The sequence below is a fragment of the Agarivorans sp. QJM3NY_33 genome, assembly GCF_050870865.2.
In the GTDB taxonomy this organism is placed as follows: Bacteria; Pseudomonadota; Gammaproteobacteria; order Enterobacterales; family Celerinatantimonadaceae; genus Agarivorans.
On record NZ_CP194039.2, the window covers coordinates 459,701 to 517,371 of the forward strand.

General features: G+C 46.5%; 52 protein-coding genes (2 of these 52 running past the window's edge). 37 read left to right on the top strand and 15 right to left on the bottom strand.

Features of this window, described 5'->3' with window-relative positions; genetic code table 11:
• The 11 genes from ACRRSY_RS02020 to ACRRSY_RS02070 form a co-directional block, all read left to right on the top strand.
• On the top strand, positions 1-125 hold the 3' portion of the coding sequence (locus ACRRSY_RS02020) for a prolyl oligopeptidase family serine peptidase (RefSeq protein WP_432464279.1). 1,879 nt of this gene lie to the left of the window's left edge; the window shows 125 of its 2,004 coding nt (coding positions 1,880-2,004); its start codon lies beyond the left edge, outside the window; it ends in the stop codon at positions 123-125.
• On the top strand, positions 126-2,261 hold the full coding sequence (locus tag ACRRSY_RS02025; RefSeq protein WP_432454855.1) for a TonB-dependent hemoglobin/transferrin/lactoferrin family receptor: 2,136 nt from the start codon (positions 126-128) through the stop codon (positions 2,259-2,261).
• 9 nt (positions 2,262-2,270) lie between these two features.
• Complete coding sequence (locus ACRRSY_RS02030) at positions 2,271-4,565, top strand: proprotein convertase P-domain-containing protein (protein ID WP_432464280.1); 2,295 nt, start codon at positions 2,271-2,273, stop codon at positions 4,563-4,565.
• Between the two features lie 4 nt (positions 4,566-4,569).
• Complete coding sequence (locus ACRRSY_RS02035) at positions 4,570-6,015, top strand: Lcl domain-containing protein (protein WP_432464281.1); 1,446 nt, start codon at positions 4,570-4,572, stop codon at positions 6,013-6,015.
• Entirely contained in the window at positions 6,015-6,596 is a 582-nt protein-coding gene (locus ACRRSY_RS02040) for a DUF1566 domain-containing protein (RefSeq protein WP_432454852.1), read from the top strand. The genes ACRRSY_RS02035 and ACRRSY_RS02040 overlap by 1 nt, the downstream gene beginning before the upstream one ends.
• Before the next feature lie 353 nt (positions 6,597-6,949).
• Positions 6,950-8,464, top strand: coding sequence for a YifB family Mg chelatase-like AAA ATPase (locus tag ACRRSY_RS02045; RefSeq protein ID WP_432464282.1), 1,515 nt, complete (start codon positions 6,950-6,952; stop codon positions 8,462-8,464).
• 316 nt (positions 8,465-8,780) lie between these two features.
• Positions 8,781-9,176 (top strand): hypothetical protein, encoded by a 396-nt coding sequence (locus ACRRSY_RS02050; RefSeq protein ID WP_432460742.1) that lies wholly within the window; start codon positions 8,781-8,783, stop codon positions 9,174-9,176.
• A 111-nt stretch (positions 9,177-9,287) separates the two neighbouring features.
• Positions 9,288-12,671 carry an exodeoxyribonuclease V subunit gamma gene (gene recC / locus ACRRSY_RS02055; protein WP_432464283.1) on the top strand — a complete coding sequence of 1,128 codons (3,384 nt, stop codon included), beginning with the start codon at positions 9,288-9,290 and terminating at the stop codon, positions 12,669-12,671.
• The gene (gene recB / locus ACRRSY_RS02060; protein WP_432464284.1) at positions 12,664-16,404 is read left to right on the top strand and encodes an exodeoxyribonuclease V subunit beta; all 3,741 of its coding nucleotides are present in this window, start codon (positions 12,664-12,666) and stop codon (positions 16,402-16,404) included. The genes recC and recB overlap by 8 nt, the downstream gene beginning before the upstream one ends.
• Complete coding sequence (gene recD / locus ACRRSY_RS02065) at positions 16,397-18,472, top strand: exodeoxyribonuclease V subunit alpha (RefSeq protein ID WP_432454817.1); 2,076 nt, start codon at positions 16,397-16,399, stop codon at positions 18,470-18,472. Before recB ends, recD begins: the two co-directional genes overlap by 8 nt.
• Before the next feature lie 427 nt (positions 18,473-18,899).
• A complete protein-coding gene (locus ACRRSY_RS02070; RefSeq protein WP_432454816.1) occupies positions 18,900-19,097 on the top strand; it encodes a chlorhexidine efflux transporter in 198 nt (65 codons plus the stop codon).
• Here the strand turns inward: ACRRSY_RS02070 and ACRRSY_RS02075 are convergent.
• A complete protein-coding gene (locus tag ACRRSY_RS02075; RefSeq protein WP_432454815.1) occupies positions 19,094-19,624 on the bottom strand; it encodes an NUDIX hydrolase in 531 nt (176 codons plus the stop codon). The genes ACRRSY_RS02070 and ACRRSY_RS02075 overlap by 4 nt on opposite strands.
• Positions 19,625-19,775: 151 nt before the next feature.
• Here ACRRSY_RS02075 and ACRRSY_RS02080 point away from each other — a divergent pair, with 151 nt between their 5' ends.
• Entirely contained in the window at positions 19,776-21,419 is a 1,644-nt protein-coding gene (locus ACRRSY_RS02080; RefSeq protein WP_432454814.1) for an HD domain-containing phosphohydrolase, read from the top strand.
• Positions 21,420-21,528: 109 nt separating this feature from the next.
• On the opposite strand, the gene ACRRSY_RS02085 is transcribed toward ACRRSY_RS02080, so the two are convergent.
• A complete protein-coding gene (locus ACRRSY_RS02085; protein ID WP_432460746.1) occupies positions 21,529-22,743 on the bottom strand; it encodes a M24 family metallopeptidase in 1,215 nt (404 codons plus the stop codon).
• A gap of 124 nt (positions 22,744-22,867) precedes the next feature.
• Positions 22,868-24,025 (bottom strand): GGDEF domain-containing protein, encoded by a 1,158-nt coding sequence (locus ACRRSY_RS02090; RefSeq protein WP_432454812.1) that lies wholly within the window; start codon positions 24,023-24,025, stop codon positions 22,868-22,870.
• Positions 24,026-24,355: 330 nt separating this feature from the next.
• On the opposite strand from ACRRSY_RS02090, the gene ACRRSY_RS02095 reads away from it, so the two are divergent.
• Positions 24,356-25,861 (top strand): Ppx/GppA phosphatase family protein, encoded by a 1,506-nt coding sequence (locus ACRRSY_RS02095; RefSeq protein WP_432460747.1) that lies wholly within the window; start codon positions 24,356-24,358, stop codon positions 25,859-25,861.
• A gap of 49 nt (positions 25,862-25,910) precedes the next feature.
• Here ACRRSY_RS02095 and ACRRSY_RS02100 read toward each other — a convergent pair whose 3' ends face one another.
• Positions 25,911-27,113, bottom strand: a complete 1,203-nt coding sequence (locus ACRRSY_RS02100; RefSeq protein ID WP_432460748.1) for an ammonium transporter — start codon at positions 27,111-27,113, stop codon at positions 25,911-25,913.
• Between the two features lie 381 nt (positions 27,114-27,494).
• On the opposite strand from ACRRSY_RS02100, the gene ACRRSY_RS02105 reads away from it, so the two are divergent.
• The 4 genes from ACRRSY_RS02105 (at position 27,495) to ACRRSY_RS02120 (ending at position 29,812) form a co-directional block, all read left to right on the top strand.
• A complete protein-coding gene (locus ACRRSY_RS02105; RefSeq protein WP_432454809.1) occupies positions 27,495-27,803 on the top strand; it encodes a putative signal transducing protein in 309 nt (102 codons plus the stop codon).
• Positions 27,804-27,905: 102 nt separating this feature from the next.
• Entirely contained in the window at positions 27,906-28,583 is a 678-nt protein-coding gene (locus tag ACRRSY_RS02110; RefSeq protein WP_432454808.1) for a flagellin, read from the top strand.
• A 69-nt stretch (positions 28,584-28,652) separates the two neighbouring features.
• Positions 28,653-28,898, top strand: a complete 246-nt coding sequence (locus ACRRSY_RS02115; protein ID WP_432454807.1) for a YecH family metal-binding protein — start codon at positions 28,653-28,655, stop codon at positions 28,896-28,898.
• Positions 28,899-29,221: 323 nt separating this feature from the next.
• Entirely contained in the window at positions 29,222-29,812 is a 591-nt protein-coding gene (locus tag ACRRSY_RS02120) for a YhgN family NAAT transporter (protein WP_432460749.1), read from the top strand.
• Between the two features lie 104 nt (positions 29,813-29,916).
• On the opposite strand, the gene ACRRSY_RS02125 is transcribed toward ACRRSY_RS02120, so the two are convergent.
• Genes ACRRSY_RS02125 through rsmD form a run of 3 tightly spaced genes read right to left on the bottom strand, consistent with a single transcriptional unit; the run spans position 29,917 to position 32,099 of the window.
• Complete coding sequence (locus ACRRSY_RS02125) at positions 29,917-31,149, bottom strand: BamA/TamA family outer membrane protein (RefSeq protein ID WP_432460750.1); 1,233 nt, start codon at positions 31,147-31,149, stop codon at positions 29,917-29,919.
• A 56-nt stretch (positions 31,150-31,205) separates the two neighbouring features.
• Positions 31,206-31,472 carry a DUF1145 domain-containing protein gene (locus ACRRSY_RS02130; RefSeq protein WP_432454804.1) on the bottom strand — a complete coding sequence of 89 codons (267 nt, stop codon included), beginning with the start codon at positions 31,470-31,472 and terminating at the stop codon, positions 31,206-31,208.
• Positions 31,473-31,484: 12 nt separating this feature from the next.
• Positions 31,485-32,099: a 16S rRNA (guanine(966)-N(2))-methyltransferase RsmD gene (gene rsmD, locus ACRRSY_RS02135; RefSeq protein WP_432464285.1), complete on the bottom strand. Its 615-nt coding sequence runs from the start codon at positions 32,097-32,099 to the stop codon at positions 31,485-31,487.
• A gap of 103 nt (positions 32,100-32,202) precedes the next feature.
• Between rsmD and ftsY the strand changes: the two genes are divergently transcribed.
• The 5 genes from ftsY (at position 32,203) to ACRRSY_RS02160 (ending at position 37,176) form a co-directional block, all read left to right on the top strand.
• On the top strand, positions 32,203-33,585 hold the full coding sequence (gene ftsY / locus ACRRSY_RS02140) for a signal recognition particle-docking protein FtsY (RefSeq protein WP_432464286.1): 1,383 nt from the start codon (positions 32,203-32,205) through the stop codon (positions 33,583-33,585).
• Positions 33,586-33,623: 38 nt separating this feature from the next.
• Positions 33,624-34,307 (top strand): cell division ATP-binding protein FtsE, encoded by a 684-nt coding sequence (gene ftsE, locus ACRRSY_RS02145; RefSeq protein ID WP_432454801.1) that lies wholly within the window; start codon positions 33,624-33,626, stop codon positions 34,305-34,307.
• Positions 34,304-35,263 carry a permease-like cell division protein FtsX gene (gene ftsX / locus ACRRSY_RS02150; protein WP_432454800.1) on the top strand — a complete coding sequence of 320 codons (960 nt, stop codon included), beginning with the start codon at positions 34,304-34,306 and terminating at the stop codon, positions 35,261-35,263. The genes ftsE and ftsX overlap by 4 nt, the downstream gene beginning before the upstream one ends.
• Positions 35,264-35,747: 484 nt before the next feature.
• Positions 35,748-36,596 carry an RNA polymerase sigma factor RpoH gene (gene rpoH / locus ACRRSY_RS02155; RefSeq protein ID WP_432454799.1) on the top strand — a complete coding sequence of 283 codons (849 nt, stop codon included), beginning with the start codon at positions 35,748-35,750 and terminating at the stop codon, positions 36,594-36,596.
• Positions 36,597-36,693: 97 nt separating this feature from the next.
• Positions 36,694-37,176 carry a DUF4357 domain-containing protein gene (locus ACRRSY_RS02160; RefSeq protein WP_432454798.1) on the top strand — a complete coding sequence of 161 codons (483 nt, stop codon included), beginning with the start codon at positions 36,694-36,696 and terminating at the stop codon, positions 37,174-37,176.
• Positions 37,177-37,239: 63 nt separating this feature from the next.
• Here the strand turns inward: ACRRSY_RS02160 and ald are convergent, their stop codons facing one another.
• A complete protein-coding gene (gene ald / locus ACRRSY_RS02165; RefSeq protein ID WP_432454797.1) occupies positions 37,240-38,355 on the bottom strand; it encodes an alanine dehydrogenase in 1,116 nt (371 codons plus the stop codon).
• 187 nt (positions 38,356-38,542) lie between these two features.
• Between ald and ACRRSY_RS02170 the strand changes: the two genes are divergently transcribed.
• The gene (locus ACRRSY_RS02170; RefSeq protein ID WP_432464287.1) at positions 38,543-39,133 is read left to right on the top strand and encodes a DUF4202 domain-containing protein; all 591 of its coding nucleotides are present in this window, start codon (positions 38,543-38,545) and stop codon (positions 39,131-39,133) included.
• Between the two features lie 66 nt (positions 39,134-39,199).
• Positions 39,200-40,207 carry a class II fructose-bisphosphatase gene (gene glpX / locus ACRRSY_RS02175; protein ID WP_432460755.1) on the top strand — a complete coding sequence of 336 codons (1,008 nt, stop codon included), beginning with the start codon at positions 39,200-39,202 and terminating at the stop codon, positions 40,205-40,207.
• Between the two features lie 51 nt (positions 40,208-40,258).
• On the opposite strand, the gene ACRRSY_RS02180 is transcribed toward glpX, so the two are convergent.
• A complete protein-coding gene (locus ACRRSY_RS02180; RefSeq protein ID WP_432454794.1) occupies positions 40,259-40,633 on the bottom strand; it encodes an acetyl-CoA sensor PanZ family protein in 375 nt (124 codons plus the stop codon).
• A gap of 18 nt (positions 40,634-40,651) precedes the next feature.
• A complete protein-coding gene (locus tag ACRRSY_RS02185) occupies positions 40,652-41,074 on the bottom strand; it encodes a hypothetical protein (RefSeq protein WP_432454793.1) in 423 nt (140 codons plus the stop codon).
• A 360-nt stretch (positions 41,075-41,434) separates the two neighbouring features.
• Between ACRRSY_RS02185 and ACRRSY_RS02190 the strand changes: the two genes are divergently transcribed.
• The 7 genes from ACRRSY_RS02190 (at position 41,435) to ACRRSY_RS02220 (ending at position 49,033) form a co-directional block, all read left to right on the top strand.
• The gene (locus ACRRSY_RS02190) at positions 41,435-41,977 is read left to right on the top strand and encodes a GspH/FimT family pseudopilin (protein WP_432454792.1); all 543 of its coding nucleotides are present in this window, start codon (positions 41,435-41,437) and stop codon (positions 41,975-41,977) included.
• On the top strand, positions 41,946-42,464 hold the full coding sequence (pilV, locus tag ACRRSY_RS02195; RefSeq protein WP_432454791.1) for a type IV pilus modification protein PilV: 519 nt from the start codon (positions 41,946-41,948) through the stop codon (positions 42,462-42,464). Before ACRRSY_RS02190 ends, pilV begins: the two co-directional genes overlap by 32 nt.
• On the top strand, positions 42,434-43,225 hold the full coding sequence (locus ACRRSY_RS02200; RefSeq protein ID WP_432460758.1) for a PilW family protein: 792 nt from the start codon (positions 42,434-42,436) through the stop codon (positions 43,223-43,225). The genes pilV and ACRRSY_RS02200 overlap by 31 nt, the downstream gene beginning before the upstream one ends.
• Positions 43,226-43,227: 2 nt before the next feature.
• Complete coding sequence (locus ACRRSY_RS02205) at positions 43,228-43,740, top strand: pilus assembly PilX family protein (RefSeq protein ID WP_432464288.1); 513 nt, start codon at positions 43,228-43,230, stop codon at positions 43,738-43,740.
• A 5-nt stretch (positions 43,741-43,745) separates the two neighbouring features.
• Positions 43,746-44,147 carry a type IV pilin protein gene (locus ACRRSY_RS02210; RefSeq protein WP_432454788.1) on the top strand — a complete coding sequence of 134 codons (402 nt, stop codon included), beginning with the start codon at positions 43,746-43,748 and terminating at the stop codon, positions 44,145-44,147.
• Positions 44,147-48,568 carry a pilus assembly protein gene (locus ACRRSY_RS02215; RefSeq protein WP_432460760.1) on the top strand — a complete coding sequence of 1,474 codons (4,422 nt, stop codon included), beginning with the start codon at positions 44,147-44,149 and terminating at the stop codon, positions 48,566-48,568. The genes ACRRSY_RS02210 and ACRRSY_RS02215 overlap by 1 nt, the downstream gene beginning before the upstream one ends.
• Positions 48,569-48,796: 228 nt before the next feature.
• Complete coding sequence (locus ACRRSY_RS02220) at positions 48,797-49,033, top strand: YkgJ family cysteine cluster protein (protein WP_432454786.1); 237 nt, start codon at positions 48,797-48,799, stop codon at positions 49,031-49,033.
• Between the two features lie 11 nt (positions 49,034-49,044).
• Here ACRRSY_RS02220 and ACRRSY_RS02225 read toward each other — a convergent pair whose 3' ends face one another.
• From ACRRSY_RS02225 to gpmM, 3 genes are all read right to left on the bottom strand, one after another.
• Positions 49,045-49,836 carry a divergent polysaccharide deacetylase family protein gene (locus ACRRSY_RS02225; RefSeq protein WP_432460761.1) on the bottom strand — a complete coding sequence of 264 codons (792 nt, stop codon included), beginning with the start codon at positions 49,834-49,836 and terminating at the stop codon, positions 49,045-49,047.
• Positions 49,824-50,957, bottom strand: a complete 1,134-nt coding sequence (locus ACRRSY_RS02230) for a murein hydrolase activator EnvC family protein (RefSeq protein WP_432454784.1) — start codon at positions 50,955-50,957, stop codon at positions 49,824-49,826. Before ACRRSY_RS02230 ends, ACRRSY_RS02225 begins: the two co-directional genes overlap by 13 nt.
• A gap of 61 nt (positions 50,958-51,018) precedes the next feature.
• The gene (gpmM, locus tag ACRRSY_RS02235) at positions 51,019-52,551 is read right to left on the bottom strand and encodes a 2,3-bisphosphoglycerate-independent phosphoglycerate mutase (RefSeq protein ID WP_432460763.1); all 1,533 of its coding nucleotides are present in this window, start codon (positions 52,549-52,551) and stop codon (positions 51,019-51,021) included.
• 253 nt (positions 52,552-52,804) lie between these two features.
• Between gpmM and ACRRSY_RS02240 the strand changes: the two genes are divergently transcribed.
• The 3 genes from ACRRSY_RS02240 to gpsA all read left to right on the top strand — a co-directional run bounded on the left by ACRRSY_RS02240 (position 52,805) and on the right by gpsA (position 54,787).
• Positions 52,805-53,233, top strand: coding sequence for a rhodanese-like domain-containing protein (locus tag ACRRSY_RS02240; RefSeq protein ID WP_432454782.1), 429 nt, complete (start codon positions 52,805-52,807; stop codon positions 53,231-53,233).
• 70 nt (positions 53,234-53,303) lie between these two features.
• Positions 53,304-53,780 (top strand): protein-export chaperone SecB, encoded by a 477-nt coding sequence (gene secB / locus ACRRSY_RS02245; protein ID WP_432454781.1) that lies wholly within the window; start codon positions 53,304-53,306, stop codon positions 53,778-53,780.
• Positions 53,780-54,787 (top strand): NAD(P)H-dependent glycerol-3-phosphate dehydrogenase, encoded by a 1,008-nt coding sequence (gene gpsA / locus ACRRSY_RS02250; protein ID WP_432460765.1) that lies wholly within the window; start codon positions 53,780-53,782, stop codon positions 54,785-54,787. The genes secB and gpsA overlap by 1 nt, the downstream gene beginning before the upstream one ends.
• Positions 54,788-54,843: 56 nt before the next feature.
• Here gpsA and nfuA read toward each other — a convergent pair whose 3' ends face one another.
• Positions 54,844-55,422 (bottom strand): Fe-S biogenesis protein NfuA, encoded by a 579-nt coding sequence (nfuA, locus tag ACRRSY_RS02255; RefSeq protein ID WP_432454779.1) that lies wholly within the window; start codon positions 55,420-55,422, stop codon positions 54,844-54,846.
• A gap of 162 nt (positions 55,423-55,584) precedes the next feature.
• Complete coding sequence (locus ACRRSY_RS02260) at positions 55,585-56,307, bottom strand: ComF family protein (RefSeq protein WP_432460766.1); 723 nt, start codon at positions 56,305-56,307, stop codon at positions 55,585-55,587.
• Positions 56,308-56,341: 34 nt separating this feature from the next.
• Here ACRRSY_RS02260 and bioH point away from each other — a divergent pair, with 34 nt between their 5' ends.
• The 3 genes from bioH to ACRRSY_RS02275 all read left to right on the top strand — a co-directional run.
• Positions 56,342-57,115, top strand: coding sequence for a pimeloyl-ACP methyl ester esterase BioH (bioH, locus tag ACRRSY_RS02265; protein ID WP_432464289.1), 774 nt, complete (start codon positions 56,342-56,344; stop codon positions 57,113-57,115).
• A gap of 66 nt (positions 57,116-57,181) precedes the next feature.
• Positions 57,182-57,415, top strand: coding sequence for a hypothetical protein (locus tag ACRRSY_RS02270; RefSeq protein ID WP_432460768.1), 234 nt, complete (start codon positions 57,182-57,184; stop codon positions 57,413-57,415).
• Between the two features lies 1 nt (position 57,416).
• Positions 57,417-57,671: the beginning of a putative metalloprotease CJM1_0395 family protein gene (locus ACRRSY_RS02275; RefSeq protein WP_432460769.1), read on the top strand. 657 nt of this gene lie beyond the right edge of the window; the window shows 255 of its 912 coding nt (coding positions 1-255); it begins with the start codon at positions 57,417-57,419; the stop codon falls past the right edge of the window.

Consider the following 57,671-nt stretch of genomic DNA (forward strand, 5'->3'; position numbering starts at 1 on the left):
ATTTATTATTAACCGACTTTCAAAGCGGACATGCTATGGACCGGCGCCAGGCGTTGGCCCAGCAGGCCATGGACTACGCATTTTTGATCCACTACTTACTACCATCTGAGCAAACGGAGTTGTAAATGAAACCGTCTCGACTAAGCATGATTGTGTTAAGCGCAATTGTTGCTGGCTTTGTGCACGCCGAATCTGACATCGCCCCCTTAGAAACCATCGTTGTGGTTGCCAACAAGTACGAAGAAGATCTTTCAAAAACGGCTGGCAGCGTGGCGGTGATTAACAATGATGATATGCGTAAGGCGGGGGCGACAGAATTATATGATGTGCTAAATCAGGAGCCGGGGATTAGCGTCACGGGAGGCGCTGGTCGGCCCCAGAACATTGCTATCCGAGGCATGGTGGGGAATCGAGTTGCGATTGTGAAAGATGGTATTGCTACATCAGATGGATTTGGGGCAGATGACTTAAATGACAGCGCTGGACGAAATTCTTTCGATGTCGCCACGCTAAAACAAATTCAAGTGGTAAAAGGGGCGAGCTCAACCAGCTATGGTTCCGGTGCAATCGGAGGGGTGGTTATTCTCAAATCTTACAGTCCGGAAGACTATTTAGGAGATGAGGACTTTTATACTGATATAGCAACAACTTATAGCGGGATTAGTCATAAATATCGAGTGGCTTCTAATTTGGCTTTTCGGGTCGGTGATACCAGTAGTCTGATTTCGGGCGCTTATTGGACCGGTGAAGAAACACGAAACTATCAACAAGACTTATATCAGCGAGATCTTGAAGGCGTTAGTTTTGAATATAGCGTGCATCATGATGTAAGCGACCAGTTGTTGTTGAAAGCGAAAGCTGAGATTTACCGTGAGCAAATGAATACCCGCGAGGGCACTGCATCGGTGCAGGCCGATGGGGCTTGGGACATTGTTGATTATACCGAGCAAGATACTACGACCACTTATCTCGCATGGCTAGGTGCTGAGTACCAAGCCTCCAAGGCGTGGATGGATGACCTAGAGACCAAGCTATATTATCGGGTCAGCGAATTTGATGAAGATACAAATCGCCTGATGGACCGCAACAATAACGGGATTAGAGAACTACGTCGTGAGTTGGATCAACGTGAGTTTAACGACCAATTGTTGGGATGGTCCATTGATCTGAATAAAGAACTGTACAGCGGTAGTCTCAGCCATGTGCTTGTCTACGGTGCCGTCGCAGAAACGGCGTATCATGATCGTCCTACTCATGATGCCCGTTCTGATTGGAATGGTTCGACTTCCACTGCATCGACTCCTTTTGCTCCTGCTCGTAGTTATTCTCTTGGTATGTACCTACAAGACTCTATCTCCTTGAATGCATGGACCAGCATGATTGGACTGCGTTTTGATGCGCATCAGTTGACGGCTGACGATAGTTCAGCGATCCAATTTGATGGCCTTCGAGATAATCGCAGTAGTGAGCTGTCGCCGAGTTTTTCGCTCGCCTATCAATTTACCCCTGAGTTAAATAGTTATATCAGTTATAAGCACGGTTATCGGGCGCCAGAATACGACAAAACCTACGGCTATATCAGTCATGAGTTCGTGCCGATTACACCTTTTGTTGTATTGCCTAACTTTGAGTTGAAAGCGGAAACCAGCGATAGCTTTGAACTTGGAAGTAAGTTCGACAATGGCGTATTACGCGTGTACGCGGCGGTGTTCTATAACCAATTCGAAAATTTCATCAGTGTTGTCGACGCAGGCTTTAATGCGTCTAGCGGATTGTTTGAGAAACGCTATGAAAACCTCAGTGGCGTGAATACATATGGTGCCGAGCTCTCTACTTTATATGCCTTGAATCAAGCTTGGAGCTTGTCAGGCGCAGTTGGATGGGTCAACGGGAAAAACGACGAGGGTGAATATGTTCGTGCCATTACCCCCCTGGAAGGAAATTTATCGCTGAGTTTTGAGCAGGGCATATTTGACGCTTACAGCCGGATTAACTGGGCTGACGCGATGGATCGGACTCCGAGCTGTTCCAATGCGTTCGGCCTCGTAAGCCAGTGTGCAGAAACAACGGCTTGGTATTCTTTGGATCTCGGGCTTGGGATCGCATTGAGTCAAGATCTTTCGCTGAATCTAAATGTGATTAATTTACTCGATCGAGAATATACCCGTTATCAGGATGTTGCTGGTGTAGGCGTTTCGCAGACCAAATATTCCACTCAGCCTGGGCGCTATTTTACCGTCAATGCGCGCTATGTATTTTAAGGAGAGAGCATGAAACGGTTAATATTTCTGGTGTTATTTGGAACGCCTCTTGGTGTTTTGGGCGGCCAGTGGGATTATCCAGCAAGCAATAACGTGGTGCTTGATCAGCAAGAAGCGAAACGTTATGTAGAGTCCCATTATCCAACGATTGGTAAGCTTAGCCTCCGTTATCAGAGCGAAAGTCGCTTGGGCCATCAGTATAATTTTAACATCACGCTGGATGGGGAATATAAACCCCAGCGAACTATCGTGGTGCATAGTGATCATTCAGGCTTAGTCCAGAGAGTTTTTAAAAGTTTAGATGATACGATTTTGCGTGATGGCGTTGCCTCAGTGGCGGGCGAACTGGAGCACGCTCGGCGTTTGAAAGCCGATGCGCCACCGGCTCTGGATTCTGGCGTTATTGTTGAGGCTAATATTGAGGTTGTCGATCCGGATCTACGAACCATGGATCGCTTGCCTGCCCCAGAGCAGGTTTGGCAGCAGGTCTCTGATTACCCTCTGGCACCACATTTGGTCACTCGACAAGTTGAGCTATTAAATAGTGGTGGCAAATATTACTTGTCTAATAGTCGAGTCTCAGAGGTTGATGCCGAGTACTTAGAAGTGCAGGATCCACAAACTTTAGAGTGGTCTCAAAGCGATAGCGCTTCGTTTTTCGCAAAAGAAGAGATCAGCCAATTTTCACAACTCGCTGATATACAGACGCTGCAGTTTGCTAGCCCTCAATTCACCCAGTTGATGGCTTTTTATCAACTTGATCAATCCATACAGTATCTCGAATCCTTGGGTTATCACCTTTTCTCTGGGCCCATTCGTTTTGATGCCAGAGGCTTAGGTGATAACAACTCTAGTTATTTTATGGGGCCCAAAGCGGTGATGTTTGGACTGGGGGGCGGCTCACCAGATGCACTCGATGCTGATGTCGTGGTGCATGAATTGGGTCATGCAATCCATTATCACATTGTTCCAGATTGGGGTTATGGGCACAGTGGTGCGATGGCGGAAGGCTTTGCGGACTATTGGGCGGGTTCTAATAGTTATCGCAAGCTTTACCAGCAAGGAAGTGATTTTGAAATAGATACACTGTTTAACTGGGATGGCTACTTTGGAAATAAAATTTCAACCCGTAGTTTGTGGAATCAACGCGCGCGTTATTTTGAGCAAAGCGAGTACCGTGCTCACGAAAGTGTAGCTGGCGAATTGGGGGATGAACTTTGGTCAAGCCCTTTGTTTCAAACCTTAAAACAAGGGGTGGAACTTTATGGTGAGGTGGCCTTTGAAGAAGTCGACCGTTTAGTTCTGGAATCCATGTATGGCATGGGCCGTGGCATGAAGATGCATGATCTTGTGGAAAGCATGTTGTATGTGGCCAAGCAACTTTATCCAGAACGTGTTTACCACACGCTGCTACAAGATAACTTTGTAGCGCATGGTTTAGTCAAAGAGCCATTTCGCATAGAAATGGATAGTCGCTACGTCACGCCTGCTGCTCCTTTGGCGATACGTCTTTTTAGTCAGGGAAGAGAAGCAAGTGTCGCGGGTAGAATTGAAACGTCTACTGGGGTTTCTCAGCGGCTTCAATCAGATAAATTTACCCAACTTTCAACCGAGCTAAGTCTTACTGACTCCGCTACTTGTGGCGAGTCATTCAAACTTAACACTCAATTATCTTATCAGTATGACACGACGCTAAAATCACTTGATTGGTCTCACTCATCTGCTCTGGTTTTTGGGCTCCCCGAACTCAATCAGCCAACGAGGCTGCAACAATCATTGATTCCTGATGCAACGCTTTCTGACTCGGGTGCCTTGAATTACGGTTTTAAGAGTTTCAATTTCATCATTACCGATGACGACGCCTTGGCGGCTGATGAGCTGGGTATTTACCTTAAGTTGCAACACAGTCAGTTCTCTGACTTAGAAATTACACTGGTTGCACCTTCGGGGAAACGTCAAATTCTTATGCAGCCGACTCGTTACTCATCACCATCGCGAACTTTTTATTGGGTTGCGAAACACGATCCGATTATTCAGGCTTTTTCTGCAGAGCGCATGGCTGGCACTTGGCGCTTAGAGTTAACGGACTATGTGCCTGAAAATACAGGGTACTTGCTTGAGTGGGCCGTTGGACGTGTCAAACAATATAACTGTACCACCGAGACCGATTCAACAGGGGCTGGCGATAACGCGACGAATACTTCAAGTGCTGGGGGGGCCGTTTCATGGAGTTCTCTAGTGATTGGATTGGTTTTGCTGTGGCGTCGTCATTTTTTTCAATCTAAATCAAATAAAAGAACTTAAGTCTATGCAAACAAAATTATCTATAGCTGCTGCTGTTCTGCTCATAAGCGGATGTGGTGGCTCGGACGGAGGCTCCGATATCAGTGCTCCCACTTATCAGGTCTCAGGAACGATCACTGCGCTGGCTGCGCAGGGGGACGAAAAGGTCTGTGCCGATCTGAATGGCGATTTTCTTTGTGCCGCGAATGAACCCAGCGCAATCAGCAGTAATGGTAGCTTTTCCATTAGCAGTACTAATAAGGCCATTCTAGACGCGCCTTTGGTTGTTGAATTGGATACAGGGGTGACAGCAACATCACATACGCTCAAGGTCAATGCACAAAGTGTTGGGGCAAATGCGCTGCTGGTCGCGCCTGGACAAAGAAAAGCGAGTGGTAATCAGATTAATGCAATCACCACTCTCGTTGCTGCAAAGGTAGCGAGCGGAGCAGTCTTGTCTGATGCGATCGAGCATGTCAAGCAACAGCTTCATGCGATGGGACTCTCAGCAACGGATGAGTTGCTTAATGAAGGAAGTGATAGCGAGTATGCACAATTAGAGCAAAACTTATTGCTGGTGATTTCTGCCATGGATAAGTCGCAACCTGACACGCAGCTTGGGGTATTGAGTTCCAATTTGTCGGATTATCAAGCCCTGCTATTGGCGGGTGCTCCGTCAGATAATGCGGTATCTCAATTACTTGCAGAGTTGAGTTACGGCACCCGTCAGCAAGATCTTAATGATACCGGGCTGCAGACCTATTTCAGCGATGGTGGTGATACCACAAATGCTCCAGTTGATTATCCCGGTCAAGATGCTGATTTTGGTCATGATAGTCTCAATGACGGATTTCATTTTACTAAGTTAGATGAGAATGGTGCGGCTTTACCATCGACTGCAGCGCAGTGGTCTTGTGTGAGAGACGAACGCAGCGGCTTGATATGGGAGAACAAAACGGATGAGCCATCCTCACCTCAATTTAAGGATCGACTATTTGTTTACCAAGTGAGAGGTACCTTTGAACCTTACAGTGAAGATTTAGCGGCCATCAGCTGTGAGGATGGCATTTGCTCAACTGAAGATTATGTTGAGTATTTAAATGAGCAGAAGGTTTGTGGCTTAGAGCATTGGCGTTTACCCAAATTTGCTGAATTTTATGACTTAATTGATTTTGGCGAATCAGAGCAGGATGAATTGGGTGATGTTTATGGGCTGACGCGTGCTTACTTTCCGCGACAAAGTATTGCCAGTGACCTCGCAGCGGGGGAAGTTTGGACTTCTGATGAATTCTTTACCGAGTATGAAGATATCAAAATTCCGGGCAGTCGCTATATTTTAGCCGCAATGACTCGCGGTATCTATCGAGGAACGACCTATCCAGTTGCTATTTACAGTGATCAGACCGAACCCGATCTTTGGACGTCTTATCAATTACCTATTCGATTAGTATCAAAAGTGGAGTCAAACTAATGAGATGCTTGCAACTTGGTGTATTACTGCTGTTGGTGCCTATGCTTGGAATGGCGGCTCAAGAATGTTCTTCAACGATGTCGAAAACAGCGCCCAATGTCCGCTATCAATTTAATGCGAATGGAACTGTGAGTGATCGAAGTACCGGTTTAACTTGGATGCGCTGCCCGCTGGGAAAAACCTGGAGCAGCACCGAACAGCGCTGTGAGGGAGAAGGACAAGCAATGTTTTGGCAGGCTGCCTTGAATGATGTACAGGCGATTAATAACAGCCCAAATCATGCCCTGTATCATTTCGCTGATAAAGCGAATTGGCGCATGCCCAATATTAAAGAATTGGTTACTTTGGCTGAACGTTCATGCCGGAACCCTGCTTTAAATGGAAAAGCCTTCGCCAACGCTTTTCCTTATTCAACCAATCAGGAAAGCTATGGTGCTGGTGATATTAGAGCCTATGTTTGGAGTAACACTCATGTTCAGCTTTCGAGTGAAATTTTCACATTTGATGTCCGTAATGCCGAGATTATTTCATTCGGCCCGACTGTGATTCAAGGCAGTGTATTGTTGGTGAGCGATAACTGATTTGATCAAGTGCGATGAATCAATCCTCGGCTTTGGCTGGGGATTTTTTATGTGGGAAAGCATATGGTAGCGGCTTTTATCCGCGGCGTATCGCTCCTTCTACGCCTTGTGACAATATCTTTCGAGGCTTAATCATTCAAAGTGGCTATGCCTGTTTTGAGGGCGCACTTTTATCAGGCCGACAACGTACCAAGATCCCCTTCGTTTTTTTAATTATGAGATGCCTCAGGATAGTCTTATCAGGCCGACAACGTACCAAGATCTCCTTCGTTTTTTTTAATTATGAGATGCTTCAAGGACAGTCACCGATAAATACGTCTACTATGTAACTAGTTAATAGTGTCGGGATGTTTATGGGATTAGCGATTGTACGTACTTGTGCCTTATTGGGGATGGAGGCTCTAGATGTCACGGTAGAAGTGCATTTAGCCAACGGCTTACCGGCGTTTAATATTGTTGGTTTACCGGAAACTTCGGTCAAAGAAGCTAAAGATCGAGTGCGTAGTGCGATATTAAATAGCGGCTTTTCATTTCCTGCTAAGAGAATTACCGTTAACTTAGCGCCAGCCGATGTGCCGAAAAGTGGCGGTCGTTTCGACTTGCCGATTGCCATTGGTATTTTAGCCGCCGCGGCCGAAGTTCCTTTAGCCTGCCTCGAGGAAATGGCCTTTTGTGGTGAGTTGGCGTTATCGGGGGCGATCCGCCCTGTGAGCGGAGCGATTGCCACCGCGCTATCGATGAGTGAGCAAGGGTTCACGTTGGTGACCGGAGAACAAGACGCGCAAGCGGCAGCGCGAGTGCCGGATTCCAAGGTACATGCCAGTGCCAGTTTGCAAGCCTTGAGTGCCACGCTGAATGGCCAACAGGCCTTTGTGCTGCAAATGGCCAGTCCTGAAGAACCGAGTCAAGCCAATAATTTATTAGACATGAGCGAGGTACAGGGTCAGCATCTGGCCAAGCGCGCACTCGAATTGGCCGCCGCGGGAGCACACAATTTGTTGATGCTGGGTCCCCCAGGGACCGGAAAAACCATGTTAGCCAGTCGCTTGCCGGGTATTTTGCCTCGCTTAACTGAGCAGCAGGCGATTGAAGTGGCGGCGATTGCTTCGGTAAGCTCTCAGCAGCGCGAATTGGGGCAATGGTATGTTCCGCCGTTTCGCAGCCCTCATCATAGTGCCTCGATGGTCGCCTTGGTGGGTGGCGGTTCCAATCCTCGGCCCGGTGAGATAACCCTGGCGCACCAAGGCGTTTTATTTTTAGATGAACTACCGGAGTTTTCTCGGGCCACCCTCGATGCTCTGCGCCAGCCGCTGGAGTCCGGTGAAGTGCACATTTCACGCGCTGCTTTGCAGGTGCGTTTTCCTGCTCAGTTTCAATTGATCGCAGCGATGAATCCCTCGCCCTGTGGTTATTATCAGGGACAGCAGTTGCGCAGTAACCCCGATCAGATCTTGAAATACCTTGGTAAGTTGTCGGGGCCATTTTTAGATCGTTTTGATTTGAGTGTGGAAGTCACGGCACTGCCGCAGGGCACCCTTTCCAAACATGCAACTGGCGAGTCTAGTGAGCAGATCAAACAGCGGGTGAGTAGGGCAAGGCAGCTGCAAATGTGTCGAGCGGGTAAACTCAACAGCCAACTAAGCGGTAAAGAGCTGCATCGTGATGCTGAGTTAAATCCAGCCAATAGCGAGTTTTTGGAACAGAGCATTAGCCAACTAGGCTTGTCGGCACGGGCCTTCCATCGAGTATGGCGCTTAGCCAGAACCATTGCTGATCTGAAACAGCAAGCAGATATTCAGCGTCAAGATTTAGTAGAGGCCTTGAGTTATCGGGCCATGGATCGTTTGCTGCATCGTTTGTCTAACTAAGCGGATTTTGCTTTGAGCCAAGTGCGGCCTAGCTCTCATTTTTACTGACGGACTGATGATTTACTGTTGGTCGAGATAAGATAGCAATGATTTGGCTGGTAATTGTATTGTAACTCGCGTTCAATTTGTTGATGTTCAAGGAAATTAGCTGCATGTGTAATCGTAGCTGTGATTGTTTTTATGTGACGATTGCTTGAGCTTACTTGTTCATCGGTGCGGGTCAATAAGCGAATATCAAAATGCTGCTAATTAAGAATTTCTGCGGTTCAGTATGACCTCTAGTATTGATGGCGCTTTCAATGAGGAAGATGAGTAGATGATGAAATGGATGCTGATAGGCATTTCTCTATTATTTGGCAGTGCTAATGCAGAAGGCCTTCGGGTGTGGTTGCAAACCGGCAATGACTCTCAGTGGATGGAAATGAGTGATTTACAAGTTCAAAGCTCCGACGGCAGCCTCAAGCAGCGCATGCTGGCACTTGATGTTGACGGTAAACCCATCTACTTATCGTTGAGTGAACTGGCTTTTATTCAAGCTGCCAATCGCTACTACTATGTGTCAAATCAATATGTTGCCATTACGCATAGCGGCCTGAGCTTTAAGCTGCCAGCTCCTGAGCAAGCCAAGGGATTATTTGTCGCCAGAAATAGCTACGGTGGTTATACCAGCTTCGATTATTCGGCGCTGCGCAGAATTATTTTTTCCAAGTAGTTTTCTTTCAAGAGGGACCGAGCGGTTTGGCTAACAATTGCCAAAGCCATTCTTCTCTCGTCGTGTTTTTCTGGCACAATACAGGCTGCCTAGCTCAAGGGAGTCGCCTTCTTGTTATATCTATATCAAAGTAATCATTTAGACACACTGCAAATACTGCTAAGCAAAGTGATGGCCTTACAAGCTCCCGCTAACCCATTTACTCAGCAACAAATATTGGTGCAAAGCCCGGGCATGGCACAGTGGTTGAAATTGCAACTGGCTGAGCAGCAAGGCATTGTGGCAAACGTGGCTTTTCCGCTACCCGCGAGCTTTATTTGGCAAATGTTCCATTTGGTACTGCAAGATGTGCCCGAACAAAGCCCTTTTAACAAAGAAGCCATGAGTTGGCGCTTAATGCGTTTACTGCCACAACGACTTCGTGAAGCTGAATTTACGCCGCTGCGCCATTATTTACTCGGTGACGATGAAAGTGCCGCCATTGAAGGCCGTAAGCTATGGCAATTGGCGCAAAAGGTGGCCGATATTTATGACCAATACTTGGTCTATCGTAGCGAGTGGATCAGTGCTTGGGAAGATGGCGATGATTTAAGCGAAGTGAGCCAAAGTCAACCCTGGCAACCGATTTTATGGCGTGATTTGGTGGACGACACCGTAGGCTCGATGGACGCCCCCTATCACCGTGGCAATATGTATATCGATTTTGTTGAGCAGCTGCGTTTCAGTCGTGCAGCACCTGAAGGCCTGCCCGAGCAGGTGTTTATTTTTGGTATCTCGGCGCTGCCACCCGCCTATATCGAGGCCCTAGATGCTCTGGCGCGACACACCAATATCCACCTATTTTTAACTAACCCTTCGGAGCACTATTGGGGCGATGTGCGTGATGTGATGACGCTGCTGAAGCAACAAGCAGAGATTGAGCGAGTGGGGAATCCCTTACTGGCGTCAATGGGCAAACTGGGGCGTGACTACATCGAGCTGCTGCACCCACTCAATAAACAAGAAACCGACATTTTTGCCAGTAATGTCGCTGAGCAAGCAAGCCCTCGTTTATTGTCTTTGTTGCAAGACGATATCCTCAAGTTGCACGATCCGATTGATTATCAGCAAGTTGACAGCAGTCAACATAAACGGCTGATTCAGCCCGGTGATCATAGTATTCAGCTACATCTTTGTCATAGCCCACGTCGTGAGCTCGAAGTCTTACATGATCAGTTGCTGGCGATGTTTGAGCAAGATCCCGAGTTAAGCCCGCGAGATGTGATTGTGATGGTGCCAGATGTAAACCGTTATGGGCCGATGATTCAGGCGGTATTTGGCAGCGCCAGCGCCGAAACCCGTTTGCCTTTCGCCATTTCTGATCGCAGTGCCACCCAAGAAAATCCGGTGTTATTAAGCTTTTTAGAGCTGCTGGCCCTACCGCAAAAGCGTAAATCGGCCGCCGAGCTGTTAGCGCTATTAGAAGTGCCGGCGATTATGCGCCGTTTTGAGCTGACTCAGGATGAGTTAAAACCCTTGCGTCAATGGGTCAAAGAAGCCGGAGTGCGTTGGGGTTTAGATGGCAGTGATCGCAGTCGCTGGCAAGCCCCGGAAGATGAAACCCATTCTTGGTTATTTGGTCTAAAACGGATGTTACTCGGTTATGCCATGCCCAGCGAGGTGGGTTTGTATCAGGGCATATTGGCTTATGATGAGGTGCAGGGGCAGCGTGCCTTAGCCGTGGGCAAGTTGGCCGATTTTATTGATCAGCTGATGCAACTGGAACAGCAACTATTAGCCGCAGTTCCGGCCGAGCAGTGGCGAGTGCGCTTGCAAGTTTTGCTGCAACATATCTATCGTTTTGATAGTGATGATGAAGCTGAGCAGCTGCGTTTATTGAAGCTGTTTGAAACGCTGGCGGAGCAATGCACGGCAAGTGATTATAAAGACGATATCAGCCCAGAGCTGATCCTTGATTATTGCCGTAATCAACTCAATTCACAGCGAGGCAGTCAGCGTTTTCTGGCGGGTCAAATCAATTTTTGCACGCTGCTGCCAATGCGCGCCATTCCCTTTAAAGTCGTGTGTTTGCTGGGTATGAACGACAGCGAGTACCCACGCAGTGTACCGAGTTTGGGGTTTGACTTAATGGCGGATAATCCGCCAAAGCGTGGCGACCGGAGCCGCCGAGACGATGACCGTTATTTATTCCTGGAAGCGCTGTTAGCGGCGCAGCAGCGTTTATATATCTCTTATATCGCACATAGCGCCAAAGATAATAGCGAACAAACGCCCTCGGTACTGGTGGCAGAGCTGTGTGACTACCTTAGCCAAAGTTGTGCGCTGGTGGGAGATGAAAAGCTGAATGTGGATCAGTCAGGCGAGAAACTGTTGGCACAGCTGCGTTGCAAACATCCTTTGCAGCCTTTTTCAGCGGAGTATTATCAAGCTGCCTTCGCGAGCGGTTCGCCCGGTGAAGATTCACCTAAAATTTTTAGTTATGCGCAGCGCTGGCTACCGGCGGTGGCGGCACAGCAGCAGGTTAAAATATCCTCCGTGGAAGCCGCGCCGTTGATTTCGGAGGGGGGGGGAGCCGATCTGGAAATGGATGAGCTACTGGCTTTTAGTCGCTCGCCAATTGCTTATTTTTATCAGCGGCGTTTAAAAGTAAGTTTTCCACGAATATCGGAACAGTTAGAAGAAACCGAACCCTTTGTGGTGGAAGGCTTATCCGCTTACAGCATGAAGTTACACCTACTCGAGCAACAATTGGAGAATGCCGATAAACAGCAACAGTTTGACTATTTACATGCCGCAGGCGCGCTACCCCACGGCGGTTTTGCAGAGGTCTCATTTGAGCAACAATGGCAAGAGATGCAGCCCTTGGCCGACACGCTGTTTCCCTTATTAGCGGGCGGTGTCTTAGAGCCTCAGCAGCTGTTCATCGATATCGACTACGTCGCTGAAGATAGTATTTTGCAAACCCGCTTATCGGCCTGGCTGAAACATCGCTACGGGCAAGGCCTGGTGACTTATCGGCCCGGAAGTATTCGCGGAAAAGATTTAGTGGCAGCCTGGTTATGGCATCTGGTGTTTCATGCGGCGCAACCCGAGCAAGCCATCAGCAGCTATATCATGGGTCGCAAAAATGGCTGGCAATTTGCTCCGATAGAGGCCGGGCTGGCTGTGCAATGTTTGGGTGACTGGTTGACTTGTTTGCATGCTGGCTTGCAGCAACCGCTGTTATTACCGATAGAAAGCGCCTGGCAGTGGATCAGCCAATGCAAAGATAAAAAAACCGGCAGCATCGAATTCAGTGACGTCAATCTAGAGAAAGCCCGCCGCGCCGCGCGCACTCAGTTTACGGGAGGGGCTTTTGCTCAAGCCGAAGGCGATGATCCGTATATTCAGGCCCAGCTTAGTGACTTAGAAGATATCTGGCCACAGTTCGAAGCCAATACTCAGCGTTTACTCGAACCCTTAATGGCACATCTGGAGGCGTTTGCTAATGTCTGATTCAAATACCCAAGCTCACACTGAGTCACCTTTAGCTAGCCAGAATTTAGATGCCTTTAGCTTTCCGCTGAATGGTGCGCGGCTGATCGAGGCCAGTGCCGGCACCGGTAAAACTTATACCATTGGCGCTTTAGTGCTACGTTTGTTGCTAGGGCATGCACGAGATGTTGCACAGGGGTTTAGTCAGCACGGCCAGTTGACCCCACTGAATATAGAACAAATTTTGGTGGTGACCTTTACCGAAGCGGCCACTCAAGAATTACGTGGGCGAATTCGTGAAAAAATTCATGAGGCTCGCCTCGCTTTTTTACGAGGGGAAAGTAGCGACTTCTTTATCACGCAATTATTAGATGAGGTGAGCGATCACTCTCTTGCGGCGCAACGTCTGTTGTTGGCTGAGCAAAATATGGATCAGGCGGCGGTATTCACCATTCATGGTTTTTGCCAGCGAATGCTGAAACAACACGCCTTTGAGAGCGGCTTGCCCTTTGAAATGGAGTTTTTAACTAACGAAATTCATTTGCGTTTGCAGGCGGTGCAAGATTGCTGGCGGTTGCGATTTTACCCGCTACCGGTGCCACTGATTAGCCGAATTGTTCAATGTTGGGCCAGCCCACAGCAGCTGCATCAGGAAATTGGCAGCTTGCTCAATCAAAGTCACTTTGAGTTGCAAGGGGTGCCAGATGAACAAGACTTGACCGCCTTTTTTGCCCAGCAAATTGCCCGTATCGAGGCCTTTAAACAGTTGTGGAAACCAGCGGCTCAGGATATTGCCGAGTTGCTTGCCAGTGCGCCACTGAATGGGAATAAGTTTCGCAAAGCCTCGCTGGAAAAATGGTTAAACTTGATTAATCAATTTGTCGATGCGCCAACCGACAGCGACTTTCTTGGCAAGCCTCTGCGTGAGGCTTTGCAAAAATTCACACCCGAGAATTTAGCCAATGGAGTGAAAGCCAAGGGGCAGCCGCCGGAGCATCCGGCCTTTGTGGCTATCGAGCGTTTATTTAGCCAGGAGCAGAGCATCAAAAGCTTGTTGTTGGCCCAGTTATTACCGCAAATTCGCCAGCGCTTTAGCGAGCTAAAACAGCAGCAACAGCTGCAGAGTTTTGATGATTTGCTGGCAGGCTTAGCCACTGCACTGAATGCGCCGCAGGGCGAGGTGCTGGCCAGGCAGATTGCCGAGTTATATCCGGTGGCGATGATTGATGAGTTTCAGGATACCGATCCCCAGCAATATCAAATCTTCAGCAAGCTATACATGGACCGAGCCGACTGCGCCTTAATGCTAATTGGTGACCCCAAGCAGGCGATTTATGGTTTTCGTGGTGCCGATATTTTCACCTACATGCAGGCGCGCAACAATGTGGTCGCGCGTTACAACTTGCCCACCAATTGGCGCTCTACGGGGGCCATGGTGAATGCCTGTAATCAACTGTTTGAATGGCATCAGCGGCCTTTTATTTATGATGATGCGATTCAGTTTATGGCGGTTGATGCCGCCAAAAAGCAGTTGAGTGGCTTGCAGATCAACGGTGAAAGCCAGGCCGCGATGCAGTTCTTGTATCAGCAAAACCCGGCCTTTGTGCGTAGTGAAGATTATATTAATGGCCAAGCATTGGTCTGCGCTCAACAGATCCAAGCTTTGCTGGAAGCTGGCCAAACTGGCGCGGCCACCTTAGGTGATAGCGGCAAAACCGTTTCCGCGGGTGATATCGCCGTGTTGGTGAGAACTCGCCGCGAAGGTGACAAAGTGGCCGCCGCTTTAGCCAAACAAAATATTGCCAGCGTGAGTTTATCCAATCGCGATAGCGTGTTTGAAAGCCCCGAGGCCTACCAGTTTTATTTGCAGCTCTTAGCCTGTCAGGAGCCTCATAACGACCGTAAGTTGCGCGCCGCCTTAGCCTGTAAAATGCTCGGTTTGAGTTTGCAAGAACTGGATGATTTAAATACTGACGAGCGCTGTTGGCAGCGTTATTCCCAAGAGTTTTCAGATTATCAGCAGCTGTGGCAACAGCGTGGCGTACTGGCAATGTTTTATGCGTGGATGAGCCAGCGAGGCATTAGTGAACGTTGGGTAAGCCAGAATGACAATTATGGTGAGCGCTTACTCACTAATCTAATGCATTTAGCTGAATTACTGCAAAATCAAAGTGCTGAGCTCGATGGTGATGCTGCCTTAATGCGCTGGTTTGCCGAGCAAGTGCTTGAGCCCGATGGCAATGCCGATGAGCAACAGCTGCGCTTAGAGAGTGATGCCAACTTGGTACAGATTGTTACCATTCATAAGAGTAAGGGTTTGGAATATCCGATTGTGATGTTGCCATTTATTCTCGGCTTTCGCGAAGCCAGTGAAGCCTTGTATCACCAAGGGGAGCGCTTTATTTACGACTTAGATGCGAGTGAACCGGCCATGGAAGCGGCTTGTCAGGAGCGCTTAGCCGAAGACTTACGCTTGTTGTATGTGGCGGTTACGCGCGCCGTATATTGCTGTTATTTAGGTGTGGCCGATCTGAAAAAAGGCAATGCTCAGAAGGGCGATAGCGATGTACACCAAAGTGCCTTGGGTTATTTACTGCAAAAAAATCAGCCGCTGCCAGCGGGCGCCTTAGTCGCCATTTTGGATGAGCTCGGCCAGCATCCAGATATTGGCTGGCAAATGGTCAGTGAGCAAACACTCACGCCCTACCAAGGACTCAGCGATGCGCAGCCCAGTTATGCCGCACGAGCATTCACCAGCCAAATTAACCGTAATTGGTGGCTCACCAGTTATTCCGCCTTAAGCCGTCAGCAAGGGCATCATGCCGGTTTTGATGCCAGTAGCGATATGGCGTGGTTAGACGTTGGCGAAGAACTGAGTATGGTCGAGGTGGATAATCAGGCCGAGCAACAGCTCAGCATTTTTGACTTCCCGCGCGGCGCCGAGGCGGGTACTTTCTTGCACTTGCTGTTTGAAGAACTGGATTTTCAGGCCAACATCGTACAAATTCGCCAGCGTTTGCCGGCCTTACTGCAAGCCTCCAGCTACAACGAGTTAAACTCGCAAGGCGAACTGAAATGGTTAGCGCCCTTGGCGCAGATGTTTATACAGGTGTGCGCTACCCCTCTGGATGATGGCGGCAGGCTTAGCCCCTATCGGCTGAATCAACTTGCTTTGGAACAGCGTTTGGTGGAAATGGAGTTTTTGCTGCCGATTGCCAATCTTCAGGCCAGCCAAGTCAATCGTTTGATCCGCCATTTTGATCCTTTGAGCCGCGGAGCCAGTGGGTTGGATTTTGCTACGGTGCAGGGCATGTTAAAAGGTTTTATCGATTTGGTGTATCAGCACGATGGCCGCTACTACGTGCTGGATTATAAGTCGAATTATTTAGGCGACAAGGTGGAAGATTATAGTCAAACGGCGATGGTGACGGCGATGGTCGAGCATCGTTATGATTTTCAATATCAACTTTACAGCTTGGCTTTGCATCGCTGGTTGGGCCAGCGTTTACCTGATTACGACTATCAGCAACATTTTGGTGGGGTGTATTACTTGTTTTTACGTGGCATGAGTGGCGAGCAAGTCTCTGACCCTATGGCTGAGCCGTTACAGGCTGTAACTGCAAGCCGCAACGGGGTTTATTTTAGCCGACCGGAGGCGCGTTTTATTCATTATCTCGACCAGCTCTTTGCCGGGCAGACTCTGCCCACCGAGTTGCCCCTTTCAGAACCTGCCGAGGGCCTGGCTGATGAGTGATTTAGCGGCAATCCAATCATCGCCGGCAAGCGCATGGTTACAACAACTGAAACAAACGGGGGCCATCAGCGCCCTAGATTTTCACTTTGCTCAATCCTTTGCCCACAGCGAGCATCGAGAGGCCTTAATGATTGCGGCGGCCATTGTTAGCAACGAACTCAGTGCGGGCCACGTTTGTGTTGATATGGCGAGTTTGGCCAGGCGCTGTGAGTTGCTGGGGGCTTGTCCGATAGAGCACCATCAAGAGAGTCGTTTTTGGCTGGCCTTGTTGAGCCAGTCGGAGGCAGTGCAGCAAGCCGACTGTGTCGTGGAAGCCAATGACCCTCAGCAGCAAGCTAAACCTCTGGTCTTACAGTATCAGCGTTTGTATTTGCATCGTTACTGGCACTACGAACAGCAGGTAGCCGAGTATTTTTCCGACATCGGGGCGGCTTGCGCCTTTTCCCCTGTGGACATTAGCACTCGGATCCAAGCCTTGTTTGGCAGTGACTGGGCGATGTTGCTTCAAGCAAAATCGAGTTATCCGGCCGAGCAAATGGCGGTGTACGCGGAGCAGTTTTTAGATGTGAATGACCCGGTTTTACTGAGTAATCGCGGCTGGCTTAATCGGCTGGCAGCTATCACTGAAGCGCAAGATTTACATGCGTTCGTCAATGGCATTGCTGCCAGCAGTCAAATCAACTGGCAGCAGCTGGCTGCGCTACAGGCCTGTTATCAGACTCGATTAGTGATCAGTGGAGGGCCGGGTACCGGCAAAACCACCACCGTGACACGGCTGCTGGCATTACTGCAAGACTTACAGCTGAGCGCTGGTAAGCCGCCCCTGAGTATTCAGCTGGTGGCGCCAACCGGTAAAGCGGCGGCACGCTTAAGTGAATCGATTATTGGCGCGAAGCATCAGTTGAATGCCAGTGAGCAAACCATTGCCACCATTCCGGAGCAAGCATCGACCATTCATCGTTTGTTAGGGGTGATCCCGGGCAGGGCCGAGTTTCGTCATCATGCCAATAATCCTTTGGCTTTAGACATGCTGGTGGTGGACGAAGCCTCGATGATCGATCTGCCATTGATGGTGAAGTTATTGGCGGCGATGCCAAAACAGGCGCGGCTGATCTTACTGGGTGATAAGGATCAGCTCGCCTCGGTAGAAGCCGGTGCGGTACTTGGCGATCTATGTGCCTTTATCAGCCACGGTTATAGCGCAAAGTTAGTGGCATTTTTGCAAGCCTGTAGTGGTTTTAATTTAGCGCAACAGCAAGCTTCTAGTCCGTTAGCTATTGCCGATAAGCTCTGTTTGTTGCGCAAAAGCTACCGCTTTGATGCCCGCTCGGGGATTGGCTTATTAGCTGGTGCAGTCAATCAGGGCCGTGCCGCTCAGGCGCTGGAACTGTTAATGTCACAGCGCCCCGATTTACCCTATCAAGCACTCAATCAAGCGACTTATCAGGATTTGCTGGGGCGAGTGGTGCAGGGTTATCAGCCGTATTTGAGCGCGCTGCAACAGGGCGAGGCGATGCAGCAGGTATTTACTCTGTTTCATCGCTTCCAGCTATTGGTGGCTTTACGCAAGGGTGAACTCGGAGTCAGCGGGCTGAATCAGCGGCTGGAAAGCTTGTTGCAGAGACAGGGTTTGATCGCGCTACCGGCAAGCTCCGACAGCGTCTGGTATGTGGGCCGTCCGGTGATGATTGAGCAAAACGATCACGAGCAGCAACTGTATAACGGGGATATCGGTATTTGTGCCGCCGATGATTCAGGCCAGCTGATGGTGGCATTTGAGTCGGCCAATGGTTTGCGTTGGTTATTACCTAGCCGCTTGCCTGCCCACCAGAGTGTTTACGCGATGACGGTGCACAAGAGCCAAGGCAGTGAATTTGACCAAGTGGTGATGTTACTGCCGCCTGCTAAACAAGCGCTGGTGAATAGAGAACTGTTGTATACCGCGATTACCCGCGCCAAAAGTGAATTCAGTTTGTATGCCGAACCCGACAGCATTCGCGCCGCTTGTCGCAATAAAACCCAACGCCGCTCTGGTTTAGTCGAGCGTCTGACGGCTGAGTCATCATGAGTTTTTGAAGCTTTGCTAGATAATGAATGAGCAGCGTTGCTCATTCGGGCTTCGCTTGAACCTTAAAAAAGTTCAGGCGCTTAATTTTGTCAGCGAAGCCTGACTCAGATTGCAATGATTGGTACTTATTCGGGCTTAGGATGAAATATAGGTAATTTAGTCGCTAATTCCTGTAGCACTTTCAATTATTTAGCGATGGTCCCTTACTCAAAACCTCAAAACCTCAAAACCTCAATCTCTCAATCTCTTGATATTGATAGGGGCGTCGGTGAAGTGGACTGCTTTTTACTTTAACTGTTTTTGTTGAGATGTTTGTGAAGGTTGCGACCGCCCTAAGCCGTCAATGGCCTGCACTTAAAATGAGTTGACCGCTACTTACTCGCGAGGCCGGGCCATAGCGATAAAACCCAGTAGCAACGTGTCGTATATGTTTCAGGCTTTGAATTCGGTTAGCCTTCCGATAATCGCCTGGTGGCTGGGCGTGAGTTTACTCAGCGCTTTGCTGATGGACGCAGCAATGGTTGTTTACGATTTGTTTTTTGCCTATTTCTATAATTTGGCTTACGACAAGTTGTTTCCTCTGGCCAGTCAAAACAAGCGGAACAAAAAGGCTGCGCTTCCTTAAATTAATAAACCGCTGAGCTTGGCTCGCGTGTAGCAGGCAATGCTTTTGGCATCGTTAATGGTGCCATCGACGATGGCTTGTTCAAACTCGGCGCAGCTCATGCTAAAAATTTCGATAAATTCATCTTCATCACATTGGCCTGCCTGGGCACTCAGTTGTTTGGCCACAAACAGATATTGGATTTCATCGCAGAAGCCGGGTACTGGGTAGAGCTTACCCAAAGCCTGCCATTCGGCGGCCTGTAAATTGGTTTCTTCCTGTAATTCGCGCTGAGCGCAGGCGAGGATCCCTTGTGGGCCTTGTTCATGTTTTTCCAGAGTGCCAGCGGGTAATTCAATTAACCACTGCTGAATTGCACTACGATACTGGCGTTCCATGATGATCTGTCCTTGCGAATCTAGCGCCAGAATAACCACCGCGCCGGGGTGATGTAAGGTGGTGATGTTACGTTCTCGTTGATCGGGCAGTCGCTGGGTTTGACTGGCCAATTCGAAACAATGCCATTGGGCTAAAATTTGCTTATCCATGTTTTCTTCCTTGTATTAGGTTTTTTTATTTAACGCTATTACGAAGCGTTTGTATTTAATAAGAGTGATACTTTTGTATATAAATTTAATTGTTAATTAGCGTTATTGCTGAGTCTGCCCCATAGTTTTATTGAGCTAAGGAGGACAAATTATGTCGCGTTTAACACTCTACCTAGCTATTAGTACCTTATGTGTCGCCGCAGTGATGAGCTTAAGTAGTCTTTTTTTGCTGAATCAACATAAGCAAACGGTGATGCAGCTGTCTAGTGATATCAGCAAACAGGCCAGTGTGATGGCCGCCACCCTTGAGTATTATGAAGCCGAAAATCGTCGAGAGCTTGAATATTTTGCGAGTTTGGATGTGGTGCAGCGAGCCTTGAATGATGCAGATTATTCGTTGTTGCAAGAATTGCTGATGAAGTTAATGAATTCTAAAGCCAGTATCGTTCAGGCCCGCTTGTTGGATCCTCAGGGTAAAGAAGTATTTAAAATTATTAATCGCGGTGGTCAGGCGGTACGCCTCAGTGAGTTGGAGTTACAGGATAAGTCGAAGCGTTATTATGTGCGCGAGTTGCTGCAATTACCGGTGAATCGAACCTATCTTTCGGCTGTGGATCTAAATGTCGATTACGGGGTGCTTGAACTTCCTTATCGTCCAGTATTGCGGATCGCCAAGCAGGTAAGTGCCGACTCTTACCCACTGCTTGGAGCACTGATGTTTAATTACGACATGAAAACTGTATATCAGCAGTTAAGCCGTATACTGCCTCGCGGGGTGTCTCTGTTTGTGGTCGCTCAAAACCATCAATTTCTTGTCCACCCATTAGCTAAAGCACTGTATTGTGCCGAGCTATCTTGTCAGCAGCTGTTTAATGATTCCGATTTGGTTCAATCGCAGCAAGGCTTGAGCTATTTTAGTGATTCGCTAGCCGCAGTGGCTCCTTTAGGGCTTGGCTCTGAGCCGCTGATGAGTGGTACGAATTTGATCATGGCTTATAAACCGAGTTATCTGCCTCAATTTACTCAACGATTGAGCCCGATGAAGGTGCTGATTCGCAGTTATCAATGGTGGCTGACACTGTGGTTGTCGTTAGCGCTGGTGAGTTGTGGGGTTTATGTTTATTGGCGATTTCAAAAGCAAATTGATGAACGGATCCAACGGGCGAAGATGCATAAGGTATTGCAAGGTGTTACTGAAATGCTTGAACGCCTCCATGAAAGTGACGATCCGGTGACTGGCAGCCATGTGCAACGGGTCGCTGATTATTCGCGATTGATGGCCGAAAGGCTGGGCTTGGCGAAACCTTTAGTAGAAGATATTCATCTGTTCGCTTCTTTGCATGATATTGGCAAGATATCGATCCCCGATGCCATTTTAGGTAAGCCTGGTAAATTGGATCCGCTTGAGTGGGAGATCATGCAACAGCATGTGGTGAACGGCTACCAATTATTATGTGATTTTAGATTAAGCCCAGTGGCGGAAAATATAGTGCATTGCCATCATGAACGCTGGGACGGTACCGGTTATCCACTGCAAATTGTAGGGGAAGATATCCCTATCGAAGCACGTATTGTGAGTTTAGTGGATTGTTTTGATGCGTTGATGTCGGCGCGCCCTTATAAACCTGCTTATAGTTTTGAAAAATCACAGGCGATCATTAATCAGCTGAGTGGTAAAGCTTTTGATCCTAGTTTGGTTCAATTATTTAATACTTTAGAAACGGAATTTCGTTGCAGCCGTAGCTCTACCCAAGATGCGCTTTACGCCAAGGGGGAGCCGCACTTGTCTACATGAACGGGCTCAATACCGCGTTTTAGCTTGGTTTAGACAAGCGCATTTAATGGTATACTCAATAGCCAATTTGGGACCATCGAGCTCTGCAGTGGACGATTTGGCGTTCAGTTTATTTAATTTGGTAGCCAAATGGGTCGTTTAGGCTTGGGCTAGGTTGGGTAAACCAAACAGGCCCATTGGCGCTCATGTAAAAGTGATCTTCCAGCCTCACCCCAAACTGCTCAGGAATGACCAGCATCGGTTCATTACTAAACACCATGCCCTCGGCGAGGGGAGTATTATCGCCAGCCACTAAATAGGGGCTTTCGTGAATGTCTAAACCGCAGCCATGACCTGTGCGATGTGGCAGGCCGGGAAGCGCATAGTTTGGCCCATAGCCATCGGCTTCGAGTGAGCGTCGTGCGGCCGCATCAACCGCGGCGCAGGGCGCACCGATTTTAGCCGCGTTGAAGGCGGCTAATTGGGCTTTTTGCTCGCTTAACCAAGCTTGCTGTTGTTGTTGGCTAGCTTCACCAAATGCATAGCTGCGGGTGATGTCAGAGTTGTAGCCTTCTAATAAGCAGCCAGTATCGATGAGTACCCAATCATTATCTTGTAAAATTTGCGGCTGTTTCACTCCATGGGGATAGGAGCTGGCGATACCAAATAGCACAATGCAGAAGGAAGAGCCGCTGGCTCCGACCCTTTGATGTGCTTGATTGATGAAATCCATCACCTCACTGCTGCAGATCCCTGGACGCAGGATTTTAGCCGCCGCTTTTTGCACTGCCATGGTCATGTCTTTGGCGCGTTGCATTAGGACTATCTCATTTGCTGATTTCTGAGATCGGCAAGCTTGGGTAATCGTGTCGCCATTCACAAAGTGAATGTTGTTATTGGCTTTAGTTAAGCCATCTACCAGAAAAAATGGGGCACTTGGGTCAATGCCAATCGCACCGTTTAATTGCTGCTGTTGGACAAGTTTAGCAAACAATTGATAGGGACTTTGGTGTTCATGCCAGCTATGCAAGGGCGCTTCGATGAGCCAAAAATCTTTCAAGGAGTTTTGTTCAAAATGAGGAGCAATATAGTGTAATTCTCCGTTTGCGCATAGTAGTGCGCCAACCATACGCTCGCTGGCACTCCATTTTAAACCCGTAAAATAATATAGGTTGGTACCCGCATTGAGATATAAGGCACTGATCGCTTGTTGTTTCATTAATTCACAGGCTTTTGCTTGACGCTGCAGGTATTCACTTTTTGGAATACTTGGCATATCACCACACATGGAATGAAGTAAGGCGAGTTGTTCGCTGGCATGACTGCCGCCGATACCGATGGTCATGGAGACTCCTAAAACATGATTGATTGGGATAGTGTGACTATCCAATTAAGGCTAAAGATTAAGAGCAGAGAGTAAGGAGGTAAAGTAGAATTTAATTAAAAATCAGATGATTATGCGATGCGCGCTAAACGACTTCTAGATTGTCATATAGATTGACTCGATTTCCCCCCTGATTTTTTGCGTGATACATCGCTTGGTCTGCGTGGTTGATTAAATCGCTAAGCTCGCTGCTGGATTTGCTTGTGGCAATCCCGAAGCTAGCACTCATGAATATTTTCCCTTTATTGCTTGCGAGGGCTTGTTGATGAAGCTGGCAGCGGATCCGATTGGCGAGAGCATAAGCTTGTTCGCTAGTGGTGTGATTGAGTGCGATGATAAATTCTTCGCCACCGAAGCGACCAAACAAATCTCCAGCCCTTAGGTTACGACTTGCTATTTGGGAAAAGTGCATCAAAGCTTGGTCGCCGTAGTCATGTCCATAGTCATCATTTATGGATTTAAACCGGTCTAAATCGATAAAAATGACGCAGACTTGATCACCGGAAAATTCGGCGCGTTGGGTGAGTTTTGTGAGTTGTTGAATGAAGTAACTACGGCGCATTGCGCCAGTAATATCATAGTTGGCGAATTGCTCTAGTTGGACAACTTGGCGCCAGTGCAATAAAAAGTAAAATACATAGGTTTGTAGGGCATTTCCAACAAATAGCGCCAGTGATAGTAATCCAGGAACCCCTAGTAGTAGGTGCTGATTGTAGGCTTCAGCCTGTAATGTAATCCACCCCCGTATGGCAAAGCAGCTCCCAAAAAATAGATATAACACGATCACTATCCAAAGAGCATTGCTGGGTTTTTGCCGCCAGTGGTTCAGGTATAAGTAAGCATTATAGAAACAACACAAGGCGGCGCTGCTTGAAAAAACAATGGCACGGTTTTGTAGTGATGGTTCAATTGAAGAAAAGTACCAAATAATTGAGCAGTAAAGCACCAATGTTGTAGCGAGTCGGCCTACTTTTAACGGAAGGCGTAAATAAAAGTGATGACCAGCGGTTACAAATAGGAAGGCTCCAGCAAATAAGGCGTTTTGAAACAATAAGCTGAGCGCAGAGGGGGCGCTGACAGCAATATGTATCGCCAAACTTAAGACTTGAGCATAGGAGGCTATGATCCAACAGTCGAGAGCCGCTTGTTTTCCGTGAAAATAGCGGATAAGTGTCAGTACAGTGGCCGATACCACGGTGACGAGGGTGGTTAATATGAAAAACGTTAAAACATCTACAATCATCTATTCAGTGTAGCTTTTTGTTATTTGAAAACATTAATAATGTGTTTGATATAGATCGCTATTTTGTATTAATTCATTAAATGTTGATGTTTATGTTCGTTATCCTAAAACAAACCCCACCTTTCACTCAATGTCTATAGCTTGGAACATGAGTGACTTTTAAGCGAGGACTGTGGCATTAAATTTACAAATTCAGCTCGATTGCCAGCAGTAGAGGTATCTCCTTTTTGATATCGGTGACTAATCCGCTTGAAGCTATGTTAAAAGTGCTTATATTAAAGTAAATTAAGGCTCTTTGACTTGACGGTGAAATTCTGTCTAGGGTAATTCATGTTTAACTTATCACGTTTACTTAGTCCCAAAACTGAACAACTCGCGGCACTTGATTTAGGCAGTAATAGTTTTCACTTAATCATTGCTGATTGGCAAGATGGTGAATTAAAGGTTCGCGATAAGGTTAAAGAAATGGTTCGTTTAGGCTGGGGTTTGCAAGATGATGGTAGCCTTGATGCAGCCGCTTGGAGTCGCGCATTGGCCTGTTTAGAACGTTTTGGTGAGCGTTTACGAGAGTTTAAACCGGGTAGTGTACGGGTTGTTGGCACCAAAACTTTGCGTAGTATCATTGACGCCGATGTTTTTCTACAAGCTGCCGAACAGCGTCTAGGTCATCCGGTCGAAGTGATTTCGGGAGAAGAAGAGGCTCGCCTCATTTATTTGGGAGTCGCGCATTATAAAGCCCCGACGAATGGCCCTCGAATGGTTATTGATATTGGTGGAGGAAGTACCGAAGTGACCGTCGGTGAGGGCATGGAATTGAAGCTCAAAGACAGCTTAGATATGGGTTGTGTGTCAATTACCAAACGCTTTTTTAAGAGTGGCCGAGTGACCAAAAATCGCCTGCTTAAAGCCAGTGTTTATTGCTCTCAGGAGCTACTTGCAGTGGCCGATGACTATTTAGATCATACCTGGAATGAGTGTTTAGGTGCTTCTGGTTCGATTAAGGCTGTGGCCAAGGTTTGTGCAGAGAATAAATTCTGTGATGGAGATATTACCCTCAGCGGCTTAGAGGCCATTCTTGAGTGTTACTTGGAAGCGGGTCAATCAGACTTGGCGTTTAAAGGTTTATCGGAAGAGCGTCAGCCGGTATTTTTAGGCGGGGTGATTGTATTGCAAGCGCTATTTCAAGCGCTTCATATCTCTAGAATGCACGCCGCCGAGTGGGCTTTACGTGAAGGTCTCTTATATGAACTCAAAGGGCGTTTAGAGCACACTGATATTCGTCCGACGAGTGTGCAACGTTTGGCCGAACGTTATCATGTAGATATGACCTACAGCAGCCGTGTTGATGAGACCAGTCAGTTATTGCTGAATCAGGTTGCAGAAATGTGGGCGCTTGATGAAATTGAAACAGCTAAGCTATTGAAGTGGGCATCAATGCTATTTTTAGTTGGACTTGATGTTGCTCATAGCGACTACCATAAACATGGCGCATATATTGTTGAGCATGTTGATTTAGCTGGTTTTTCCCGAATAGAGCAGCAGCAGTTGGCGGCCTTAGTCTTAGCCCATAGACGTAGTTTCCCAGTGAAACAGTTTCCGCTACGTAACAGCGATCTGCTTAAAGCGTGCTTGATCTTGCGTTTATCCGTTATCTTTAGTCGTGGTAAGCGTGCTCAGAGCTTACCAGATATTCAGTTTAGGGCTGCTGAACAACAAATGAGTTTGCTTATCGAACAGCAGTGGTTACAGAATAACCCCCTGACCCGAGCCGATTTAGAAAATGAACAGCAATACTTAAGCGTGATCAACTATAAGTTGGATGTGATTGAGTTGTAGCTTTATTAACCGCCTCCGCATCGAGTGAGGCGGTTAATCTGAGTTGTGTTTAGCGGTCTTTATTGGTCGCGCTAATCTTGTGTATGGCCAAGTCGGCACCGTGGTACTCGTCTTCCTCCGACAGTCGTAATCCGGCAATTTTGTCAACTAAACTATAAACGATGAACCCACCCACCAGAGCCACAACGATCCCCGTTAGGCTACCAATGATTTGACTACTCAAGGAGATACCGCCTAATCCGCCCAGTGCTTTACTACCAAAGATCCCTGCGGCAACGCCTCCCCAAACACCACATAAACCATGTAATGGCCATACACCGAGAACGTCATCTAAGCGAGAATGTTGTTGCAGCCAAGTGAATACCCAAACAAACAGTGCCCCTGCAATACCACCTGTTATTAATGCGCCAACCGGATGCATTAAATCAGAGCCTGCACAAACGGCAACCAAACCAGCCAAAGGACCGTTGTGCACGAAGCCAGGGTCATTTTTGCCAAGTAATAAAGCGACGATTGTACCGCCTACCATCGCCATCAGTGTATTTACCGCCACTAAGCCGCTAATGCCATCCATGGTTTGGGCAGACATTACGTTAAAGCCAAACCAACCGACGGTGAGCACCCAAGCGCCAAGTGCTAAAAAAGGAATGTTGGAAGGCGCAAAGGCGACACCTGGTTTTCGGCCCTTACGTGCGCCGAGGATCTTAATTGCGACCAGAGCTATCCAGCCGCCCATCGCATGTACCACGACCGAGCCAGCAAAATCATGGAAGGCGGCGCCAAATTGTGCTTCTAACCAGCCTTGAAAACCAAAGTTGCCATTCCAAATAATGCCTTCGAAGAAGGGGTAGACAAAGCCAACAATTAACGAAGAAGAAATGAGGAAAGGATAAAATTTACCACGTTCGGCGATCCCACCGGAGACAATTGCCGGAATGGCTGCGGCAAAGGTGAGTAAGAAGAAGAATTTGACTAATTCATAACCGTTTCCTTGCACGAGCATTTCTGCGCTATTAAAGAAGTGGTTACCATAGGCAATGTAGTAACCCACAATAAAGTAGGCTACGCCAGAAAATGCAAAATCGGTGATGATTTTCACTAAGGCATTGACCTGATTTTTATGACGAACGGTACCGACTTCTAAAAAGGCAAATCCTGCATGCATGGCGAGCACCATGATGGCGCCTAACAAAATGAATAAAGTGTTTGCGCTCTGCGACAGAGTGTCGATGGCTGCACTAATATTATCCACTTAAAATACTCCTAATCTTTTTAATATATTCAATTGCGCCAAAAAGAAGCAATAATTAGGCCTGAGTGTGTGGTTTTTCGAATATTTAGCACTAAGTTGATGCAATTAAAGCGATTTAACTGCTTGATAACAAATGTTTCGTAAGATTAAGCGCCTGTTTGGTGCATAATTTATATTAAATATTGATAGGGTTGACCTTTTTTGGTGCATTCTTGGTTTAACTTGGTGCTTCAAGTCCATGCTTGCGAGCGGCTCACTGGATTTTTGCTTGCTTAGGTGCTTATTCGTCGTTCTGGTTTAATTAGGTCTAGACTTAAAAATGCAATCCAATGAAATGGTTAACTCCATTTTTAAGCCACTGAAGCGAGCAATGGAGATAGCATGGAGCAATGGCATGTGTTTTATTCTGCAGCAAATCTATTAGAAGCGAAGCTGTTGCAAGGCATGTTGATCAAGCAAGGAATTGATACACGCTTAGATGGGGAATTCGCGATGGCGGCAGCTGGAGAGCTGCCAGTTGATGTATTTCAGGTGACTATTCGAGTGGCGCTAACTAATTGGGATAGGGCAAAACAGGCGGTTTTCGATTATGAACAACAGAATGGATATGATTGGGCTTGTGACCAGTGTGGCGAGCGTAACCCCAGTAGCTTCGATTTTTGTTGGTCTTGCCAGTGTGACAAGCAATAAAATATAGATAATTTCGCAATGCATTTTTGACTAAACGGTGATAAGCTTAAAATATATACAGCTAGGATGGCTATCGTACAAGTCGTTTGTTGAGGTTATGCTATGTCTATTAATCAAGTATCCAGTTCAAATCCATCGAGCTTTTATCTCGATCAGGTTAAGAAGCGTCAAGAAGAGCAAGATGAAAAGCTGGCCTCTGGTAAGCGGATTAACTCGGCCGCCGACGATCCTGCAGGTCTGCAGATTTCAAATCGTTTAACCAGCGGTATTAATGAGCAAGAAGCGTACGCGAATATTTATCAAAACAAGGTTAGCTTAAATAATATTGCGTCTGCGCAGTTGCAGTCGACAACCGATTTGTTACAGCAAAATCAGGCTTTAACGGTGCAAAGTGGTAATGGCATTTATAATGCTGATGATATTGCGGCGTTACAGGCTCAGGTGGATGCCAATACCGCGGCGATCCCTAATGCCAATGAGCTAGGCGTTGATAGTGTTGATTTATCTGATCCAGCCAGTGCTCAGGCTACTTTGCAAGCTGCGCAACAGACCACCGATGCTAGTCAAGCCCAATTGGGAGCACAAAGTAATGCTGCTGAATCTTCTTATCGTTCGACGCAAGCGGCACTTGAAGCGCAAACCGCGGCACGCTCTCGCATCCTCGATACCAATTATGCGCAGTCGACATCTCAGCAAGCGCAAAATGAATCTCTATTGCAAAGTAATATTCAGTCGTATCAGCAACAGTTATCTTCAAGGAATATAGAGAAACTTCTATAAGTTGTTTTTCCTCAAACATATGACGACGCGACACTGCTACAGTGAGCGTCGTTTTTTGTGGGGGTCAAAATGAGTCAGTCAATTCATGGGCATCAAGTGATGCAATTAATGTTAGAAACGGGCGGTAGCTTTAGTTCGGAGTCTCTAGAGGTTCTATTGCATCAAACATTTGGTGAAAACAGCGTTTATCACACTTGTAGCAAACAAGGGATGAATGCTCAGCAATTAATCGTGTTGCTGGCAGAAAGGGGTAAATTTGTAGAATCTAAGCAAGGTTTTACCACTAGCCAATCGAAGATCTGTTCACATCATTGAGTCTGCTTGAAATATCAAGGCTTATATTAAAACGTGTTATTTCACCAACATGGCTTTTTAGCTGAGTTCTGCGAGTTTAACTTGGCTGATTGTTGTTGCTGATTGAATCACTGCTCGCTTTGATTTCTAGCTTGTTCGCTCCGCCGTAATATACGCAACGTTTGGGCTCTTTAGTTATTCGGATAAGTATAAAAATTCGTTCATCCGGTATTTCTATAGTTTTTTAGGCAACTAACAAACCAAAGAACAATTAGAGTCAGGGTGTTATGCTTTGGCTCTTTTTCTATGCGTAGACAATATTGTCGTTAATAAGAGAGTGATGAATGGATATGTTATCAGCAGCGGTGATGCTGTTTTTGATTATGGATCCTCTGGGTAATCTTCCGGTATTTCTTAGTATGATTAAGCATCTTGATCCCAAGCGTCGGCGCATTGTGTTGATGCGTGAATTGATGTTTGCATTGACGGTGATGTTTGCTTTCTTATTTGCTGGAGAACAGATCCTCGGTTTTCTCAACCTTCGTCAAGAGGCGGTGAGTATTGCTGGTGGAATTATCCTATTTTTGATCGCTCTAAAGATGATTTTTCCTCAACCTGGCGGAGTGGCGGGACTTGCCGCGGGAGAAGAGCCATTTTTAGTGCCGATGGCGATCCCGATGATTGCTGGCCCCTCAATTTTGGCGTCGTTGATGCTTCTGGCCAATCAAGATGGCAGTAGGATGCTTGATTGGTCTCTGGCTTTGCTGATGGCGTGGGGAATGAGCGTGATTATCTTCATGTTTAGCGGGTTTTTATTACGTTTATTAGGTGAAAAAGGTCTAACAGCGATGGAGCGTTTGATGGGGATGTTATTGGTCATGTTGTCCGTTCAGATGTTTCTTGATGGTATTGCTGATTATTGGCAATCGCTATAATTGGGCTCCCAATAATCATAAATCTTGGGCGTATTACTCCTTCGGCGAGTTAATCCGCCCATCGCTTTATATCGCCTATATTCGTCTAGGAGTAAGGCCTATAACTAATAGGGATGGTTGATCCCTAAACGAAACACCTTATCCTCTCCACTGCTGGCAAAATCGGCGCGCAATACCACTCCTTCTAGCATGATCCGAAGACTACCGCCAATACTGTATTTCATATCCTGGTGTAAGGTGGTTAAGCTATATTCATCGGCAACTCGCCCCAGCTCCGCAAACGCCACCCAATACCAAGCTGGAACGTTGAACCAGTTCACCACTGGGATTTTAGGCAGGGGATTCCAATGGGGGGTAAAGCGATATTCTGCAGAGTAGTAAAGCATCGAGCGACTATGATAACGTGCTGTTTCATAACCTTTTAAGCGGTTCATCCCACCAAGGGTAGCGCCGGCAAACCATGCCGGTCGATGAAAGCGAGATTCGCCCTTGATATCGGAGCTTTTATTCCAGCTTGGGGTATCCGCAGTTGCAACATTCAGGGCCAATACATGGTTTTGCAACCAAGGCATCTTCGGTAGGCTGATGTATTTAGCGGCAGAAAACTCCCACATGCTCCATGACGTTTGAGCGCTGCTGCCCCAATCGTGAGTGATACTAATCCGTTGATGACTACCTGCGGTGGGGTTTTGGTTATAGTTGCGATTGTCGTATTCTAATTCGAACTTTAACCCCATAGAGCGGGTGGATGCTTGCAATTGATTATATTCACCAACATCTTGCTGCCAGTAATAGGGCTCTAGTTGGATGATCGTTCGGCCGCTGGTGAGTGGATCCCACCGTTTCGCACCAGCTTCATAGCCTGATAAAACTTGACCTTGGCGGATCTTAAAGGTGTGTATGGGAGAGTTTTTGCCATCACCGATTGGCAGCAAATAGCGAAAGCGAGCGCGGTATTCTTGACCTTGGGTATGTGTATAGATGCGATTGCTTTTGTTAGAGTCGTTACTGCCAGCAGTTTCGCCATTAAACTCGCTGTTTCCATCGATATATTGTGGGTCTCGGGTGTAGTTTGTTTGATAAATGCTGGTATCAAAAAACACTCGGTCAGCGAAGGGTAATTGGTAATCGCCGCTATATAGATATCCCATCCAACTATCGTTGCTGGTCACCATTGCCGTTGCAATGAGGCTTGCATTTGCTTGGATTTGGCCAGCGGAGCCGACTCCGACCCCGACTCCCCATTCTAGGTTTTCAGTATAAAAGCCATAGGGGATCACTTGTGTCCAAGGGCCAGAGCGCTGATGTTGGGCATCATCAATGAGAGTGACGTTCATGGCGAGACAGGGGAAGCTTAGCCAACCGAAAAGGGGTAAAGCGGGTCTCCCATGGTTCAAGCGCTTTTACTCGAAGTACGTTTATGAATTTGCCACATCGCAAATACCCCAAATAATAATAGTTGTAGACTGTCGCCTTTTTGTAGTGCGCCGCTTTGCTGCAAGCTATCGCGTATGGCAAATAATTGCAGGGCGTGCAGCAGCAATAGTAGCGCACCAACGATTGGTAATAGCCAATTAAAAGGCGCGCTGAACATGAAGATGCCGATTAAAATGGTTAACCACATCAAGGCCATTAAGGTTTTACCCAAGGTAATAAACATAGTTTTAAGCTCTTAGCTGAGTTGATAGAGACGAAAATTAACTTGACCGGCTTGTTTGCTTTTAATGCAGTTCCAATTTGCGGGAAGCTTGGGTTCTACGGCTTCGTTCTCATACTCGAGATACATTAAAGCATTGGTGTTTAACCAGCCATTTTCATTGAGTAGTTGACAGCTGACTTCCAGTAGGTCACAGCGAAAAGGGGGATCGATAAATACAATATCGTAGCCCTCTGCGGGTGTTTGTTTTAACCATTGCAAGGCATCTTGATTGATTAATTTTGCTTGCTGGCTAGAAACATCTAATAGCTGCAAGTTGGCTTTCAGTTGATGAGCCGCTTGAGGGTCTTTTTCTACAAAGCTTGTAAAAGCAGCGAAGCGTGATAGAGCTTCAAAACCGAGACTACCGCTGCCAGAAAAAAGGTCTAAACAATGGCTATTGGGCAAATAGGGGCTTAACCAATTAAATACGGTTTCTTTGACCCTATCAGTGGTAGGGCGTAAGCCTTGGCTATTGAGAACTTTTAGTTTTCTACCGCGCCACTGGCCAGCAATGATGCGTACTTGTCCGCTGCCCTTGCTAGCTGGTTTCGTTTGATTTGAATGTTTTCTTGAGGAAAGCCGTGTCATTTACTTAGACCATTGAGAAACTGTGATAAAATCCGAACAATATTGACTGGACGTTGGCATTGTAACAGCCAACTTCGTTTACTGGTAAAAAGGTTTTGCAGTAATGGCAAAAAAGAAGGGCCTATTTTCTTGGTTTGGCCGAAAAAAAGATGATCAGCAACAAATTTCAACAGATTCGTCGACAGAATCACAGCTAACAGAACAAACTGCCGAACGGGAAGCCCAAGCCGAACGGGAAGCCCAAGCCGAACGCGAAGCACAAGCCGAACGCGAAGCCCAAGCCGAACGCGAAGCCCAAGCCGAACGCGAAGCCCAAGCCGAACGCGAAGCCCAAGCCGAACGCGAAGCCCAAGCCGAACGGGAAGCCCAAGCCGAACGAGAAGCCCAAGCCGAACGCGAAGCTCAAGCCGAACGCGAAGCCCAAGCTGAACGAGAAGCCCAAGCCGAACGAGAAGCCCAAGCCGAACGAGAAGCCCAGGCTGAACGAGAAGCCCAAGCCGAACGGGAAGCGCAAGCCGAACGGGAAGCACAAGATGAAGCAACTCAACCGGGAAAAAAAATAGGCTTGTTTGCGCGCTTAAAAGCGGGCTTAAAGCGGACTCGACAGAACTTAGGCTGGGGTTTCTTCTCTTTATTTAAGGGGAGAAAAATTGATGATGAGCTATTCGAGGAGTTAGAAGAACAGCTGTTGGTTGCAGATATCGGGGTTGATACTACCTTGAAGATCATCAATCAATTGACCGCACATGCTAAGCGTAGTGCGCTGCAAGATGGCGAAGCCCTTTATGAGCAGTTGAAGTTAGACATGGCTGAGATGCTTAATCAAGTTGAGGCGCCACTGGATTTCAATCAAAGCGAAGGCCCGTTTGTTATTTTAATGGTTGGAGTCAACGGTGTGGGGAAAACCACCACCATTGGTAAATTAGCCAAACAATATCAGAGTCAGGGTAAGTCGGTGATGTTGGCTGCTGGAGATACTTTCCGCGCTGCCGCAGTGGAGCAACTACAAGTTTGGGGTGAGCGAAATAAGATCCAGGTGATTGCCCAGCATACTGGTGCAGATAGCGCCTCGGTTATTTTTGATGCCTTTCAAGCTGCGAAGTCACGAAAAGTTGACGTATTGATTGCTGATACGGCGGGTCGCTTGCAAAATAAAGCACATTTAATGGAAGAGCTGAAAAAGATCGTCCGTGTCATGCGTAAACTCGACGATGCAGCCCCTCACGAAGTTATGTTAACTATTGACGCAAGTACTGGTCAAAATGCCATTAGCCAGACCAATTTGTTTAATCAGGCGGTTGGTTTGACGGGATTGACTTTGACTAAGTTAGATGGCACAGCCAAGGGTGGCGTTATCTTTGCCTTAGCAGACAAATTTGCCTTGCCGATCCGTTACATTGGGGTTGGTGAAGGGATTGATGATCTTCGAGAGTTCTCTGCGCAACCCTTTGTGGATGCCTTGTTTAGTCGCGAAGAAAGCGAGTAGCCTTAGCGACAGATGATTAAGGAAAGGTTTGACTATTTATGATCCGTTTTGAGCAAGTGAGTAAGGTATATCCCGGCAGTCAACGAGCCTTGCAAAAAGTGTCGTTTCATTTAGAGCAAGGACAAATGGCCTTTTTAACGGGTCACTCGGGCGCGGGTAAAAGTACTTTGCTCAAGCTCATTACGGCAATGGAGCGACCCAGTGATGGTAAAGTATGGGTCAACGGTGATGATATTAGCCGTTTAGCTCATCGCAAGATCCCTTATCTACGTCGCCAAATGGGAGTTATCTTTCAGGATCATAAATTACTGATGGATCGAAGCGTATTTGATAATGTCGCGCTGCCTTTGGTGATTGAAGGTTATAGTATGAATGATATTAAGCGTCGTGTTGCCGCGGCCTTAGATAAGGTGGGGTTACTGGATAAAGCTCATTGCGTACCGGTCGCACTATCGGGTGGAGAACAACAGCGGGTCGGGATTGCCCGTGCAGTGGTCAATAAGCCGATGATTTTAATTGCCGATGAACCGACAGGTAATCTAGATCCCGCTTTATCCTTAGAAATCTTCCGCTTATTTGAAGAGTTTAATCGAGTCGGCGTGGCGGTGTTAATTGCCAGCCACGATTTAAGCTTGATTGCAAAATTGCATTACCAACGGCTGGTGTTGCAACATGGTCAATTACTGACCTCGTCGAGTGCTGGTGCGGAGCAAACCTTATGAGAGGCGCGAAACCAACAGTAAAAGTGGCATTGCCGCAGCGTATACTTATGTTTGTGGTTCGTCATTTACAGCAGTGCGTTGCAAGCTTAGGTGAACTATGGCGAACCCCCGCCAGTTCCATGCTAACCCTTGCGGTGATCGGTGTATGTTTGGCCTTGCCAGCAAGTTTTTACCTGGCAACAAAGAACATCCAGCAACTCACAGGTTATTGGCAAAGTGATACGCAAATTAGTTTGTTTTTACAACAGAATATCACTGAACAACAGCGTGATGAGCTGCAGCAAAATATTGCTGATATGCCACAGGTCGCGCGGGTCGATTTAGTCAGTAAGCAACAAGGCCTAGCTGAATTTCAGCAGACCAGCGGATTTGACGATGTATTGGCTTTACTTCCCGAAAACCCCCTACCTGATGTATTGCTGGTGCAACCTAGCCTAGATTTTAGTCATGCAAGTGCAGCTCAAGCTCTGCTTGACAGTCTGCAACAACATAGCTTGGTTCAACAAGCCAGCTTAGATGTGCAGTGGTTGCAGCGTCTGGATACGATTATTAGTATGTTACAGCAGTCGGCATGGTTGCTAATTCTGCTGTTAGTGAGTGCCGTCGCCCTGATTGTGATTAATACCCTACGTTTGAATATTCTAAACCGTCGTAGCGAAATTGAAGTGATGAAGCTAGTGGGGGCCACTGATGCCTTTATTCGTCGTCCATTTCTTTATACTGGCTTTTGGTTCGGCTTAATTGGTGGCTTATTAACTTGGGTATTATGCAATATTTTACTGATTTGGACCGAGTATGCACTACAACAGATCGGTCTGCTCTACCAGCAAGAGATTTATTTAGCGGGTTTGTCCTTTCGAGAATTTAGCAGTTTAATTGGTTTTTCTATGCTGCTTGCTTTAGCCGCTTCTTGGTTGTCTGTGAGTCGACATATTCGAGAAATAGAACCGAGTTAGTGCTTGTGATTTTTGCGGACAGTCCTGATTTCCTACCCAGCTTTTAGTGAGTGGTGATGTTTATTTTTGACGTAAGCAGAATCTCTATCCAATGAATCATTTATGGCCGCTGTGGTACTCAAGCCCATTTTGCTTTCCAAGAAGCAAGCAATCAAATTGAAGGTGGCGAGGGTTGTGCCTTGTCCCCTTGTGGTAAAACAGCCATATTTATCTTTAATTATTAAATCTTTTGCTATTCATCATGTTAGCGGTTTTATTGTTATAGCTTAACCAGCATAAGATGTGCTTGATTAGATGAATCCATTTAAACAGTGGCTTAACGTACTTTAAATAAATTATAAATTGTGAACTATATTCAATGTGTGGCATCTTATTTATCATGCTGAGATACTTGAATAGGCAGGTTCCAGTGGAAGTTTTAGGGGTTAGATCTTGCTGAATGGCTATGATAGACTCATTGACCGAGTAAATTATTGAGGTTGATATGGATCAAAAGATTGCATCTATGGCGTTAGTCCCGCAAGGGAGTATCGAGGCCTATATCCAATCAGTAAATCGGATTGAGATGCTGAGTGCTGAGCGAGAGAAAGAACTCGCGACTCGTTTGTTTGAAGATGGTGATTTAAGCGCCGCTCGTGAATTAGTCATGTCGCATCTGCGATTTGTTGCTCATGTCGCGAAAAACTATGGGGGTTATGGCCTCCCTCAAGCAGATTTGATTCAAGAGGGCAACGTAGGCTTAATGAAAGCCGTAAAACGATTTGACCCGAGTGTTGGTGTTCGTTTGGTATCTTTTGCAGTGCACTGGATTAAAGCGGAAATCCACGAATACGTATTACGTAATTGGCGAATGGTAAAAATTGCGACCACTAAAGCGCAGCGTAAATTGTTTTTCAATCTACGCAAGTCAAAAAAACGCTTGGGTTGGTTTAGTCGCGACGAAGTGAATATGGTGGCCGAAAATCTCGGTGTGACGACCAAAGATGTGTTGGAAATGGAATCTCGGATGAGTGCTCAAGATCAGGCTTTTGATCTGGCCTCTGATGATGACGAGCGTGAAGGCAGTTTTGCGCCGATCCAGTATTTAGAAGATAAATCTTCTGATGTTGCGCAGTTTGTCGAAAAAGAAAATTGGGAAATTGCCGCCGCAAATCGCTTGCGTGCCGCGTTGGCCACTTTAGATGAACGGAATGCTTTTATCGTACAACGTCGTTGGTTGGATGATAATAAAGCTACTTTGCAAGAGTTGGCCGACCACTATCAAGTATCGGCAGAACGGATCCGCCAGCTAGAAAAAAATGCCATGAAAAAGTTGAAAGCTGCGATGGAATAACAACTTTATAAAAAACCTCGCTTAGCGAGGTTTTTTATATTCAAATCTGCCCCTCCGCTGTGTTAAATTTGCACAAACTTCTCAATATGGCCCTGACATGGACAGTCCTTTCGAATTATCAAAAGTAAACTTTGTGATTGATGGGGATGGCCGGAAAACTGCGGCGATCATACCGATAGAGCTCTATCAGCAACTTCTTTCTTTACGCGAGTTAGTGGCACAGAGCAATACCAAAGAACTGAGTGCCGATTATTCCTTTAGTGTAAAGCAGGCGGTTGCCTATGGTTATCCGGTTGGTGCTAAGAATAAACCTGGTTTTATGGTGATCAAAGGTTCTACCGCTAACGGCGGGGGGGCTGAGTCGCTGCGCCCTGCAGTGTTGGCCTTGCGTGAGCAGCTCCTGGAAGAACACGTATTATGCCGTCAGGGCGAGGGTTATGAGTTTATGCGTGATCATCAGTTTTCTAGTCCGAGTTCGGCGGCTTGTTTAATTGCCGGGAACGCCCGTAGCGGGCTGGATGCTTGGCTAGATAAGTGGGGACGTAGCCTGAAAGATCGCGGCTATGGCAAGAAACGCTAAACGAGAAAGAAAAAGAGCGCTTAATCGCGCTCTTGGTATTTGCTAAGAGTATTCACTTAACACTTAAGCTAATAAACTTAAGGGGTCGATGCTTTCTAGTTGAAGCGCTTCTCCAACCTCTGCGCAGGTTAGTTTTCCATGCATCACATTTAAGCCGTTTCGTAGATGCTCGTCATCTAATAAGGCTTGCTTGTAACCTTTGTTGGCTAAAGTAATGATGTAGGGCAGGGTGGCATTATTGAGTGCCATGGTTGAGGTTCTGGCTACGCCACCTGGCATATTGGCAACACAGTAGTGTACGACTTCATCAACAATGTAAATCGGATCTTGGTGAGTCGTTGCTTTAGAGGTTTCAGCACAGCCGCCTTGGTCAATTGCAACATCAACAATCGCACTGCCCGCTTTCATGCGTTTAACCAAGTCTTTGGTGATTAATTTGGGCGCTGCAGCACCTGGTAGAAGAACACCGCCAATCACTAAATCTGCTTCTAGTACATGTTGTTCAATACTGCTGGTGGTTGAATAAACGGTTTTCACTTTACCGTGATATTCGGCGTCAATCGCTCGTAGTACATCGATGTTGCGGTCTAAAATTGCAACATCAGCCCCCATTCCAACGGCCATTTGTGCCGCATTGCGTCCCACCATGCCACCACCAATAATCGCGACTTTAGCGGGTTCTACCCCTGGGACGCCACCCAATAGTAGACCACGACCACCTTTTGACTTTTCTAGCGCAAGAGCACCGGCTTGAATGGCCATCCGTCCCGCGACTTCAGACATTGGGGCAAGTAGTGGTAGACCGCCTTTCGCACTGGTGACGGTTTCATAGGCAATACATACGGCACCAGATTTCACGAGGTCTTTGGTTTGTTCTGGGTCGGGTGCTAAATGTAGGTAGGTGAAGAGTAATTGATCTTCGCGTAGCATTGCCCGCTCGCTTGCTTGTGGTTCTTTAACTTTGACAATCATGTCAGCAGCGGCAAAAACTTCGGCAGCATCATTCGCGATGTTTGCACCCACCGCTTGATAATCTTTATCGGCAAAACCAATACCAGCTCCTGCGTTAGTTTCAACAAGCACTTGGTGGCCATGTTGAATCAGTTCGTTTACGCTGGCTGGGGTCATTCCAACACGATATTCGTGATTTTTTATTTCTTTAGGTACGCCAATAAGCATAGTTTTTAACTCCTTTTAAATATAATATATTGGTCATATATGCCGCTCTTTTTTTTAAAATATAGTGAATAACACCAGTAATGCAACACATTTTTAGTCTAAGGTTCTGCCTTGAGTTCTGCCTTTCGGTAGGATATGTTGAGAGTATGTTAAAGACTAAAACAAAGTCATGAGAATGGGGCAAAGTATGCAGCAAAATATTCTAAATAAGGTCTTAGACGATATTGATCTATTTAACCTCAATGATCCAAACCTGCAGTTAGATGAACTAGGTTATGAACATCCTAAAGAACTTTTATATGGGCAAAGAATGTCAAAAGTTTTGTTTGAGTTTATGCCATCCCCTTCTCCTGAATTACAGATCGCTGCTCGAGCCCAGCATATCGGTCGTTGGTTGTCGCCACGAGGTGATTATCCTGAGGGTAGAACAGGTTATTTAAAATGGCGAACCGATTTGTCTAAAAAACATGCACAGTTATGTAGTGATATTATGCGCCGACATCAGTTTGACGAAGCCAGCATCGAGCAGGTCTGTGGCCTATTACGTAAAGAAAAGCTAAAACGCAACCCACTAACGCAAGCTTTGGAAGATGTGATTTGTTTGGTCTTTCTAGAGTATTACTTTATCGATTTTGCGGCTAAACATGAACAAGATAAGGTACTCAGTATCGTTAAAAAAACTTGGGGGAAAATGTCGGAGCAAGGGCACGAGGCGGCCTTAGCGTTAAAGCTGTCAAGTGAGGCGAGTGACCTGATTAAGCTGGCGTTGGCTTCGTGAAGTCAGCTGATTAAATACTAATCTTATGCTAGTATTCGCCCGTTTTTAGTTGATTAGGCATTTCTGATGAGAAGAGATCTGGCATTTCGTTTTTCCCGTGTTACTGAGTCTGCAGCATTGGCTGGTTATAAATGGTTGGGGCGAGGCGATAAAAACCTTGCCGATAATGCAGCGGTAGAGGCGATGCGTATCATGCTTAATGATATGGACATTGAAGGCGAAGTCGTTATTGGTGAAGGCGAAATCGATGAAGCGCCAATGTTATACATTGGTGAGAAGGTGGGAACTGGCGGTGAAGCGGTCGATATTGCGGTTGACCCGATTGAAGGGACTCGCATGACCGCGATGGGTCAAAATAATGCAGTGGCCGTATTAGCTGTGGGTGAAAAGGGAGCATTTTTACGTGCGCCTGACATGTACATGGAAAAGCTGGTGGTAGGACCAAATGCCAAGGGCACCATCGATCTTGAACAATCTATTGAACACAATATTAAAATGGTTGCCTCGGTGTTGGGCAAAAATATTAGTGATATGACGGTGATTACTTTGGCGAAGCCCCGTCATGATCAAGTGATTGCAGAGATGCAAAAGCTTGGTGTGAGAGTGTTTGCTATTCCCGATGGGGATGTGGCGGCTTCGGTATTGGCCTGTATGCCGCTGAGTGAAGTTGACATGATGTATTGTGTTGGTGGTGCTCCTGAAGGCGTGATTTCTGCCGCTGTGATCCGGGCCTTGGGCGGTGATATGCAGGGCCGTTTAATTCCTCGTAATCAAGTAAAAGAAGACAATGCTGAAAATAGAGTCATTGCGGCTGAAGAAATTCGTCGTTGTGAAGAGCAAGGTATTCAAGTGAATCGTGTATTGCAGCTGAACGATTTGGTGAAAAACGATAATGTTATCTTTTCAGCAACGGGCATTACTAAAGGTGATTTACTGGAAGGGATCAACCGTCAAGGGAATATTGCGGTCACCGAAACGCTATTGGTTCGTGGTAAAACACGGACCATTCGCAAGATCCAATCAACGCATTACCTTGACCGTAAAAATGAAGACCTTAAAGCCGTTATCTTATAGGCGATGATTGTTTGAGTGAATAGCAAAAACCAGAGTAGTGCTCTGGTTTTTTTATAATTGAAACTCTAACTGGTTATTAAGTCCGAGATGCTGATAGAAAGCGAGAGCTGGTGAATCATTACTGTTTGGAAATATCAGCTTATTTAATTGTTTATGCTGAGCCAGTTGGAGTAATTGCTGAAACATAAATAAGCCGATGCCGCGTCGTCGGGTGATATCTCGCACGATAAAACGATTCACTTGAAGTCCGCTGCCCGCAGTGCTTAGTAGGCAATAAGCAACTATTTTTTGATTAAATACGCAGTAATAGAGTCGCTCCGCTTGTTGCCAATGGCTCCATTGCTGTTCGCTCACATGGGGTGAAATTTTAGTTAAATCCTTGGAAAAGCTTGGCAAGATTGTAGCTGTCTGAAAAGATAAACGCATGATTTCGGTAACGATTGCTTAGGAAACTTTGGAAAGCGGTGATTTAGACATTTGTTCGATATCTAAATTGTGCCAGTCTTTAAGAAAATACTGTGATTCCTGGCAAATCATCAATAGCGATTTCTTTAAATTATCGTCTAAATACTCAAGATCGAGCTTCGCCAACTGGTCAATGGTGTGGCTCAGATCGAAAACCAAAGGACTCAAATCAAACAAATTGTTTGGTTCGATATTACGTTTATGGTTCGGTTGAGTTTGTCGTTTTCGCCAAGTACTAAAAGTGACGAGTAAAAGATTGATGAGTTGCTTTGATTCTCGGCAATTCAAACTCGACTGCTGAATCCACCAGGGGGCGGTACCTTTCATAAAACTGATACAATCGCTCACAACATTATTGACATAAGCTTCATCAACGTAGGAGGGGAGGGGCATTAGTTTCATAAATATGGTGCTGAGAAAATGATGGAATTAGATTACACATTCTCTGCCCACAAACCAATAGCTTGAACTCGATTAGCTATATTTAATATCGATTTTGTGTTTGCCAGCGCTTAATTAAGCTTTTTAAAGCTTGTATCTGGTGATGTAAAGCAAGCAGGGCAGGATCCGCTAGTTGGAACTATGACTGCTGTCTATTATTATTTGTTTGCTTATTGTACAAAGTTTTGATGTTTGTCAGAATACCGTTTCTAATATGTTGTTTTTTTGGAATATTACCGACTTTAATCAACATTCTTGATTAAATAGGATGTTCTCTCCAAGGTTGTGGCTAGAAGAGAACGCTGTTACGGATGATAAGCAATGCCCAGTATAAGCAAACGAACCTTGAGGCATAGAGGATTTACCCTGATTGAATTGTTGATCGCCGTCGCTATCTTAGTGATTATTATGGTGGTCGCCGTTCCCTCGATGCAAAGTTTTATTGAAGATAGTAAGCAGCGTGTCACTCGGGATCTATTGGCCAGTAGTCTCAATGTTGCACAGCAAGAAGCGATTCGTAATAATTTGTCTACCTATGTTTGTCCCACATCGAGTGGCACCAGTTGTGCTTCGGCTTGGGGAGGTAATACTGGTTGGCTGGTTTATTTAGATGAACATCGCGATGGCAGCTTAAGTGACGCTAATCAAATCATCGTTAGCTATCCCAGCCCAAAGTCGGCAAAACTTCAATATACCCCCACTTCTTCAAATAGCGTATTACTGCGTTTTTTCCCTTCCGGCCACGCGTTAGCTGGGATATTTACAATTTGTAGCCCATCGGCTGCGTTTGAAGATCAAAGGATCGAGCTGACACGCATGGGGAGGATCGAGTATGCGTCGCCATCAACCAGTTATTGCCCCTAAGGTTCAGGGCTTCACTCTAATCGAATTGCTGATTGCTTTGGTAGTGGTTTCGATTGGTTTACTGGGTCACGCGGCTTTGCAAATTCAGTCGGTGAATACCGCGCAACAAGCGCGTTTTGCGCAAACTGCAAATACCGCTATGTTGGATATGATACAGCGTGTCTTGGCTTTGCCTGAGGCGGCGCGCAATAATGAGTTTAATGCCGAAAACTTGACTAGTGGTGTCGCGCCTAGTTTTGTTAACTGTGATTCTGGGAGTGTGAGCTGTACTCGCGCACAATTTGCTGCGTTTGAGGTTGGTAACTGGTATGACAGAGTGAGCCCTTCCATTCCCCAGCTTCGATTCTCTTTACAACATGTCAATAATTTGGTGACTCTGAGAATGACTTGGGATGCTCACTTGACCGGTTCTGGGGTGGCCAATTGCGATGCGGACCGATCGGGAAATGCGCATCAATGCAGCGAGGTTGCCGTGTGGGTAAGGTGATGGGCCAACAGCGAGGCTTTAGTTTAGTTGAAATGATGATTGCTTTAATGCTGTCCTTATTGGTGGTGGGAGGGCTGTACGCCGCATTGATTGGTGATAAAAAAAGTTACCAGGCGACTCGGGCAAATCATTTATTAGTTAGTAAAAATAGAATGAGTATGCAAACACTGCAGATTTATTTACAACAAGCGGGTTTTCGTGATTTTCAGCAGCTCTACCAGAATACCCTTTTACCTCAGGTGAATAGCGAAGATAGCGCGGGTTTTACTTGGGATGAAGGCCAGTTTATTCAAGGACTCGAGAATCAAAATAGTTATCTTGGCGCCAAACCCAATACCGATGTCGTGAGTTTGCGTTTTTATGGTGCCGCACTACCTAACAGTAGTATTTTTAGCTGCAACGGCGACGAATTGGCCGCCAATAGTAGTACCAGCCTGAGCTTTTTCGTATCCACGACCAATCAACTGATATGTCGTGATAGCGGCGGTGACACCGTGTTCGATCAGGATATCGATAGTTTACAGTTACTCTATGGTAGTCGGGACGAACATGAGTATAAGTATTATAAAGCCAGTGAAGTGAGTGACTGGCGGCAAATAAATCGAGTTAAAGTTGCATTGTTGGTCGCTCAAGAAGTCCCGATGGGCAACCTCAGCAATCAGAATCGTTATTCTGTGCTTGATGAAGATATCGCGATCTCAGATAAAAAACTTCGGCAAGTGGTCAACGAAACCATTTTGCTAATAAACGTAGGATCTTAGCGATGCCACAATTCCAACGACAATACGGTATGGCGTTAATTATGTCGCTGATTATGGTGCTTATTATCGCGATGATAGGGGTCTCTATTGCCCAGCAGGTGAGTAGTGGTCGTAAAAACTCGGCAATCTATCAGGACCATACTGTCAGTTATGCTCGAGCCAATTCAGGCATTTGGGAAGCGGAGCAGGTGGTGAAAGAGCAGGCTTACTCGGTGGATGCCTTACTCAAACCGACAACTGCAAATTCGTTGGTAGCTGCAAAATTTGGCTCAGCAGATTGGTGGCAAACCAACAGTAATTGGGATACCGCGCATAAGATGGTTGTGGTTAAAGATGCCAATGGCCAAGCGTTAGCGGGTGAGCCCCGTTATATTATCGAAGATGCGGGGGTTGATTCAGGTTTGGTATTGGGGGTGAATATCCCGAAACGACGCTTTTTAAGAATTACTGCTCGTGCTCAAGGAGAGGGTGGTGCCGTTACTTATTTACAATCCTATGTTGCATTTATGGAGTAGTCGCAGTGAAGCAGATTAAAGGTTTTACCCTGATAGAGGTGATGATTACTGTGGCGATAGTAGCGATCTTGGCGGCTGTCGCATATCCCAGTTATTTAAGTCATGTGCAAACCACTCGACGTGAGGAAGCAAAACGAACGCTGGTAGAGGCTGCGCAACATATGGAAAGTTATTACTCGATGAATTTGACTTATAGTGGTGCCGCGAGCTCTGGTAGCCTCACTATTTATACACCCACTCATAATTTTAGTGATTATTACACGCTTAGTACGAGCGGTATGAGTGCTTCAGCCTACACCTTATCAGCGACGCCAAAATCAACGGCCGCTCAGGCCAGCGATCATTGTGGCACCATGAGCATTAATAGTACTGGTTTAACGACACCCTCTAGTGGCGGGTGTTGGTAATGAGTACCTTTCACAAGCTATCAAAGCTGGTTTTAGGCCTATTACTATTGCCTTTTAGTGTGGCTTCACTTTCGCTGAATGCGGCGAATTTAAACCTTGCTGATGTCCCTTTATATGTCGCAACTGTACCTGCACCAATGGTGATGTTAGTGATGGGGCGTGATCATACTTTGTACTATGAGGCCTATAACGATGCTTCTGATTTAGATGGCGATGGGGTATTAGATACGACTTATCAGCCAACGCAAATTGACTATTACGGCTATTTCGATAGCCAGCGTTGTTATGCTTATAACGAGCAGCAACAACAATTTGAGCCCGGCGAAGCGGCTACTTCAGGTTCAAAAACCTGTGGCGGTGCAGCGCAGTGGAGTGGCGATTTTCTAAATTACCTAACCATGTCTCGTATGGATGTACTGCGCTCGGTATTGTATGGTGGTCTTCGAGACGTCGATAGTTCTAGTCAAACGGTCTTAGAGCGAGCTTATATTCCACAGGATGCCCATTCTTGGGGGAAAAGCTATACCTCTGAGGCGGTCAATCATTATGACCTGAGTGCTTACACTCCTTTCGATAATCCGCTATCGGGCAATAAGCATTTTTTTGGTACCGCTACTTTTTCCAGTAATGACAACGCTCAGCCAAAGTTGGTAATGCTTAAAAATATTAATAAGAACAATGCACAGTGGAATAACTTTGGAATTGATGTGACCGCTGTTGAAGATGAATTCGATATTTGGTACTGGGCGAGTAAGGAAGCTCCGGTCCTGACTGGCAGTGTTGATGAATCTTATGTGGTGCGAGTTCAAGTTTGTGTGAGTGGTAAGCTTGAGAGTAATTGTAAGCATTATCCCAATGGCAATGATAAGCCGACCGGGTTATTACATCAGTACGGTGAGGATGGCAGTATTGATTTTGGCTTAATCACTGGCAGTTACCAAAAAAACTTATCCGGAGGAGTATTACGTAAACGGGTAGGCCCTTTTAGCGACGAACTTAATACTAATAATGGGATCTTTAATAGTGGCGTGAACGGTATCGTTCGCAGCATCGACAAGTTGAAAATATATGGTTATAACGGGAGCTCTTACGATCATTGTGGTTGGGTGTCGACCCGGGCGATCGTTGATGGAGAATGTTCATCGTGGGGGAACCCGCTGGGCGAAATGCTCTATGAGAGCTTAAGGTATTTTCATGGTGAAAAACTGGCGAGCCCGTCATATAGCATTGCTAATGGGAGCATCGACAACGGCCTCGGTTTGCCAATTGCTAGCTGGGATGACCCCTTTGAAGGTCGTGAGTACTGTGCGGCCCCATATAATCTGGTGATTAGTGACATTAACCCTTCCTATGACTCCGATGAACTTCCTGGCGGCCAATTCACCAATGCCTACCAAGGCTCTACCTTGGATGGTTTTTCTCTTTCGACCTTACTGAATACAATTTCTACCACAGAGGGCATTACCGGTAATTATTTTATTGGTGAGTCGATTGATGATAGCACCGATACTAGGGGGGCTCCTACGGCTAAAGCGGTGACTTCACTCGCTAAAATTCGAGGTTTATCACCTCAAGAGCCGACTAAAGAGGGGAGTTATTCCGCTGCTGGAGTGGCTTATTACGGACATAAAACAGATTTGTTCCCAGCAAAATCAGGTAAGCAGAATATTCAAACCAGCGTGGTAGCGATTTCTTCTCCCTTGCCAGAGGTGAGGGTGAAAGTTGATGACAAGGTGGTTACGGTTGTGCCTTTTGCCAAGTCAGTGGGTGGAAATAGCATCAATAAGAATAAAGGGGCGTTTCAACCGACTAATACCATCGTTGATTATTATGTTGAATCCTTTAGTGATACTTCTGGGGTTTTTCGAATTGCCTTCGAAGACGTTGAGCAAGGGGCCGATCATGATATGGATATGGTGGTTAAATATAGCTATGAGGTCAAAGATTTATGTCCTCATGTTGGCGATAACGAAGCCACTTGTAATAAGACCAAGGGAGTCGCGCTGACCCTTGATTCGACCTACGCTAGAGGCGATATTCACCAACATGCCGGGTATGTGATTTCGGGCACAACCAAAGACGGTATTTATTTGGATGTTAAAGATCAAGATGGTGGTCATGTGAACTACTATCTTGATACGCCTAGTGAGAGAGAAGCGCCCTTCCCCAATAATACTCGAAAGCTTGAAGCGAGTACTGCCGATTTACCTTGGACTCGCACGCGCTACTTTTTTCCAAATGGGAATACAGCAGGCCAGTTAAAGTCACCACTTTGGTATGCGGCAAAGTGGGGGGGGTTTAACGATGAGAATGGCAGCGAATTCCCCGATACGAATGAATGGGATGCAGAAACGAGCGGTCAACCCGATGGCTATTTCCCTGTGACTAATGCAGGACAATTGGGGGCTCAAATCACCAAAGCCTTAGATAAAACCTTAGCAGGAGATCGCTCCGCGAGCTCGCCTGTGTTTAATTCCAATTTTCTACAAAGTGATACGCTGCTCTATCAGTCATCTTTTAATAGTGAACATTGGAATGGAGATGTGAAAGCCTATTCGGTTGATGTTGACGGCGAGTTAAGCTCCTCAGCTATCTGGAGTGTGGCTGCGCAAATTGACTCGATGGCATTCTCTTCACGCAGTATTTATACCCGTAATCCAGAGAGTGATGAAATTGTTAAGTTTTCTCCCCCTAGTAGTTTGCTTGGTGATAGTCATGGTTTAAGCGAAGCGCAGATTGATGACTTACTGGCTGGGCAACAGGGTAGCGATGAAAGCAAGCTCGCTTATCTCGCAGCGGTGGTTAATTATTTACGGGGAGAGCGAACTTATGAAGCTTCTGATTTGAGCTACAGTATGCGAGCTCGGGAGGCGGTGCTAGGAGATGTGATTCATTCGATCCCCTATTATGTCGCGCCTGTGAATGGTCATCGAGTGACTACCCCTGTGTTGGTATTTGGTGCTAATGATGGCATGGTGCATGTGATAAATGCTTCCAACGGCGAAGAGGCGATGGCCTATGTCCCGAGTCAAGTATATGGCAAGCTAAATAGCCTCACGCGCAGTACTTACAGTCATCAGTATTTTGTTGATGGTGGAGTGACGGCTTATACCGATGGCGTTGGCTCCTCGGCACGGACAACGGCGGTCGGTCGTTTAGGTACTGGCGCGAAGGGCTTCTATGCCATCGATGTTAGCGACATGAGTCGCGTGAATAAAGATAAGATAAAATGGGAAATTAGTGCCACTGGCGATTTTTCGGGCTTGGGTTTGAGCGCGGCAGCGCCAACTATCGCGAAATTGGCCAATGGTAAAGTTGGGGTTATTTTTGCCAATGGTTATAACGCCGATGACTCGGAAGCTAAGCTTTATATTGCGGATCTGGATGACGGTAGTCTGATCGCGACGCTGCATACACATGTCGATAGTGCCGATGATCCCACGGGTGAACAGCGACCGAATGCTTTAGCCAGCCCTGCGGTAGTCGATATCAATAGCGATGGGGTTGCGGATCGTATTTATGCGGGCGATTTGTTTGGAAATATGTGGGCTTTTGATGTGTCAGCGACCAGTTCCAGTCGTTGGGGGATCGCGATTGCGGGTGATAAACCCTTATTTAAGGCCGTTAGTCCAGACAAGCCAGATGTAAATTACACTGCGCAGGCGATTACCTCTAGACCTTCGGTGGGCGCTCATCCTAAAGGCATTACCGCTGGAGTTTTGGTGGCCTTTGGTACCGGTAAATATATCGAGACCACCGACAATAATGCGATTGGCGAAGCGACTCAGAGTGTTTATGCAATTTGGGATAAATTAGATGACGTTGCTTTTAGTTCGAGCCGCTCTAAGGTTGATGGCTTAGATGTTTATAACAACTTATTACGGCAAACCATCGAGAAAGAAGATTTTAATTCTGCCACGCGGATCGGCAATCGACTGTTGAGCGAAAATGTTATCGATTGGAGTCAACATCGGGGGTGGTATTTAGACCTGATAAATACCGCAGATGGTAATACCAATAATTATGGTGAGCGCCAAGTGAGTAATACTTTATTGTTGGCCAATAAATTGAGTTTTACTAGTTTATTGCCCAGCGCGGATGCTTGTGCGGGTGGGGGGAGTGGTTGGTACATGGAAATGAACCTACATTCTGGTTTAACTTGGAACACTGGTACCGAGGGGAACACCGACGCAGATGATCAAGGCGACACCATTAATAATGATAGCTCTCATCAGCTTGTGGAAGGCGGGATCCCATCCTCTCCAACGGTGATTATTAATCCCAATCTCGATCAAGATAATGCTGTTAAAGAAGAAGGCATTATTGAGAAAAATTGTATTACTTTGAGTGATGGAACGGTGAAGTGCTTTGATGATTACCAATCCCCAACTGGCCGCTTAAGTTTGCGCACTTTATATTAGCGTCTACTAGAAGAAGTCAAGGGCCATCATGTTAGGTATTTAATTTATTCAAGGCCTATTGTTTACCGATTTGCGCTAGCTAGTGGCTCCAATTACAAGAGACATAACGCAGTTAGTGGTGATTTGCGCTAGCAAGAATGTACAGATAATTAGTTCGATAATTATTAGTTGCGAGTCTAATATGCGGTTCTGCTACACTAGCCTCTTTTGGCTACCGAGAACCATAGTATGCAATGCCGGATGGGTTGTGGTGCTTGTTGTATCGCACCTTCAATTAGCTCTTTAAATAAAGCCGCTGGTGAGCGTTGTATCCACTTGAACATCGACAATTTGTGTCAAATATTTGAGCAACCAGAGCGGCCGCAAGTGTGTCGTGATTTTAAAGCGGCACATTGGTTGTGTGGTGATACCCGCCAGCAAGCCTTAGACAATCTCATTCATTTAGAAATACAAACACAGAGCTAGCGCTTCACAGCTTATTTATCCCCGTCTTGGATTGATGGGCGCTGTTGATTGATGTTTGTGTTGGCGATGCGTAAGTTGGGATCGCTGGATGATTGCTGCTTTTGCCATGCTAAACGTTGCGCTAAACCTACCAATTGAATATCTGTAGGCAACGTAAGTTGGCGCAATAGGGCTAGCGAATTAGGCCGCGGGTGGGCGATTAATATCGCATGACCATATTTACGACTCAGCTTGAGTGCCAGTTGCCATTGTTGGTAAATACTCACCGGGTTATCGATATGATCTAAAAAGACATGTCGACGTAAAACGGGGACTTGATACATTAAAGCGGTTTTTTCTGCGACGCTGCCCAAGTGGGTTCGACTATCAACAAAAAACAGCTGTTGCTCGTTCAATACTTGCATCAACCAGCCCATTTCTTGAGGCTGTTGGGTGAGCTGACTCCCCATATGGTTATTGAGACCAGTGGCTTCAGGGTAATCTTGAATGGCAGCATATACCCGTCGTTTGAATTCATATTCATCGAGTTGTGTACTCAGCCCGTAGGGGCCTAAATTCAGATCGCGACTTCCCTGCATGGGCAGGTGTAGCATCACCTCTCGCGGCTGTTGTTGAGCTTGTACTGCGATGTTTTTGGCGTAGGGACTTGCCGGTAGGACCGATAGGGTGATTGCTGGGTTTAACTGGAGTAGTTGATAGTCTTGATAGCCGTTACCCACGTCATCAACAATGATACTGAGCAGACCCGCGCTCGCGGTATTGCAGCCACATAGGCTAAGCCAAATAAGGATTACTCTAACCATTTTTGTGGATCTTGGGTTTGACCCTGGTAGCGGATTTGGAAAAATAAGGCGTTAGTGCTCTGGCCCCCACTATTCCCTGCATAGGCGATGGTTTCTCCGGTATTGACCCGTTGGCCAATGGTCGCGTTGAGGCTTTGGTTATACCCGTATAAGCTTAAATATTGTTTGCCATGGTCGATGGCAACAACTAATCCGTAACCGCGTAGCCAATCGGCAAAAACCACATTTCCCGGCGCAATGGCTTTGATTTCGGTGCCAGGATGAGAGTCGATGACCATACCTTGCCAACGAGTTTGCCCTTGGTTTTGGCTATTATAGCGATGTAATACTTTACCCTTCAGTGGCCATGGTAGCTTGCCCTTGGTCTTACTTAGGCCTAGCAATGGTGCTTTGTCGAGATGCTGTTTGAGGGCTAGCTGTTGTTGCTGTTCGATTTGTTGACTGATCAGCTGTTGTAAATGTTGCTCGTTAATTTGCAACTGTTCTAAGCGACTTTTTTCGCTGCTTTGAAGTTGGTTGAGTTGTTGTAATTGTTGTTTGCGTTGGCGCTGTTGTTTTTGATATTGCTGTTGCTGTTGTTGTTGTTGGGCAAGTAATTGAGCTAACTGCTGTCGATTTTCATTGAGCTGCAGTTGCGCTTGACTCAGTTCAAGCTGTTTATCCGCGACAGCTACTAACGCTTCACGGCGAGCTTTGGCTAAATAATGATAGTACTGCAACATTCGTTCTAATCGCGCAGGATCTTGTTGGTTGAGTAGCATCTTCAGATAGTCACTGTGGCCTGCTTGATAGGCACTCTTGAGCTGTGCTTTTAGGGCTTGCTGTTGCTGCTGAAGTTGTTGTTCCAAACCCTGCATATTGGCTTGGATGTGTTGTTGTTGGGCTTTGGATTCTGCTAACTGTAGATTGAGGCTGCGTAGCTGTTGATTGGAATCAGCTAAAGCAAGTTCTTGTTGTCGCAGTTGCTGTTGTGCTTTGGTTATCTGAGTTTTACGCTGCGTCAGTTGTTGCTGTTGCTGCTTGAGTTGCTGCTGTACATCGATTAATTGCTGCTGTTGATTCGCGGCAAGTTGAGGGCTTAGCAATAGCAAAGCGCCAGCAATAAGGCTGGCGCGATTCAAGCTAACAAAGTGCCTTACGACACGCTGAAACAAGTGTGAAATAGGCTCATTCATTAAACCATTATTTCAAATTCATCAATACCTTGCCAGTCATTTCTGCAGGGGTCTCTAAACCCATTAAACTAAGCATGGTTGGTGCGATATCGCTTAGGCGACCTCCTTCAACGGGGGTGGCTGCACGACCATGGTAGATCAGCGGTACAGGTAAGTTAGTGTGTGCAGTGTGGATCCCGCCAGTTTTTGGGTCTACCATTTGTTCTGCGTTACCATGGTCTGCGGTAATCAGGCATTCACCGCCGACTTTGTCTAGTGCTTCAACTAAACGGCCAATACATTTATCGACGGCTTCACAGGCTTTTACTGCGGCTTCGTAAACACCTGTATGGCCAACCATATCGCCATTCGGGTAGTTACAGATGATCACGTCGTATTTACCACTTTCGATGGCAGCCACAAACTTATCCGTTAATATTTCAGAATTCATTTCTGGTTGCAGGTCGTAAGTTGCAACTTTAGGCGATGGGATCAGCTCTCGATCTTCACCAACAAACGCATCTTCTTTGCCGCCATTAAAGAAGAAAGTCACGTGCGCGTATTTTTCAGTTTCTGAAATACGTAGCTGTGTTTTGTCATTTTTTTCTAGCCATTCGCCCAAGGTGTTTACCAAGTCACTAGGGCCGAAGGCGCAAGGCGCTTTAATATCAGCTGCGTACTGAGTTAAAGTTACAAACTCACAAGCTGGTACTTTAGCGCGTTCAAAACCGTTGAAGTCCTGCTCTACAAAACAACGCGCAATTTCGCGCGCGCGGTCGGCACGGAAGTTCATAAATAAAACCGCATCGCCGTCATTCATGCTGGCGGCAGTTTCTCCGACCACCGAAGCTTTCACAAATTCGTCGTTTTCTTCACGCGCGTAAGCAGCCGCTAAAGCTTCAGTTGCGTTAGCGTAGCTGTAGTCAGCCTTGCCTTCGCTCAGCAATTGGTAGGCTTCTTCTACACGTTCCCAGCGGTTATCACGATCCATGGCGTAGTAGCGACCAACCAATGAAGCAATTCGGCCAGTGCCAATTTCGGCAAATTTAGCATCGAACTTTTCAATTGAACCTTGCGCGCTGCGAGGTGGTGTATCACGGCCATCAAGGAAAGCGTGTAAGTAGATGTTTTTTGCACCTTGTTTGGCGGCCAATTCGATGGCAGCAAGCATGTGGTCTTCATGACTATGAACACCACCTGGAGACAATAGACCCATAATATGAACGGCTTTACCAGCGGCAACCGCTTTATTGACTGCACCAAGTAATACTTCGTTGCTAAAGAAGTCACCGTCTGTAATTGCTTTACCGACACGGGTCAGTTCTTGATAAACCACGCGACCGGCGCCAATGTTGGTGTGTCCTACTTCGGAGTTACCCATCTGTCCATCCGGCAGGCCTACATCCAGACCAGAGCCTGAAATTAAGGTGCTGGCATTGGTGTTCCAAAGGTTGTCTAGTACTGGAGTGTTGGCGTTTGCCACAGCGTTATTGGCGCTGTCTTGGCGGTGGCCCCAGCCATCCATAATGATTAATGCTAAAGGCTTTTTGCTTGCAGACATTGCAATTTCCTCAATCGGTAAATGTAAAAATAGAAACGAATTCCTGAAATATTACTACATTTTTTGGCTGAGTCACCTGATTGAACGCAATTCAGCCGAGATTAGTTGTTTTATCTCTGATTTTTAGTTGCTTACTCTTTTGTTGGTGAATTTACACGCTTCTGCGTTGCGGATAGCTGCTATTTTTTACGCTCGGGTGTATACTCTCGCCCCAATATCACTAACTATTTGCTTAACTGGGAATACGCTTACTATGCAGCAAGTTGTCGAATTTTTTGGAAATAACCCCATCCTTTCATTGGCTTGGGTGGGTTTATTTGGGGCCGTTATCTACAGTTTTATTCAACCACTATTGTCAAAAGTGACTTCGGTGGGTAATCATGAAGCGACTTTGCTGATCAATAAAGAAGATGCGGTTGTGGTAGATGTCAGAACCAATGATGAGTATAAAAAAGGCTTTATTGCGGGCGCTCGTCACATTCCTTTGACTCAAATCCAGGCTAATAACTTCAAGCCCATTGAAAACTTAAAGACTAGCCCCATTATCGTGGTATGTGAAACAGGGATGCGTTCTGGCTCAGCGGCTAACGCACTGATTAAAGGCGGCTTTACCAAAGTGTATAACTTACGTGGCGGTATGACCGAGTGGAAATCAGCAAATCTACCGATCACTAAGAAGTAAGATCGCGTTTTAAATCGCAATTTGAGTTGCGATGAAACAATTTTAAATACATATTTCTAAGGTAATTATTATGGCTGAAGCAGCAACCACCGAAGCGCCACAAGTAGAATTTGCAATTCAACGCATCTACACCAAAGACATTTCTTTTGAAACTCCAAATTCACCAGAAGTATTTCAGAAAGAATGGAAACCAGAAATTAAAGTTGACCTCGACACCTCTAGCAATAAGTTAGCGGATAACGTATTCGAGGTTGTATTAACGCTGACTGTGACTGCGAACGTTGAAGATAAAACTGCGTTTTTATGCGAAGTTCATCAGGGGGGGATCTTTACTCTTGGTAATATGCCTGAGCCTCAATTGGCGCACGCGATTAATGCCTACTGTCCAAACATTTTGTTCCCTTATGCACGTGAAACCGTATCGAACCTAGTGAACCGCGGTTCATTCCCACAAATCAACCTAGCACCAGTTAACTTTGATGCGTTGTTTGCTAACTATGTGCAACAGCAAGCAGAACAACAACAAGCGGCGACAGCAGACGCTTAATGAGCACTATGAAAGCCACCATGACCGTATTGGGTGCAGGTTCCTATGGGACTGCATTAGCTATCGCCATTGCGCGCAATGGACAACGTACGGTGTTATGGGGTCATGAGCCTGAGCACGTAGCGGCCTTAAGTGCCGATCGAGAGAATCGAGACTTTCTACCCGGTGTCCGTTTTCCCGATAGCTTGGAGTTAGAGGCCGATTTGGCTACAGCTGTCGCTCAAAGCGATAACTTGTTAGTGGTGGTACCAAGCTTTGCGTTTGCCGATGTGATGCGGCAAATTAAACCGATGCTGAACCAAGATTCGCGGGTTGCTTGGGCGACTAAGGGGCTCGAGGCAAATACTGGTCATTTGCTCTCTGAAGTTGCAATGGAAGTTCTGGGAGAACAGCGTTCAATTGCTGTAATTTCGGGACCTACTTTTGCCAAAGAGTTAGCTGCCGGTTTACCGACCGCCATTTCAGCATCTTCTTCAGATGCTGATTTTGTTCGTTACTTAGCGAAGGTCATGCATTGTGAGCGTAGCTTTAGGGTATATACCAATAACGATATTGTTGGGGTACAGCTTGGCGGCGCAGTGAAGAATGTGATTGCCATTGGTGCGGGTCTGGCAGATGGATTGGGTTTTGGTGCAAATGCGCGTACAGCACTGATTACTCGGGGTTTACGTGAAATGGCTCGCTTGGGGAAAGCCTTAGGCGCGGATCCGGAAACCTTTAAGGGAATGGCTGGGCTTGGTGATTTAGTTCTGACCTGTACCGACAATCAAAGTCGTAATCGTCGCTTTGGTTTAGCCTTAGGTCAGGGGAAATCATTTGCGCAAGCCGAAACTGAAATTGGTCAAGTGGTTGAGGGTTATCGCAATACTAAAGAAGTCTATATGCTGGCACAACGTATGGGCGTAGAAATGCCGATTGTTGAGCAAGTTTATCAGGTCTTGTATCAAGCGAAATCAGCCCAACAAGCGGCCATTGATTTACTGGCTCGCGATCAGCGAGAAGAATAGTGAGTGCTACCAGAGTTAAAAAAGCCTACGCTAGCGTAGGCTTTTTTGTTCGCGCACTAATAATAAGAATGCTCACCCGCTTGGTGCTCGGTGACATCTTTCACTCCCGTGAGTTCGCCGGGGAAGGCTTCAAGTAACTGTTTTTCGATCCCTTCTTTGAGCGTAACATCAACCATGCTACAACCATTACAGCCCCCACCAAATTGTAAGATCACCACGCCTTCTTCGGTGAGTTCAATAATGCTTACTTTTCCGCCATGTGAGGCAAGATTTGGATTCACTTGCGTTTCAATGACGTATTCAACACGCTCAATCAATGATGCGTCATCATCCACTTTACGCATTTTTGCATTCGGTGCTTTTAGTGTGAGCTGAGAGCCTACTTTGTCTGTCACAAAATCAATTTCGGCATCTTCCAAAAAGGGTGCACTGGCGGTGTCTACCATTGCGTTAAAGCCGTTAAAGGGGAGTTGCACATCATCATCTTCAACTGACTCTGGTGGGCAGTAAGATACACCACATTCGGCGCTAGGCGTGCCGGGGTTGACGACGAATACACGGATGTTAGTGCCTTCAGGCTGTTGTTCTAGCAGCTTAACAAAATGTTGTTGTGCTGTTTCTGAGATCGATACCATCTGCTTCCTCGATACCTGAGTAAATTGCTAGGTTATATTGTACGGCTTTTTTATTCGCACGACTAGGGTCTATTGATGGCTAGCGATGGTTTTTCAATTCTGACGATAGTAACTAGGGTAAATTTTATCATGAAGGTTAGCAAGAATAGTCTGTGACTTAGCTTATGCTTGGCTGGATGAGTTGGGCTTCGGGGTGCGCGCCAGTGCCCAAATATCTACTTGTTGAGCGCCAGCTTGTTTAAGTAACTTAGCCAGTACATTAGCGGTACTCCCTGTCGTGACAACATCATCAATCAACGCCCAGTGGGGCTGTATATTTCTGATTTTGCAGCTAAAACTACTTGTCAATGAACGCTGGCGTTGGGTGCGATTCAGGGTGGCTTGATTGCTTCCTGCGTGTGGGCGGCTTAGCACGGTTTGATAGGGGAGGCCCGATAGCGCTGCGACTTGCTGACAGAGTAATTCACTTTGGTTAAAGCCGCGTCGCCAGCGTTTCAGCCAATGCATGGGGACCGAACATAGTGCATCGGGTCGGGCCATGGGCTGGCGTTCGATTTGCTGCCAAAGTAGCTGACTTAAGGGTTTGGCTAGATGAGCTTGTTTGGCATATTTATAAGTTTTTATCACTGGGCTTAAGGGCCACTGGTAATCGCCGAGACAAAATATATGATCAAAATAGAGTTCTTGTTGTTGGCACTCACCGCATATTCCGGGTTCTGCGAGGGCCAAGAAACAGCGTTCACAACGGGGATGCGCTTGGCCGAGTAATAAGCGGGCACAATGCTCACAGCATGCCAAGTTGACTGCTTTGCTTTGTAAGCAAAAGTCACATTGGCTGGATTGCTTGAGAGTTCGGTTTAAAGTGGCTGCGAAACTCGATAACATTCATTCTTTCCTAATGATCAATAAGTAAGTGTAGATGAGTCAGTTGTATTGTGAGAGTCAAGGAGCAGGGCCTGCTTTAGTATTACTTCACGGGTGGGGCTTGAATAGTGCGGTTTGGCAGCCGCTAAGCGAACTGCTCAGTCCCCATTTTTGTTTATATATGGTGGATTTACCTGGTTTTGGTTATTCGACCGCTTTGCCACAGTTAAGCTTACAAAACATAGCTGAGGCTGTTGCTGAGCAGGTGCCGGAGCAGTCTATTTGGTTGGGGTGGTCTTTGGGCGGCTTAGTGGCGATGCAAGCTGCCTTAAGTTTTCCAGAGCGTTTATCGTCATTAGTGAGTGTGGCTAGCTCCGCACATTTTGTCGCACAGGATGATTGGCCCGGGATCCCAAGTAAAGTGCTACAAGGGTTTGCTCAGGGCTTAGAACTCGATTTTGTCAAAACCCTGCAGCAATTTCTGGCAATTCAAGCAATGGGAAGTCCTCATGCGAAGCAGGATATTAAACAACTGCGTCATTTGTTAGCAGAGCGACCTTTGCCTTGCTTAGACGCTTTGAGGCAGGGCTTGAGTTTGTTACAAAGTGAAGATTTGCGTCCCCAAGTGAGTCAAATCGATTTGCCGTGGTTACAACTGTATGGTCGTAATGACTCGCTGGTGCCAAAGGCTGCTATCGCCGAGCATGCGCAGCTGAATCTCGACGCACAGCAATATTGCTTTGCGAGCTCTTCACACGCTCCTTTTATTTCAGAGAAGCAGTTATTTGCTGAGCGCCTGATCGACTTTTCCCGGTCATTAGTGGTTTAAAAGTGAGCAGTTTGCTACAATTTGTTTAGTGATCGCTTAAGTTTTGGCAAATATTGGGAGGGGGAAATGCAGATTGGTGCTGCGAGCAATGGCTTTCAAATTATTGCCAATGCTAATCAACAAGTTAGCCAAAGTGCTCAATCCCTCGCTGAGGTCGCCGCGGGGCGTGAGCCACGACAGAATGAAGTTGTAGATGCTGTGGTGAGTTTGAATCAGGCTGAGTTATACGTTAAGGCGGGTGCCAAAGTGATTGATACCGAATCAAAAATGCTCGGCTCAATCTTGGATATTGAGGCTTAACATGAACATTAGCGTGAGCCTTCCCAATGTTTTTCCTAATACGCTGAGTCCGCCGACCGATTCAGCCAAACGGGATAATATGCGGCGTGAAGTGATTGCTCAGCCTAAAGAGGTTGGCAGCTTTGCGAAAGAGCCAGAGGTAGGGGCCGAGAAGGACCGCGGCAAACCTTCGCTTCCGGTGCAGTACCCCAGTGTTCAAGAGCAGCAATTCACTAAAGTGACAGAGCGTGATGCGCAAGGTCGTGAACAGCAGCAA

Excerpts from the sequence above, each read along its gene's own strand:
- ACRRSY_RS02025 (WP_432454855.1), top strand. The coding sequence starts at position 126 with ATGAAACCGTCTCGACTAAGCATGATTGTGTTAAGCGCAATTGTTGCT.
- ACRRSY_RS02030 (WP_432464280.1), top strand. The coding sequence starts at position 2,271 with ATGAAACGGTTAATATTTCTGGTGTTATTTGGAACGCCTCTTGGTGTT.
- ACRRSY_RS02035 (WP_432464281.1), top strand. The coding sequence starts at position 4,570 with ATGCAAACAAAATTATCTATAGCTGCTGCTGTTCTGCTCATAAGCGGA.
- ACRRSY_RS02040 (WP_432454852.1), top strand. The coding sequence starts at position 6,015 with ATGAGATGCTTGCAACTTGGTGTATTACTGCTGTTGGTGCCTATGCTT.
- ACRRSY_RS02045 (WP_432464282.1), top strand. The coding sequence starts at position 6,950 with ATGGGATTAGCGATTGTACGTACTTGTGCCTTATTGGGGATGGAGGCT.
- ACRRSY_RS02050 (WP_432460742.1), top strand. The coding sequence starts at position 8,781 with ATGATGAAATGGATGCTGATAGGCATTTCTCTATTATTTGGCAGTGCT.
- recB (WP_432464284.1), top strand. The coding sequence starts at position 12,664 with ATGTCTGATTCAAATACCCAAGCTCACACTGAGTCACCTTTAGCTAGC.
- recD (WP_432454817.1), top strand. The coding sequence starts at position 16,397 with ATGAGTGATTTAGCGGCAATCCAATCATCGCCGGCAAGCGCATGGTTA.
- ACRRSY_RS02070 (WP_432454816.1), top strand. The coding sequence starts at position 18,900 with ATGTTTCAGGCTTTGAATTCGGTTAGCCTTCCGATAATCGCCTGGTGG.
- ACRRSY_RS02075 (WP_432454815.1), bottom strand. The coding sequence starts at position 19,624 with ATGGATAAGCAAATTTTAGCCCAATGGCATTGTTTCGAATTGGCCAGT.
- ACRRSY_RS02080 (WP_432454814.1), top strand. The coding sequence starts at position 19,776 with ATGTCGCGTTTAACACTCTACCTAGCTATTAGTACCTTATGTGTCGCC.
- ACRRSY_RS02085 (WP_432460746.1), bottom strand. The coding sequence starts at position 22,743 with ATGACCATCGGTATCGGCGGCAGTCATGCCAGCGAACAACTCGCCTTA.
- ACRRSY_RS02090 (WP_432454812.1), bottom strand. The coding sequence starts at position 24,025 with ATGATTGTAGATGTTTTAACGTTTTTCATATTAACCACCCTCGTCACC.
- ACRRSY_RS02095 (WP_432460747.1), top strand. The coding sequence starts at position 24,356 with ATGTTTAACTTATCACGTTTACTTAGTCCCAAAACTGAACAACTCGCG.
- ACRRSY_RS02105 (WP_432454809.1), top strand. The coding sequence starts at position 27,495 with ATGGAGCAATGGCATGTGTTTTATTCTGCAGCAAATCTATTAGAAGCG.
- ACRRSY_RS02110 (WP_432454808.1), top strand. The coding sequence starts at position 27,906 with ATGTCTATTAATCAAGTATCCAGTTCAAATCCATCGAGCTTTTATCTC.
- ACRRSY_RS02115 (WP_432454807.1), top strand. The coding sequence starts at position 28,653 with ATGAGTCAGTCAATTCATGGGCATCAAGTGATGCAATTAATGTTAGAA.
- ACRRSY_RS02120 (WP_432460749.1), top strand. The coding sequence starts at position 29,222 with ATGGATATGTTATCAGCAGCGGTGATGCTGTTTTTGATTATGGATCCT.
- ACRRSY_RS02125 (WP_432460750.1), bottom strand. The coding sequence starts at position 31,149 with ATGAACGTCACTCTCATTGATGATGCCCAACATCAGCGCTCTGGCCCT.
- ACRRSY_RS02130 (WP_432454804.1), bottom strand. The coding sequence starts at position 31,472 with ATGTTTATTACCTTGGGTAAAACCTTAATGGCCTTGATGTGGTTAACC.
- rsmD (WP_432464285.1), bottom strand. The coding sequence starts at position 32,099 with ATGACACGGCTTTCCTCAAGAAAACATTCAAATCAAACGAAACCAGCT.
- ftsY (WP_432464286.1), top strand. The coding sequence starts at position 32,203 with ATGGCAAAAAAGAAGGGCCTATTTTCTTGGTTTGGCCGAAAAAAAGAT.
- ftsE (WP_432454801.1), top strand. The coding sequence starts at position 33,624 with ATGATCCGTTTTGAGCAAGTGAGTAAGGTATATCCCGGCAGTCAACGA.
- ftsX (WP_432454800.1), top strand. The coding sequence starts at position 34,304 with ATGAGAGGCGCGAAACCAACAGTAAAAGTGGCATTGCCGCAGCGTATA.
- rpoH (WP_432454799.1), top strand. The coding sequence starts at position 35,748 with ATGGATCAAAAGATTGCATCTATGGCGTTAGTCCCGCAAGGGAGTATC.
- ACRRSY_RS02160 (WP_432454798.1), top strand. The coding sequence starts at position 36,694 with ATGGACAGTCCTTTCGAATTATCAAAAGTAAACTTTGTGATTGATGGG.
- ald (WP_432454797.1), bottom strand. The coding sequence starts at position 38,355 with ATGCTTATTGGCGTACCTAAAGAAATAAAAAATCACGAATATCGTGTT.
- ACRRSY_RS02170 (WP_432464287.1), top strand. The coding sequence starts at position 38,543 with ATGCAGCAAAATATTCTAAATAAGGTCTTAGACGATATTGATCTATTT.
- glpX (WP_432460755.1), top strand. The coding sequence starts at position 39,200 with ATGAGAAGAGATCTGGCATTTCGTTTTTCCCGTGTTACTGAGTCTGCA.
- ACRRSY_RS02180 (WP_432454794.1), bottom strand. The coding sequence starts at position 40,633 with ATGCGTTTATCTTTTCAGACAGCTACAATCTTGCCAAGCTTTTCCAAG.
- ACRRSY_RS02185 (WP_432454793.1), bottom strand. The coding sequence starts at position 41,074 with ATGAAACTAATGCCCCTCCCCTCCTACGTTGATGAAGCTTATGTCAAT.
- ACRRSY_RS02190 (WP_432454792.1), top strand. The coding sequence starts at position 41,435 with ATGCCCAGTATAAGCAAACGAACCTTGAGGCATAGAGGATTTACCCTG.
- pilV (WP_432454791.1), top strand. The coding sequence starts at position 41,946 with ATGCGTCGCCATCAACCAGTTATTGCCCCTAAGGTTCAGGGCTTCACT.
- ACRRSY_RS02200 (WP_432460758.1), top strand. The coding sequence starts at position 42,434 with ATGCAGCGAGGTTGCCGTGTGGGTAAGGTGATGGGCCAACAGCGAGGC.
- ACRRSY_RS02205 (WP_432464288.1), top strand. The coding sequence starts at position 43,228 with ATGCCACAATTCCAACGACAATACGGTATGGCGTTAATTATGTCGCTG.
- ACRRSY_RS02215 (WP_432460760.1), top strand. The coding sequence starts at position 44,147 with ATGAGTACCTTTCACAAGCTATCAAAGCTGGTTTTAGGCCTATTACTA.
- ACRRSY_RS02220 (WP_432454786.1), top strand. The coding sequence starts at position 48,797 with ATGCAATGCCGGATGGGTTGTGGTGCTTGTTGTATCGCACCTTCAATT.
- ACRRSY_RS02225 (WP_432460761.1), bottom strand. The coding sequence starts at position 49,836 with ATGGTTAGAGTAATCCTTATTTGGCTTAGCCTATGTGGCTGCAATACC.
- gpmM (WP_432460763.1), bottom strand. The coding sequence starts at position 52,551 with ATGTCTGCAAGCAAAAAGCCTTTAGCATTAATCATTATGGATGGCTGG.
- ACRRSY_RS02240 (WP_432454782.1), top strand. The coding sequence starts at position 52,805 with ATGCAGCAAGTTGTCGAATTTTTTGGAAATAACCCCATCCTTTCATTG.
- secB (WP_432454781.1), top strand. The coding sequence starts at position 53,304 with ATGGCTGAAGCAGCAACCACCGAAGCGCCACAAGTAGAATTTGCAATT.
- gpsA (WP_432460765.1), top strand. The coding sequence starts at position 53,780 with ATGAGCACTATGAAAGCCACCATGACCGTATTGGGTGCAGGTTCCTAT.
- nfuA (WP_432454779.1), bottom strand. The coding sequence starts at position 55,422 with ATGGTATCGATCTCAGAAACAGCACAACAACATTTTGTTAAGCTGCTA.
- ACRRSY_RS02260 (WP_432460766.1), bottom strand. The coding sequence starts at position 56,307 with ATGTTATCGAGTTTCGCAGCCACTTTAAACCGAACTCTCAAGCAATCC.
- bioH (WP_432464289.1), top strand. The coding sequence starts at position 56,342 with ATGAGTCAGTTGTATTGTGAGAGTCAAGGAGCAGGGCCTGCTTTAGTA.
- ACRRSY_RS02270 (WP_432460768.1), top strand. The coding sequence starts at position 57,182 with ATGCAGATTGGTGCTGCGAGCAATGGCTTTCAAATTATTGCCAATGCT.